The sequence below is a fragment of the Novosphingobium sp. BL-S-24 genome, from assembly GCF_055521575.1.
In genome coordinates, this window is the sequence record NZ_CM145488.1 from 2126172 (window position 1) to 2182991 (window position 56820).

General features: G+C 59.6%; 54 protein-coding genes and 6 pseudogenes (2 of these 60 running past the window's edge). 32 read left to right on the forward strand and 28 right to left on the reverse strand.

Translation table 11 applies throughout. From position 1 onward, the window contains the following. The 5 genes from ACZ1JM_RS15555 to ACZ1JM_RS15575 form a co-directional block, all read right to left on the reverse strand. Positions 1 to 412, reverse strand: the 5' portion of a protein-coding gene (locus ACZ1JM_RS15555) for a hypothetical protein (protein WP_465135134.1). 479 nt of this gene lie to the left of the window's left edge; only the first 412 of its 891 coding nucleotides appear in the window; its start codon is at positions 410 to 412; the stop codon falls past the left edge of the window. A gap of 15 nt (positions 413 to 427) precedes the next feature. Next, entirely contained in the window at positions 428 to 763 is a 336-nt protein-coding gene (locus ACZ1JM_RS15560) for a hypothetical protein (RefSeq protein ID WP_465133272.1), read from the reverse strand. Positions 764 to 938: 175 nt separating this feature from the next. Then, positions 939 to 1469: a hypothetical protein gene (locus tag ACZ1JM_RS15565; protein WP_465133273.1), complete on the reverse strand. Its 531-nt coding sequence runs from the start codon at positions 1467 to 1469 to the stop codon at positions 939 to 941. Between the two features lie 22 nt (positions 1470 to 1491). Continuing rightward, positions 1492 to 1761: a hypothetical protein gene (locus tag ACZ1JM_RS15570; protein WP_465133274.1), complete on the reverse strand. Its 270-nt coding sequence runs from the start codon at positions 1759 to 1761 to the stop codon at positions 1492 to 1494. A 936-nt stretch (positions 1762 to 2697) separates the two neighbouring features. Then, positions 2698 to 3171: a recombinase family protein gene (locus ACZ1JM_RS15575; RefSeq protein ID WP_465135096.1), complete on the reverse strand. Its 474-nt coding sequence runs from the start codon at positions 3169 to 3171 to the stop codon at positions 2698 to 2700. 161 nt (positions 3172 to 3332) lie between these two features. Here ACZ1JM_RS15575 and ACZ1JM_RS15580 point away from each other — a divergent pair, with 161 nt between their 5' ends. Both ACZ1JM_RS15580 and ACZ1JM_RS15585 read left to right on the forward strand, forming a co-directional pair. Continuing rightward, positions 3333 to 3956, forward strand: coding sequence for an isochorismatase family protein (locus tag ACZ1JM_RS15580; RefSeq protein ID WP_465133275.1), 624 nt, complete (start codon positions 3333 to 3335; stop codon positions 3954 to 3956). Positions 3957 to 3973: 17 nt separating this feature from the next. Beyond that, positions 3974 to 4186, forward strand: a complete 213-nt coding sequence (locus ACZ1JM_RS15585) for a hypothetical protein (RefSeq protein WP_465133276.1) — start codon at positions 3974 to 3976, stop codon at positions 4184 to 4186. 374 nt (positions 4187 to 4560) lie between these two features. Here ACZ1JM_RS15585 and ACZ1JM_RS15590 read toward each other — a convergent pair whose 3' ends face one another. From ACZ1JM_RS15590 to ACZ1JM_RS15605, 4 genes are read right to left on the reverse strand one after another with little or no spacing between them, the layout of a single operon-like run. Beyond that, a complete protein-coding gene (locus ACZ1JM_RS15590; RefSeq protein ID WP_465133277.1) occupies positions 4561 to 4773 on the reverse strand; it encodes a nuclear transport factor 2 family protein in 213 nt (70 codons plus the stop codon). Further along, on the reverse strand, positions 4760 to 4990 hold the full coding sequence (locus ACZ1JM_RS15595; RefSeq protein WP_465133278.1) for a hypothetical protein: 231 nt from the start codon (positions 4988 to 4990) through the stop codon (positions 4760 to 4762). Before ACZ1JM_RS15595 ends, ACZ1JM_RS15590 begins: the two co-directional genes overlap by 14 nt. Positions 4991 to 5038: 48 nt before the next feature. Next, positions 5039 to 5416, reverse strand: a complete 378-nt coding sequence (locus tag ACZ1JM_RS15600) for a DoxX family membrane protein (RefSeq protein ID WP_465133279.1) — start codon at positions 5414 to 5416, stop codon at positions 5039 to 5041. Positions 5417 to 5457: 41 nt separating this feature from the next. Further along, positions 5458 to 6117: a pirin family protein gene (locus tag ACZ1JM_RS15605; RefSeq protein WP_465133280.1), complete on the reverse strand. Its 660-nt coding sequence runs from the start codon at positions 6115 to 6117 to the stop codon at positions 5458 to 5460. Positions 6118 to 6315: 198 nt separating this feature from the next. Here ACZ1JM_RS15605 and ACZ1JM_RS15610 point away from each other — a divergent pair, with 198 nt between their 5' ends. Then, on the forward strand, positions 6316 to 7191 hold the full coding sequence (locus tag ACZ1JM_RS15610) for a LysR family transcriptional regulator (RefSeq protein WP_465133281.1): 876 nt from the start codon (positions 6316 to 6318) through the stop codon (positions 7189 to 7191). Positions 7192 to 7211: 20 nt separating this feature from the next. Here ACZ1JM_RS15610 and ACZ1JM_RS15615 read toward each other — a convergent pair whose 3' ends face one another. The 6 genes and pseudogenes from ACZ1JM_RS15615 to ACZ1JM_RS15640 all read right to left on the reverse strand — a co-directional run bounded on the left by ACZ1JM_RS15615 (position 7212) and on the right by ACZ1JM_RS15640 (position 9371). Beyond that, positions 7212 to 7676 (reverse strand): zinc-binding dehydrogenase, encoded by a 465-nt coding sequence (locus tag ACZ1JM_RS15615; protein ID WP_465133282.1) that lies wholly within the window; start codon positions 7674 to 7676, stop codon positions 7212 to 7214. Continuing rightward, positions 7580 to 7951, reverse strand: coding sequence for a hypothetical protein (locus ACZ1JM_RS15620; protein ID WP_465133283.1), 372 nt, complete (start codon positions 7949 to 7951; stop codon positions 7580 to 7582). The genes ACZ1JM_RS15615 and ACZ1JM_RS15620 overlap by 97 nt, the downstream gene beginning before the upstream one ends. Positions 7952 to 8027: 76 nt before the next feature. Next, positions 8028 to 8618, reverse strand: a pseudogene (locus ACZ1JM_RS15625) (LysR substrate-binding domain-containing protein). A gap of 39 nt (positions 8619 to 8657) precedes the next feature. Continuing rightward, complete coding sequence (locus ACZ1JM_RS15630) at positions 8658 to 8822, reverse strand: LysR family transcriptional regulator (RefSeq protein WP_465133284.1); 165 nt, start codon at positions 8820 to 8822, stop codon at positions 8658 to 8660. Continuing rightward, the gene (locus ACZ1JM_RS15635) at positions 8797 to 8901 is read right to left on the reverse strand and encodes a DUF1348 family protein (protein WP_465133285.1); all 105 of its coding nucleotides are present in this window, start codon (positions 8899 to 8901) and stop codon (positions 8797 to 8799) included. The genes ACZ1JM_RS15630 and ACZ1JM_RS15635 overlap by 26 nt, the downstream gene beginning before the upstream one ends. 131 nt (positions 8902 to 9032) lie before the next feature. Continuing rightward, positions 9033 to 9371 carry a carboxymuconolactone decarboxylase family protein gene (locus ACZ1JM_RS15640; RefSeq protein ID WP_465133286.1) on the reverse strand — a complete coding sequence of 113 codons (339 nt, stop codon included), beginning with the start codon at positions 9369 to 9371 and terminating at the stop codon, positions 9033 to 9035. Between ACZ1JM_RS15640 and ACZ1JM_RS15645 the strand changes: the two are divergent. The 3 genes and pseudogenes from ACZ1JM_RS15645 to ACZ1JM_RS15655 all read left to right on the forward strand — a co-directional run. Further along, positions 9361 to 10413, forward strand: a pseudogene (locus ACZ1JM_RS15645) (TonB-dependent receptor plug domain-containing protein); the annotation flags it as partial. The gene ACZ1JM_RS15640 and the pseudogene ACZ1JM_RS15645 sit on opposite strands and share 11 nt — an antisense overlap. Positions 10414 to 10532: 119 nt before the next feature. Further along, positions 10533 to 10607 (forward strand): annotated as a pseudogene (locus tag ACZ1JM_RS15650) (hypothetical protein); the annotation flags it as partial. Between the two features lie 66 nt (positions 10608 to 10673). Next, on the forward strand, positions 10674 to 11621 hold the full coding sequence (locus tag ACZ1JM_RS15655; protein ID WP_465135097.1) for a tyrosine-type recombinase/integrase: 948 nt from the start codon (positions 10674 to 10676) through the stop codon (positions 11619 to 11621). Positions 11622 to 12222: 601 nt separating this feature from the next. Here the strand turns inward: ACZ1JM_RS15655 and ACZ1JM_RS15660 are convergent. Further along, positions 12223 to 12372 (reverse strand): annotated as a pseudogene (locus ACZ1JM_RS15660) (OPT/YSL family transporter); the annotation flags it as partial. A 272-nt stretch (positions 12373 to 12644) separates the two neighbouring features. Here ACZ1JM_RS15660 and ACZ1JM_RS15665 point away from each other — a divergent pair. The 4 genes from ACZ1JM_RS15665 to ACZ1JM_RS15680 all read left to right on the forward strand — a co-directional run bounded on the left by ACZ1JM_RS15665 (position 12645) and on the right by ACZ1JM_RS15680 (position 20545). After that, on the forward strand, positions 12645 to 13892 hold the full coding sequence (locus tag ACZ1JM_RS15665) for an aminotransferase class V-fold PLP-dependent enzyme (protein WP_465133287.1): 1248 nt from the start codon (positions 12645 to 12647) through the stop codon (positions 13890 to 13892). A gap of 336 nt (positions 13893 to 14228) precedes the next feature. Then, a complete protein-coding gene (locus tag ACZ1JM_RS15670; protein WP_465133288.1) occupies positions 14229 to 16475 on the forward strand; it encodes a TonB-dependent receptor in 2247 nt (748 codons plus the stop codon). A 107-nt stretch (positions 16476 to 16582) separates the two neighbouring features. Beyond that, positions 16583 to 18799: a prolyl oligopeptidase family serine peptidase gene (locus tag ACZ1JM_RS15675; protein WP_465133289.1), complete on the forward strand. Its 2217-nt coding sequence runs from the start codon at positions 16583 to 16585 to the stop codon at positions 18797 to 18799. 258 nt (positions 18800 to 19057) lie between these two features. Beyond that, the gene (locus ACZ1JM_RS15680; protein WP_465133290.1) at positions 19058 to 20545 is read left to right on the forward strand and encodes a S10 family serine carboxypeptidase-like protein; all 1488 of its coding nucleotides are present in this window, start codon (positions 19058 to 19060) and stop codon (positions 20543 to 20545) included. Between the two features lie 307 nt (positions 20546 to 20852). Here the strand turns inward: ACZ1JM_RS15680 and mhpT are convergent, their stop codons facing one another. Then, the gene (gene mhpT / locus ACZ1JM_RS15685) at positions 20853 to 22064 is read right to left on the reverse strand and encodes a 3-(3-hydroxy-phenyl)propionate transporter MhpT (RefSeq protein WP_465133291.1); all 1212 of its coding nucleotides are present in this window, start codon (positions 22062 to 22064) and stop codon (positions 20853 to 20855) included. Between the two features lie 411 nt (positions 22065 to 22475). Here mhpT and ACZ1JM_RS15690 point away from each other — a divergent pair, with 411 nt between their 5' ends. Continuing rightward, the gene (locus ACZ1JM_RS15690) at positions 22476 to 23384 is read left to right on the forward strand and encodes an ornithine cyclodeaminase family protein (protein WP_465133292.1); all 909 of its coding nucleotides are present in this window, start codon (positions 22476 to 22478) and stop codon (positions 23382 to 23384) included. 110 nt (positions 23385 to 23494) lie between these two features. Here ACZ1JM_RS15690 and ACZ1JM_RS15695 read toward each other — a convergent pair whose 3' ends face one another. Continuing rightward, positions 23495 to 24190, reverse strand: coding sequence for a helix-turn-helix transcriptional regulator (locus tag ACZ1JM_RS15695; protein ID WP_465133293.1), 696 nt, complete (start codon positions 24188 to 24190; stop codon positions 23495 to 23497). Between the two features lie 359 nt (positions 24191 to 24549). On the opposite strand from ACZ1JM_RS15695, the pseudogene ACZ1JM_RS15700 reads away from it, so the two are divergent. Then, a pseudogene (locus ACZ1JM_RS15700) lies at positions 24550 to 24645 on the forward strand (IS6 family transposase); the annotation flags it as partial. A gap of 228 nt (positions 24646 to 24873) precedes the next feature. On the opposite strand, the gene ACZ1JM_RS15705 reads toward ACZ1JM_RS15700, so the two are convergent. Beyond that, entirely contained in the window at positions 24874 to 25311 is a 438-nt protein-coding gene (locus ACZ1JM_RS15705) for an FAD-dependent oxidoreductase (RefSeq protein WP_465135098.1), read from the reverse strand. Next, positions 25288 to 25654: pseudogene (gene glyA / locus ACZ1JM_RS15710) on the reverse strand (serine hydroxymethyltransferase); the annotation flags it as partial. The gene ACZ1JM_RS15705 and the pseudogene glyA, both read right to left, overlap by 24 nt. Positions 25655 to 26529: 875 nt before the next feature. Here glyA and ACZ1JM_RS15715 point away from each other — a divergent pair. From ACZ1JM_RS15715 to ACZ1JM_RS15785, 15 genes are all read left to right on the forward strand, one after another. Continuing rightward, entirely contained in the window at positions 26530 to 27759 is a 1230-nt protein-coding gene (locus tag ACZ1JM_RS15715) for an acetyl-CoA C-acetyltransferase (protein WP_465133294.1), read from the forward strand. Between the two features lie 41 nt (positions 27760 to 27800). After that, on the forward strand, positions 27801 to 28886 hold the full coding sequence (locus ACZ1JM_RS15720) for a DUF2817 domain-containing protein (RefSeq protein ID WP_465133295.1): 1086 nt from the start codon (positions 27801 to 27803) through the stop codon (positions 28884 to 28886). Between the two features lie 69 nt (positions 28887 to 28955). After that, complete coding sequence (locus tag ACZ1JM_RS15725) at positions 28956 to 30041, forward strand: DUF2817 domain-containing protein (protein WP_465133296.1); 1086 nt, start codon at positions 28956 to 28958, stop codon at positions 30039 to 30041. A 102-nt stretch (positions 30042 to 30143) separates the two neighbouring features. Next, a complete protein-coding gene (locus tag ACZ1JM_RS15730) occupies positions 30144 to 30575 on the forward strand; it encodes a Zn-ribbon domain-containing OB-fold protein (protein ID WP_465133297.1) in 432 nt (143 codons plus the stop codon). After that, on the forward strand, positions 30572 to 31726 hold the full coding sequence (locus tag ACZ1JM_RS15735; protein ID WP_465133298.1) for a thiolase family protein: 1155 nt from the start codon (positions 30572 to 30574) through the stop codon (positions 31724 to 31726). The genes ACZ1JM_RS15730 and ACZ1JM_RS15735 overlap by 4 nt, the downstream gene beginning before the upstream one ends. An 87-nt stretch (positions 31727 to 31813) precedes the next feature. After that, on the forward strand, positions 31814 to 33349 hold the full coding sequence (locus ACZ1JM_RS15740) for an AMP-binding protein (protein ID WP_465133299.1): 1536 nt from the start codon (positions 31814 to 31816) through the stop codon (positions 33347 to 33349). A 21-nt stretch (positions 33350 to 33370) separates the two neighbouring features. Continuing rightward, a complete protein-coding gene (locus ACZ1JM_RS15745; protein ID WP_465133300.1) occupies positions 33371 to 34441 on the forward strand; it encodes a serine hydrolase domain-containing protein in 1071 nt (356 codons plus the stop codon). After that, positions 34438 to 35538 (forward strand): CaiB/BaiF CoA transferase family protein, encoded by a 1101-nt coding sequence (locus tag ACZ1JM_RS15750; protein WP_465133301.1) that lies wholly within the window; start codon positions 34438 to 34440, stop codon positions 35536 to 35538. Before ACZ1JM_RS15745 ends, ACZ1JM_RS15750 begins: the two co-directional genes overlap by 4 nt. Before the next feature lie 96 nt (positions 35539 to 35634). Then, positions 35635 to 36396 (forward strand): SDR family NAD(P)-dependent oxidoreductase, encoded by a 762-nt coding sequence (locus tag ACZ1JM_RS15755; protein ID WP_465133302.1) that lies wholly within the window; start codon positions 35635 to 35637, stop codon positions 36394 to 36396. Positions 36397 to 36708: 312 nt separating this feature from the next. Continuing rightward, complete coding sequence (locus ACZ1JM_RS15760; RefSeq protein WP_465133303.1) at positions 36709 to 38007, forward strand: spinster family MFS transporter; 1299 nt, start codon at positions 36709 to 36711, stop codon at positions 38005 to 38007. An 82-nt stretch (positions 38008 to 38089) separates the two neighbouring features. Continuing rightward, complete coding sequence (locus ACZ1JM_RS15765; protein ID WP_465133304.1) at positions 38090 to 38857, forward strand: carboxymuconolactone decarboxylase family protein; 768 nt, start codon at positions 38090 to 38092, stop codon at positions 38855 to 38857. A gap of 43 nt (positions 38858 to 38900) precedes the next feature. Beyond that, the gene (locus tag ACZ1JM_RS15770) at positions 38901 to 39320 is read left to right on the forward strand and encodes a PaaI family thioesterase (RefSeq protein WP_465133305.1); all 420 of its coding nucleotides are present in this window, start codon (positions 38901 to 38903) and stop codon (positions 39318 to 39320) included. 68 nt (positions 39321 to 39388) lie between these two features. Further along, positions 39389 to 39565, forward strand: a complete 177-nt coding sequence (locus tag ACZ1JM_RS15775) for a hypothetical protein (RefSeq protein WP_465133306.1) — start codon at positions 39389 to 39391, stop codon at positions 39563 to 39565. A 73-nt stretch (positions 39566 to 39638) separates the two neighbouring features. After that, positions 39639 to 39713 (forward strand): hypothetical protein, encoded by a 75-nt coding sequence (locus ACZ1JM_RS15780; RefSeq protein ID WP_465135099.1) that lies wholly within the window; start codon positions 39639 to 39641, stop codon positions 39711 to 39713. Positions 39714 to 39726: 13 nt separating this feature from the next. Further along, positions 39727 to 39855 (forward strand): hypothetical protein, encoded by a 129-nt coding sequence (locus tag ACZ1JM_RS15785; protein WP_465133307.1) that lies wholly within the window; start codon positions 39727 to 39729, stop codon positions 39853 to 39855. A 17-nt stretch (positions 39856 to 39872) separates the two neighbouring features. Here ACZ1JM_RS15785 and ACZ1JM_RS15790 read toward each other — a convergent pair whose 3' ends face one another. Together ACZ1JM_RS15790 and ACZ1JM_RS15795 are read right to left on the reverse strand one after the other, a co-directional pair. Next, positions 39873 to 41210 carry a spinster family MFS transporter gene (locus ACZ1JM_RS15790; RefSeq protein ID WP_465133308.1) on the reverse strand — a complete coding sequence of 446 codons (1338 nt, stop codon included), beginning with the start codon at positions 41208 to 41210 and terminating at the stop codon, positions 39873 to 39875. Positions 41211 to 41310: 100 nt separating this feature from the next. Continuing rightward, positions 41311 to 43533 (reverse strand): TonB-dependent receptor, encoded by a 2223-nt coding sequence (locus ACZ1JM_RS15795; protein ID WP_465133309.1) that lies wholly within the window; start codon positions 43531 to 43533, stop codon positions 41311 to 41313. A gap of 268 nt (positions 43534 to 43801) precedes the next feature. Between ACZ1JM_RS15795 and ACZ1JM_RS15800 the strand changes: the two genes are divergently transcribed. Both ACZ1JM_RS15800 and ACZ1JM_RS15805 read left to right on the forward strand, forming a co-directional pair. Further along, positions 43802 to 44068, forward strand: coding sequence for an SDR family NAD(P)-dependent oxidoreductase (locus ACZ1JM_RS15800; protein ID WP_465133310.1), 267 nt, complete (start codon positions 43802 to 43804; stop codon positions 44066 to 44068). Positions 44069 to 44147: 79 nt separating this feature from the next. After that, positions 44148 to 44273, forward strand: a complete 126-nt coding sequence (locus ACZ1JM_RS15805; RefSeq protein WP_465135100.1) for a hypothetical protein — start codon at positions 44148 to 44150, stop codon at positions 44271 to 44273. A 365-nt stretch (positions 44274 to 44638) separates the two neighbouring features. Here ACZ1JM_RS15805 and ACZ1JM_RS15810 read toward each other — a convergent pair whose 3' ends face one another. Both ACZ1JM_RS15810 and ACZ1JM_RS15815 read right to left on the reverse strand, forming a co-directional pair. Continuing rightward, on the reverse strand, positions 44639 to 45697 hold the full coding sequence (locus tag ACZ1JM_RS15810; protein ID WP_465133311.1) for a TIGR03032 family protein: 1059 nt from the start codon (positions 45695 to 45697) through the stop codon (positions 44639 to 44641). Positions 45698 to 45758: 61 nt separating this feature from the next. Next, on the reverse strand, positions 45759 to 49895 hold the full coding sequence (locus ACZ1JM_RS15815) for an autotransporter outer membrane beta-barrel domain-containing protein (RefSeq protein ID WP_465133312.1): 4137 nt from the start codon (positions 49893 to 49895) through the stop codon (positions 45759 to 45761). A 926-nt stretch (positions 49896 to 50821) separates the two neighbouring features. On the opposite strand from ACZ1JM_RS15815, the gene ACZ1JM_RS15820 reads away from it, so the two are divergent. Then, positions 50822 to 52552, forward strand: a complete 1731-nt coding sequence (locus ACZ1JM_RS15820) for an N-acyl-D-amino-acid deacylase family protein (RefSeq protein ID WP_465133313.1) — start codon at positions 50822 to 50824, stop codon at positions 52550 to 52552. Positions 52553 to 52626: 74 nt separating this feature from the next. Here the strand turns inward: ACZ1JM_RS15820 and ACZ1JM_RS15825 are convergent, their stop codons facing one another. The 4 genes from ACZ1JM_RS15825 to phhA are packed head-to-tail and all read right to left on the reverse strand — an operon-like array spanning position 52627 to position 55936. Beyond that, a complete protein-coding gene (locus ACZ1JM_RS15825) occupies positions 52627 to 52923 on the reverse strand; it encodes a 4a-hydroxytetrahydrobiopterin dehydratase (protein ID WP_465133314.1) in 297 nt (98 codons plus the stop codon). Then, positions 52920 to 53921: a fumarylacetoacetate hydrolase family protein gene (locus ACZ1JM_RS15830; protein ID WP_465133315.1), complete on the reverse strand. Its 1002-nt coding sequence runs from the start codon at positions 53919 to 53921 to the stop codon at positions 52920 to 52922. The genes ACZ1JM_RS15825 and ACZ1JM_RS15830 overlap by 4 nt, the downstream gene beginning before the upstream one ends. After that, positions 53918 to 55018: a 4-hydroxyphenylpyruvate dioxygenase gene (gene hppD, locus ACZ1JM_RS15835; protein WP_465133316.1), complete on the reverse strand. Its 1101-nt coding sequence runs from the start codon at positions 55016 to 55018 to the stop codon at positions 53918 to 53920. The genes ACZ1JM_RS15830 and hppD overlap by 4 nt, the downstream gene beginning before the upstream one ends. A gap of 51 nt (positions 55019 to 55069) precedes the next feature. After that, entirely contained in the window at positions 55070 to 55936 is an 867-nt protein-coding gene (gene phhA / locus ACZ1JM_RS15840) for a phenylalanine 4-monooxygenase (protein WP_465133317.1), read from the reverse strand. A 191-nt stretch (positions 55937 to 56127) separates the two neighbouring features. Here phhA and maiA point away from each other — a divergent pair, with 191 nt between their 5' ends. Beyond that, positions 56128 to 56778, forward strand: a complete 651-nt coding sequence (gene maiA, locus ACZ1JM_RS15845; protein WP_465133318.1) for a maleylacetoacetate isomerase — start codon at positions 56128 to 56130, stop codon at positions 56776 to 56778. After that, positions 56775 to 56820, forward strand: the beginning of a protein-coding gene (locus ACZ1JM_RS15850) for an Lrp/AsnC family transcriptional regulator (protein ID WP_465133319.1). Its footprint extends 425 nt past the window's final position; only the first 46 of its 471 coding nucleotides appear in the window; its start codon is at positions 56775 to 56777; the stop codon falls past the right edge of the window. Before maiA ends, ACZ1JM_RS15850 begins: the two co-directional genes overlap by 4 nt.

Consider the following 56820-nt stretch of genomic DNA (forward strand, 5'->3'; position numbering starts at 1 on the left):
CCGTGCTGCCTAGCGCATCATCGATAGTCCAATTGGCTGCATCAGCCTCGGTCACCTCGCCCTTGCTGATTGCCAGCGCCTTGGCATCTTCAAGGATCATAGGGGCAAGGCCGTCGAGACAACTGTCATCGCCGGTATTATTGTACTCGGTTAGTGCCTTGTCATACAGCGCAACCGTAGCATCATCGCTATGATGGATCAGATCAACGGCAGTATGCAGCGTATTCCCCATAGCAGGGACACGGGCAATGAAGCCATCAATAGCAGTCTTATAGGCAATATTGGCAGGATATCCCTTGGCCAATTCAGCCGTAGCGGCTTGCTGTACAGTGCGGGGATTGTGACCATGTACAGCAATCAGGGATAGTGCCGCCTTGACCTTAATGGCCTGACGGGGAGTTAGTGCGGTCATGTGGTATCCTTAGGATTAGAACGGCGGAACGTCGCCAATGGTTCGCTGCGGAGGGATCGACCCTGAGCGGATGCAGGCGACTAGGAAGCGGAAGGCATCCTTGATCCGGCGAGTATCGAGGTAGGGACGGCCTGCGCCTTCCCAGAGCGCGTAGACCTCAGCAGCCATACGGCGGGCTATGCCCTGGGCATCCTCTGGCAGGTCGTAGAGTGCAGGCGTTACGGCCCGGTCTGATAGCTGCGGCCATCCGGCCTCATGCTCAGCAGCCTTGCTTGTCAGCAGGACGGACAGGCTTGCGGCTTCATCGGGTATCATGGCGGAAGCGAGGGCCGGGTTAGGCCAATCCTTCATCAGCCATATAGCGATAGCGCCCCATTCCACATGAGCCTTAGCGCCATCGGCATAGGGGCCTGCCCACTGCAACAGGTCATCAAAGGTGCGGGGTTCAACGTGCCACTTAGGCCGGGGATCGGCTGGGAATGACCGGGGAGGCTTAGGTGCCTCTCCCGTTCCCCAGTCGTGCGGATCAGGCACTATGCCAATGGCCGCTAACGGGATCAGTGCCGGTAAAGTATCCGCGCTGCTTACCCCGCATGTACGCTTCAAACGCCTCGTAAGGCTTACCCGGTGCCAGTGCCATAATGCAGGCCGGAATTGCCTGAGGCTTCTGTGTTACAAGATAGTCAAAGGCATCGTCATCAAGGGCAGAGAACCCTTCGCACTTATGCTCTTTGGGCAAGCTAGCCTTGGCCTGCATGTCCCATGTATCCCGCATATACTTGATGGTAAATCCTGTAGTATTCAGGTTATCACCGGGCTTCATCTCAACGCGGATATCCGAGAAGCGAGAGAGTCGTAGATTGCGAGCCTCTACCTGTTCGTCAGCGAGGGCAGTAGCGAACCGATCCTTGGCATCAGCGAGAGCCTTACTAAGCTCAGCGGCCTTATCCATGGCAGGCTTGCCAAGGATATCGATGTAGTTGTTGACCTTATGCAGTTCGGCGCTGAGCGTTTCAATCTCAATGGCTACAGCAGCGAGGGTATCTTTTTTGGTCATGGTTATTTCCTGTTCGATTAGATTATGAGCGGGGAGCGAAAGCGCCAATCTTTAGCTTCTCTTGGCGATAGGTGTTCGGATTGCCCGTATCGGCATCCAGAGCAGCCATCATCTTGTTGACCCGATTAGGACGGGGGCCGGGACGGCCACGGCGCAGGAAGTCGGGCAGTTCAAGGCCAAGGGCTTCCAAAGCGAAGCGAACGCCAATGGTCACACGGCGATCAGTGGAAGCAAGATAGACCGCAACACGATCATTATTGATGCGGTTAGTATCAACAGTGGTAATGGTCATATTCGATCCTTTGGTTTGATTGTGTACTGTCCAGACAAAAGACACAGATGCCCCGCTTACGGATAAGCAAGGGCAAACGGATATATTACAGCTATGGGAAGGGTACGCCTGCTAGCTACCAACTAGGGCAATGCTATAGCTAGCAGGCTGGCAATTGCTCAGGGCCGATGGGCAATGGTCAGATGAGCAATGCGTATGTGGAGGATCATTCCTCAGATAGCCTCAGGGACGTACCAGAGATCACAGAACAGGAAATGTAATAACTGACCTGAGGCTATCAGAAGAATGAGCTTGTGCATTGGGAATACGGATGCAGGCCGTAGAGTAGGATATACATATACTAGTATGATCCTAGATTGAGATATATAGAAGCTGTATCCAGCGTCCCCTCTACCCCCCAGAGCTTCAAAGATGGAGCTTACCCGCAATGCAGGTATGAGGATAATTGACTACATAGGTGATGGCCGAATGCCATAGCTACAGTCAGTGGGAAGCAAATAAAGCCGCATGATCCTGAGTTGAGATAATACGTCGCTTGTAGTGCCAGCGTCCGATACCGCATGTCATCCTGTTAAGATGGCACACCCCTTCGCCCTACGGCTAACCCTCGCGGGCTGTGGTATCTACAGTTATCGCACTGTCAGGCGTTCCCCGGCTAAACGGGCGTGGCGGTGATGAATGGTGTCGTGCCTAACGGTACTGAATTGTCCTGTGCCATGGCTCGTTGATCGAAGCTGGCGAACAAGTCTCCGTAGCCATACGGTCCCAAAATCGGTCCCGTCCTATGCCAAACGGTAGTGAAACTCAGCCGCGCCCCTCACGGCCCCGTACAGCATCGCCACGGCATCCCGGATAGGTCGTGCCCTGAGCCTCCCATATCGACTCCTGTGGCCGTCTCTCGGCGAATGCGAGGGCATCCCCGTCGCCTGCCCGATATCAAGCCGGGGAGTGCAACCGCATCACGTCGCTGACGGATTGAGCCGCCCATTTCCCACCCCGTGCTGTGATAATCCCACGGGCATTTAGCTCCCCGGCAATAGCCCTGAGGCTGGTATGTCCATCGGCCTTAATTGCCTCAATGATCGGGGCAACATCGGTAGCGAACGCCAGAGCCTTGGCCTTGATCGCTTCCACCGCTGCCCCATTGCCCTTGTTCTCCCCGAACGCCTTAGCGCCCATCGGATTGCCTAGCTTGGTGCCACGGGCCTTAGCAGCGGCAAGGGCTTCCTTGGTCCGCTTACTGATCGCCTTGCGTTCGGCCTGGGCCATTGCTGCCATGATGTGAATGGTAAGCTCGTTAGCCTCGGGCATATCAGCGGCAATGAACCTAGTTCCGGCATCCTGTAGCTGAGCGAGGAAGGCAAGGTTGCGGCTGAGCCGATCCAGCTCGCAAAGTGCCGTCTGCGCTATGAAGCTAGTACAATAGCTGCATCACACCGAAGTAGTAGAATCGTTCCGCATATAGGAACGGTGAATGCTTATTTGCACGGCTAGTGAATCGTTGAAAGCAACGGCATCTAGTGCCTGTCGATCACGTTGACCGACGCGAACAGAATCGAAAGGTAACGACAATGTCCTACGACCGCATCACCTCCGAGAACGCCGCCGTCCTCTTCGTGGACCACCAGACAGGCTTGGCCAACGGCGTGCAGACGCAGAACCCGGCCGAATTTCTCAACAACGTCAAGGCGCTCGTCGCACTGGCCAACGCTCACGATCTGCCGGCGATCATCACCACCAGCGCCACGGACGGCCCGAACGGCCCGATCATGCCTGCGGTGGCGCAGGGTTTGCCGAACGCCACAATTGTGCACCGGCCTGGCGAGATCAACGCTTTCGACAACGCCGACTTCGCGGCGGCCGTAAAGGCCACCGGGCGCAAGAAACTGCTGATCGCGGGCATCTCGACCGAGGTCTGCCTCGCCTTCGCGGCGCTGTCCGCCAAGGAACTCGGCTATGAGGTCTATGCAGTGCTCGATGCGTCCGGCACCTGGGACAAGCGCGTCGAGGACGCGGCGATCGCTCGCATGGTGCAGGCCGGCATCATCCCGATGACTTGGGTCGGCGTCGGCGCAGAACTGCTCGGCGACTGGCGCTCGGCAAGCAGCCAGGCCCATGCGAAGGTGATGGGCGAGCACCTTCCGTTCTCCGGCAACAACCTGGCGGGATACCTGTCCGCCAAGGGAACCGCCTAATCGTTGCGGGGTGGGCGATGCCGCCCGCCAAGCCGGAGTGGAAGATCGGGGCGCCGACCTCACAAGCGGTCGGTGACCTCTTCTTTGCAACGTATCATCAGGCGCAAGGCGAACCAGCAGGCTGGCACGACGCGACCGCCTGCCACCGCACCGATGTAGGTGGATACGCCTTTCTGTTCGAAACCTTGGCTGTCTTCAGCCGACGGAGTTTGGCTTGCGCGGACGACTGATGACCGAGATCGACAGCGGGGGCGCTCCGCCGACGTCCGCAGGGCGCGTTGGTTATGCCGGGCGCGCGAACGCGAGGGAATGCTACCATAAGGTCGTAGCGATCGCGTTCCGACCTTTGCCGTCTGATCGGCGAGTCGGATTGGCCATGTGTGATCCGATCCAAGCCGCCGTGTCTTCTAGAAGGGGAAGCGCATGGGATTGTCTAGAGCGATTGTCCTGAGGTTGGGGCCGCGGTCTAAGCAGCGCCGATGCTAGCCTTGTTTATCTTGCGGGCGACGTCTTCGCCTACGGTGGTATCCACCTGCCCCCACCCGCCGACGTGGGACGCCAGCTCGCGATGCCGTCCATGTCCGCCGCGATGCTGTTGCGCGCGTCAGCGGTCCGGCACCGGGAAGGCCACGCCGGTGAACCGTTCCTGATCCAGAAAGCGGTAGGAATAGGTTCGGTGCCGAAAGCGCCCGCCCCCTGGCTCGCGCACGAGGGCGTCGTCGTAGACGGGCAGATTGTCATAGAAAGTGTCGGAGCTGCGGCCATGTTCGCGGATGGCGAAACGTGCGGTGGCGCGATCGCCATCAGGGGTGATCACGCCCACATGCGTCATCTGAATGAAGTAATGCTCGATGGTGAAATAGCCCCTTAAGAATGCGAATGATGGCATCGCGATCCGCTGCGCGGGACGGCAGCGGGTCGCCGATGTCCCAGACCGCGTCCTTCTCGGCCCACACGCCGGTAAATGCGGCGAGCTGCTGGATGTCCATCCTGTCATCCAGCCTCTGCGGACGCGCGAGAATCTCGACGGACATGAACCACGCTACCGTTGTTAGCACGCTCGGCCACCAGTGCGACGAGGATCAACCCGCCAACGAGACCGGAATGCTGGAGGAAGGTGGCCAGCGCTTCGAAGCGGGCGTCTCCCTCCAAGGTCCAGAACGGATGCGCGAGCACCGCGCCAAGAGCGGTGAATACGCCGAGCCGGCGCCGAGCCATATCCTGCGATCCGCCAGGATCAGCAGCGATTCGACGATCTCAACGACGACCGCCAGCGCGGCTGACAGCGCCGGCGCCGGCATGCCGTAGCCGACCTGCTCGGCGATCGCCCCTCGAAACCCGGTGACGTGGGCAGTGGCCGACACCACATAAAGGGTAACGATCGCGACACGCACGATCAACCATGTGCCTTTCCATTCAAGCAGCGATCTGATCGAGGGCGGGGTCGCGTGTGCGCCCATCGTTATTTCCCTCTTTTTTTGCGCAATGGAGAGCTTCTCTGTCAGGCTGCCGTGACGTTGCCGCTGAACATTCCACCCGTGAACACAGGCGCTGCGGGGTCGGTCGTGAACAGGACAAGATTCGAGCCCTCCTCGGCCTCGATCTCGCCGCCGGTGTTCCCGAGATAGTAGAACTCGCCGCCGCCGATCATCAGGTCGCCCAGTCGGACTTCGCCTTCGAAGACGAACAGCAGGTTGACGGCGGTGGCAGTGGGCAATGCCGGAATGGTGAGGCTGCGTCCGGCGTCCAGATGCGCGTCGCGAACCCATGCTTCGGAACGAACCTCGAACGTGGCTCCCCTCGGCGCGACCAGCAGGCGCCAAGCGTTGTCGCTGTGTACGGCCCCGATGTCGTGAAACTGGACCATCGGCTCGAGATCGCCCGCGCGAGGCCGAAGGAAGATCTGCAGTGCCTTGGTGGGCTCGTCGCTGATCACTTGCTCCTCATGCTGGAAGGTATGGCCTGCGTTCATCATCATCAGACGATGGGCGTTGACCTCCTCGCGGTTGCCGACCGTGTCGAGATGCAACATCCGGCCGCCGCGTTTGTAGGTGAAGATCTCGTCATCCTTGTGCGGGTGCATGGCGATGACATGGCCCGGCTGGATGAGCGCCCGGTCGATGCGGCCAATGGCGCCGATGCCACTGTCGCCTTGGCTCAATGCGGTTCCTGGATAGAAGATCTCGACGCCGAAGCCACGCTGCCAGTCGCCACGGCTTGACGGATGATTTGATCTTGATCGGTTCCATGAGGGTGCTCCTGCACGGCTCCCTTGTGGAGCCTCGAACACCAAGATAGCGTTGCCATATTGGGGCGAGTAGCTGCAGTCATGGGGAAGCTGCGTTCTTGAAAGGGGAACATGACAGTGGAAGTCGAGGATCTCAGGACCTTCGTTGAGGTGGCCGACGCGGGTGGCGTGTCCCCGGCGGCGCGCCGGCTTGGTCTCGCGAAGTCGATCGTCAGTCGCCGACTGGCCAAGCTCGAGAACGAACTCGGCGTGCAGCTGCTTGCCCGCACAACGCGCAATGCGGCGTTGACCGAGGCGGGCGTTACCTTCCGGGAACATGCAGCGCGGATGTGCACGGAGCTGGAGGCGGCGCGCGAGGAAATTCTGCCGGCAGGTGAGCTTCGGGGCCGGCTGCGGCTGGCGGCGCCCTCTTCATTCGGCCCCGAATATTTCGCGCCGGCGCTGGCGCAGCTGGCGCAGCGTCACCCCCTGCTGCATGTGCAGTCGCTGTTTAGCGACCGCTATGTCGACCTTGTAAGCGAGGGCTTCGACTGCGGCGTGCGGGTGGGCTACCTGCCGGACTCCAACCTGGTGGCGCGGAAGATCGGGTCCTTCTACGTCAGCCTCTTCGCCAGCCCGGACTACATCGCGCTACATGGTGCCCCAGCGGCGCCGGAAGAGGTGGTCTCGCACGGCGCCGTGATGATCGGTTCGGAGAGCTGGAAGTTCGCCAAAGCAGGCAAGACCGTCCAGATCCATCCGCACGGCCGCTTCAAGTCCGACAGCGCCGTCGCGATCGCTGAGGCGACCGCCGCCGGCGTCGGCATTGCCGCGCTCCCGGACGTGATCGCCGAGCGGTATGTGAAACGCGGGCATCTGACGCCCATTATGGAGGATTGGTCGCTGCCCGCGGTCGGCATCTTTGTGGTGCGGCCGCCCGGGCAGCATCTCGCCCGTAAAGTGCGTGTGCTGACCGACGTCCTGCTGGAACGCTTCGGAGAAGGCTAAAGCGCTTTGCCGTCAGGTCGCTACCATTCCACGCCGATCTTGGCGAAATGGCCCGACGACTGCTGGAAGCGGAATGCGTCTGGCAACTCTGCGAGTGGGAACCGCCGGTCGATCACCGGCCGGATGCCGGTTGCTTCGATCGCGCGAACGAACTCCTGCTGCTGGCGTCGCGAGCCGACGATCAACCCTTGCAGCCTCGCCTGCTTGGCCATGAACGCCGCCGTCGGCACGTCGCCCGCGACCCCGGTCACCGTGCCGATCAGCGCGATATCACCGCCGACGCGAACCGCCGCGATCGACTGCGCAAGCGTACCGGCGCCGCCGAGTTCGAGCACATGGTCCACGCCGCGCCCTCCGGTCCGGTCGGCCGCAGCGCGACTCCAGTCCTTTACTTCCCGGTAGTTGACCACGTGGTCCGCTCCAAGCGCGCGTGCCCGCTCCAGCTTCTCACCTGAGGAAGAGGTGATGACAACGGTCGCGCCCATGGCCTTGGCGATCCGCACCCCCAGATAGCGACGCCGCCAGTGCCGAGAAGCAGCACTGCGTCGCCGGCCTCGAACTCGGTGACGCCTTCGCCGACATCCGTTACGTCGAGAGGGACGGTCACGAGGGCGCCGGGGCGGCCTTCGCCGATTCCCTGCAGCGATGCCGGATCTCGCGTGGTCGCGACAAGGTTGTGGCCGGCGTCCAGCACGGTTTCGGCCAGCGCGCGGCCGAAGCCCCGTGAGCTGCCTGTGATGAGCCAGGTGTTCTTACGCATAGACAATCCTAAGGTAGGCGCCGTCCCACGCGGGTCGGACGCTATTGGTTTCGAATGTAGGCGGCGCGGCGCTGCGCTAATTCAGCAGCCGGTTTTCGCGCAGCCGGGAGACAGCCAGATCGACGAACGCGCGAACCTTGGCTGGGGCGTGACGACCTTCCGGGTAGAGGACATGGATGGGGAGCGGAGGCTCCTCAAAGTCCGCCAAAACGATCTGAAGATCGCCAGCGATGAGCGCCGGCCCGATCTGATAATGGACGACCCGGGCCAGGCCCCAGCCTTCCTTCGCGGTGGCAATCGCGGCCTCGTTGGTATTGCATTAAAGGGTGGCATCGATCGTCACGCGTTGGTCGCCTGCAAAGCGCCATTCTGGCGATGCCCAGGCGCTCGTTGAGGCTGCAACCCGGTGACCTTTCAGGTCCGCGGGCGTGGAAGGCACGCCATGTTCTTCGAAATAGGCGGGTGAACCGCAGACCACCCGGCGCACCAAACCGACCTTGATTGCGGTGAAGCCCGAGTCCGGCAGGTGCCCGATGCGAACCGCGACATCGACCCCTTCTTCGACGATGTTGACCGGGCGATCGACGAAAAACGTCCTGCCGCTCATCGTGGGGTAGGTGTCGAGATACTCGTTCATGACCGGAAGCACATACATCTGGCCGAACATCGCTGACGCGGTGACGGCGAGCGTGCCCGCAGGCGTCGCTTAGGACCCTGCGGCCGCAGCCTCGGCCTCGGCGATATCGGCGAGGATGCGCCGGCAGTCGTCGAAGTAGCGGGTGCCGGCCTCGGTCATCTTTACCGACCGGGTGGTGCGGACCAACAGGCGCGCGCCGATCAGATCCTCAAGCGATGCCACGGCGCGGGTCACGGCAGCGCGTATCGACCGTGTAGGCGAGAGCGACTTTCGCCGGATCACGGCTGTTCCAGCCATCCTCCGCCAAGCGCACCTTTTCGATGGCGCTCTCGCGGGTGAACGGGGGGGAGGGGCGGACGGCTCATGCAAATCTCCTGTGGCGTGATGGTGAAGGAAAAGGTGAGCGGGCGGCCAGGGAGGGGCCGTTGGCCACCCGCCGCTACGTCAGGCTGCCAGGGGATCGACGCGGGGGAAGTCGATCTCGGTCCCTAGCGCTTCGTTGACGTAGTTGGTAAAGGTGTTGGGTGCCACGTGCGCGATGATGTCAAGGATTTCGGCATCGCCGTAACCTGCTCCGCGAACCTTCTCGATCTCGACCGGAACGACCGGCCCGCGCGCTGCGGTGAGTACCCGGGCAAACGCGACGGCGGCGGCGGCCTTGGCATCGCTTGACGTGCCGGCTCGCGCGGCGGCGATCTCGGCATCATCAAGCTTGGCGACCGCCAACGAAAATGGGCGCGCGCGCGACTTCTCCGCGACCCTTGATTGGCGCGTGAATGCCAAGTTCGGCTTAACCCCGAATGCTACTGACGAATATTCCCTGAGCTACACTCGGCAGGAGGGCGAAAAGAACGCGCCCCTCCACATCACTGATCCGATCAGCAGCCAGCGCAACTGGAGCTGGCCCTACTGGAACATAGAGAGCATCTATTTCCTCTCCACAACCTCGCTGGGCGACCGCGCAACGCTTCGTGCACGAGTGCATCGCAACACCTTCAACAACCTGCTCAGCGCTTTCGACGATCGGACGCAGACAACGCAGACCCGCCCGCGAGCATTGAACAGCTACTATGAAGATGAATCGTGGGGCGGGTCTGCTGAGTTGGCGCTTCGTCCGACCGACGCGGATCGGTTGTCGCTTGCCTTCCACTACCGCTGCGACCGGCACCAAGAATTTCAACAAAGCTTCCCTACCGGCTTCACCGAACCTCCCCAGCGCAGTGTCGAGGACACCTACAGCATTGCGGGCGAGTATGCTCGTGACCTGACACCCACGGTCGCGCTGACACTAGGCGCGAGCTACGACTGGCGCGACCTGTCGCGTGCGGAGGAATACGGCACGCCGCCCACCGGCGGTGCTGCGCGCGTCTTCAGCTATCCATTACGAAACGCCGATGCCTGGAACGCGCAAGGACGCATCGAGTGGAAGCCGGTGGAGAGCAGCCGGCTTTATGCCAGCATCTCCTCCCGCGCCCGCTTCCCGACGCTGTTCGAGCGTTTCTCGACGCAGTTCGGAACCGCCGCGTCGAACCCTGGCCTTAAGGCCGAGCGCGCGACAAATTACGAGTTAGGTGGAAGTCACGAAATCGGTGCGCTGACCGTTACCGCAGCGCTGTTTTACAGCGACATCAACAATGCGATCGTGGCGGTGCGTCCGGCAGGCTTCCCGGCCAATACGTCCCAGCGCCGCAATCTCGGCTCGGCCGACTATTATGGCGGCGAGATCGGGATAGTCGCGCGGGTCGGACCGACGCTCGACGCGGGTGCGAACTACACGCACATCGAGCGCGACTTCGCGATCAGCCCGCAGACCGGCGTTGTCATCCCCGCGTTCGAGCTAACCGACGTACCGTCCGACAAGGGCTTCGTCTACGCTAGCTGGCGTCCTGTGCCCCGACTGGAGCTGACCCCGAGCGTCGAATTTGCATCCAGGAGGTCCTATCCGTGCTGCGCAAGGTCGAATCGGACGAGCGAGATGAAAGCGCTCGTCGCATGCGCAGCCTGCTCAGTCGCGCATTTCGTTATGGTGTTGCGACCGTGCGCTGTCAGAAGGAGGGCGCTGCCGACCTCAACGGCGCCATCGCCATGACCCGTGTCAATCATCTGGCAGCGATCACCAATGCGATCCAGGTAGGTGCACTCCTGCGGGCGATCGATGGCTACGAACGACAAATGGTGACGCGAATGGCGCTCAGGCTGTCGCCGCATCTTTTCGTCCGCCCCGGCGAACTTAGGCAGGCGCAGTGGAGCGAGTTCGATTGTGACAAGGGCGTCTGGTATCTGTCGGCCGAGCGCATGAGGTTGCGCCGGCCGCACCGCGTGCGGTTGTCGCGCCAAGTGCCGAAACTGATTGAGGAATTGCGGGACCACACTGGCCACCACGACTATCTGTTTCCATGCATGGGCAATCCGAAGCGGCCCATGTCCGAGAACGCCGTCCATCATGCGCCGCGCCAGCTAGGCTACAGCCAACGGGAAATGACTGCGCACGGATTTCGCGCAATGGCGGCAACGCTGCTCGACGAAATGGGCGTCAGGAACCCCGACGCGATCGAGAAGCAGCTCGCCCATCTCGATGTAAGCGCCGTACGACGGCGCTTACAACCGGGGCTGTTCGGTGCCTGCAATGCCGGTCCTGGCCGCTACGCCCAGCACCTTGCCGGTCGTCGTTCGCTCCCCGTCGAGACAGTCGAGTATTTCGCCAAGTCGCACCATCCACGCCCGCGACGGTCGCGATCGCCCGCACCCAGGCGCCCCTGGCCACGCTGTTTTCCCTGCACAACGACGCGCGGCAGACGGATGTCGAGGAGCCGGGTTCTGCGCCTTCGTCGTCGCTGTTTGTCTCACTGTCGCAGGGCAACTAAGGCGATGTTGCGCGTCATCGAGAGGGAAGACGCTCGTCTCGATAGACCCAGCATGACGGGTGGCGGAACGGCTGTCAATGCCCGCGGGTGCCCCCCAATTTTCTTCGAAAATCGGTTCCCCCCACGTCCGCTTTGCGGCGCTGACTGCCGCTCCGCCACCCGTCTCTAGGACGCCGTTCTCGATGATGAGGACACAAACGTTGGAGGTCATCATGAGCATGTATCAGGGCATCGGAACGGCGTCGGATCGCGATCTGCGAGCAGGTAGATGGGAAGTGGTTCTGCGCCGCCTTGCTGATGGATGACGATGCCCAGGCGCACGGGATGATCGGGTGTCGGGAATTTCGGTCGCTGGTCAGGGCGCGGGATGCGATGTTCCATGCGCACTGATCGCAGCGCATTTCACGGGGAGAGGCGGCGTCGGTTCGGAGTCGTCTCTCCCCCATTTTCGTGCCGTGAAGGTGGGGAAAAAAGAAGAGAGAGGAAACAAGACTAAAGCCCTGCCTACAAAGGAGCCTGGGATTGGCGTCTGCACAGGGTTCCTGATGGATGCATGCTGATGACGGTGCCTCCATGGAGGTGGAGCGTGTCACGTTGCTGGCGTCTCCGATGGAGGCCCTTGAAGCCAGGGTTGATGGCTTCCTATCCGCTCTCGCGCTTAGCGGGAAAGGTCGATGACATGGCCGATGGCGACGATTTTGACTTCTGACTCGGACGATGTTGTTCTCGAGAACGCTGGCGTTCGGCAGGTATCGAAGCACAGCCATTTATATCACTGCCGCGGGGATCGAAGTCGCAAAGGTCAGCCCGACCTTGAGCCCAAGGTAGACGTGCGCCGCAGTGAACAGCTGGGTGATGATGCCGCCGAGCATTATACTTCTGACGGTAAGCTCGGCAATTGGTTGGGAAGATTGCGTCATCAATGGCACTCATAGCTAAGAGCAGCGCGCATCTGCCGCGCGCCCTCCACGAGCGCTGGCTTTGTGAATTTGGCGTAGTTTGCTCGAACTTGCCGGTCGCTGACGGTCTGCTCATGCGGTTTGCTCCACGACGTCTAGCTGGTTGGACAAAACGTCCACTTATACGAATTCTTGTAAGGAAGCGATCGTCACGCTAATCAACGCTGCAATTTCGTGCCACTCAGCACAACCATTCGGCGCGAGACGCCCGCCTTGCAAGGAGTTCATCAGTGATGGATCGTCGCCACGCCATCAAGAGCTTCGGAGCGTTGCCTCTGATCGCACCGATCGTTGCCGCAAGCACGTCGGCGGCGGCAAGCGTTGCCGATCGATCCGGCTCCGGCGTGATTACGCTACCCGATCGGGCCAACTTCCCGATCAAGGGCATTTTTCTCGACGCGGCGTATACGCATCCGATGTCGGTCGAAGCCGCGGAGGCAAGCCGCCGCTACAGTGCAAGCCGGCTCTACAACGCCAGACGGCGCTGGCCCCTCGACAATGATCGCGATCAAGCCGTGGCGCTTTATGCGAAGCTCATAAACGCCGACCCCGGCGAGATCGCGATTGTCCCCAGCACGCTGGAAGGGGAAAACCTGATCGGCGCGGCGGTTGGGATCGGTCCGGGAGCGGGCGTGCTGACCGACGTTCTCCATCAGTCCAGCATGCTCGCGCGATATGGAGAGAAGCACAAGAACGGCATGCCGCTTGTCACGCTGCAGCCCAAGGAGTGGAAGATCGATTATGATGAGCTGGACAGGGCACTCACGCCCGACATCAAGCTCATCGCCGTCTCGTGGATATCCAGCTCCACCGGCTACAAACATAACCTGAAGCGCCTATGCGATATCGCGCATCGCAAGGGCGTCCTGGTCTATGCCGACGTCATTCAGGGTGCGGGCGCGGTGCCGCTCGACGTGCGGGACAGCGGCGTCGATTTCTGCTGCGCTGGCATGTACAAATGGCTGATGGGAGATTTCGGAAGCGCCTTCCTCTACGTGCGCGCCGATCGGCTCCCTGCGTTGCGGCGCGTTCAGCTCGGCTGGCGAGGTGTCCAATCCTACAAGCCCTTCACATACCCCTATGATGCCGCGCCCAACCTCAGCGCCTGGAAACTTGGAACCGATACGGCCAGTATGTTCGAAGTCAGCACGCCGAACTGGAACGCGCTGTCAGTCGCTGTTGCTTCCCTTGCATACATCCACAAATTGAGCGTTCCGGCGATAGATCGGCATCGCCGTGCCATGCTGTCGCGCCTCGAAGCGAAAATGCCTTCATTGGGCTTCAAGCTTATTACGCCGAGGGGTTTTCAAGGTCCGTATCTGGTCTTTTCGCAGGAAGGCATTGGAAAGCGTGCGAAGCCCGCACTTTCAGCCGCGAGGATCGAGGTCACATTGTCGGATAACAGCATCCGCGTCTCGCCTTCAGTGCACAACGGCATGAGCGACATCGACGCGCTTATCGATGTGTTGGGCACGGTGTGATGCTTGTAGGGGCGAAGGCGAGTGTGCGTAAGCGGCTCTCCGCAGGCCAATTCGCCTTGTCTCACCCTGACCAGTCGTCACCTAAAGCCAAATTTCCACTACCATGATGCTCCGTTCACCAGGGTCAGGCTAATTAGCTGGAGCGGACCTACCATGCGGCATGAGTAACGCTTTGCTCTCCATTTAGACAAAACAGCTAAATAGACTTGACGTCGAAATAGATTGTCACGAGGATGTGCTCGTGGGACTCGTTTATCGTCGACAGAACGACATGCTGACCCGCCAGGGAAAATTAGGGGAAACCGTATGCTTCGAGCTGCCTTCGGAAGGGCCAAGATGACTTTGTCGTTCGGAGGCGCGCGGGCGAGTAAAGCCCTGTTGCTAGTTACCTCTGCGGCTATCTTCCCGTCTGTGGCGATGGCACAGGTCGCCGCTGACGATACCGCCGTTGTCCCGCCTGCAAATGACACGTCGGCAGAACAATCGAACGCGATCCCCGCCGATATCGTGGTGACCGCTTACAAACGCGAGCAGCGCCTCAGCACCGTTCCGCAAGGCATATCGGTCGTTACGAGCACCCAGCTGGAGCAGCGTGGCGCCAAGAGCCTGGCAGACTTCGTGGCACTGACCCCGGGCATCAGTCTCAAATCTGGTGGAGCGCCGGGCACCGGATCGGTCGCGATCCGCGGTATCCCGCCGCTGCTCGCGGCAGGAACGGTGTCCGTCTATGTCGACGACGTACCGATCAGCGGTTCGGGCAGCGCTTCGCGGAGCGGATTGAACTCTCCGGACCTCGACCCCAACGATATAGAACGAGTAGAGGTGCTAAAGGGGCCGCAGGGGACGCTATATGGCGCGTCATCGCTCGGTGGCGTGATCAAGTACGTCCTTCGCAAGCCCAGCTTGACCAAGTCCGAACTCAACATGTCCGAAGAGGTCAACAAGATTGAGCATGGGCAATTCGGCACGACTTTGCGCGCTTCGGGATCGACGCCGCTAAGCGACACCCTGGCGGTACGCGTCAGCGGGTATTATCGGCGCGATGCCGGCTTCATCGATGATGTCGGTCCTTTTCCAGAAAAGGATGTGAACGGCGGGCATGCCTGGGGTGTTCGCGGCGCACTTTACTGGAAGCCGACCGATACGTTTACGGTCGACCTGACTGCATCGATACAGAAGTCGATCGTTCATGGGTTTACTGCCGAGGATCTGGACTGGCAGACCTCCGAACCGCTATTCGGGAAGTACAAGCAAGCGCGCTTCTCGCCCGAAAGCTTCCGGGTGAACAGCCAAGTGTACTCGGCGACATTCAAGTGGGACACGTCGATCGGAAGCTTCCTGTCATCGAGCGGCTATTCCAATGTCGTGCCACGCGCTCAAAACGACCTGACCTACAATTACGCGGGTACGGGCGGTCCGGTCGACTACGCCACGCCTGGTAATTACGAGAGCGAGCTTGGTCAAAAGCAGTTTTCACAAGAATTTCGCTTCACCTCGAAGCGCATCGGGTCGATCGAATTCCAGGCTGGCGCATTCTACCAGCATGGCAAGGCCAATGTTAACATTGACTACATCCAGTTCACGACCGCTGGCATACGGGACGATACAGCGAGTTCGCTGGGCTTCAACGACTTGCGGTCCACGCTCGATGAGTATGCCGGCTTCGTCAACGCGACCGCGTATCTCTCAAGCACGCTCGATCTAACGGCAGGCTATCGGCACAGTCGCATCGATCAGAAGAGCGTCTTGACGTCTGCGGACCGCCTTTTCGGTGGACCTTTCGTTCCTGAAACGATCAGAACCTCATCGCGCGAAAATTCGGACACGTATCAGTTCGGCGCGCGTTGGCGACCCTCGCAAGAGCTGATGTTCTATCTGCGTGCCGCCAGCGGTTACCGTCCCGGTGGTGCGCGAGGCCTGCCGCCGGGCGCTCCGGCGGACCTGGCACCGACCTTCGTATCCGACAATATCTGGAGCTATGAAGCCGGTGTAAAGACCCAGCTAATGGGCGGGCGCATCGTGGTCGATGCGGATCTCTTCCGCATAGACTGGAGTGATATCCAGACAGTCCTGATTATCGGCCCATTCGGCGTGACGGGTAATGGCGGCACCGCACGTAGCCAAGGTGGCGAAGTGCAGGTGTCGATCGAGCCCATCAAAGGCCTGATCGTGGGCGTAAATGCGGCTTACACCAACTCCAAGTTCACAGAAGATGCACCTGAAGTACGCAGGCTCAAGGGCGAGCGTCTTCCGTATGTACCGAAGTGGACCGCAACTGCCGATGCCAGCTACACTTGGCGCGTGAGTGATAATGCTCGCGCCAACCTTGGTGCAACCTATGCTTACAAGAGTTCGACCTTGGATTCTACTGCCGAACCCTACACGGTACCGGGCTATGCAACGCTTGATTTGCGTGCAGGCATTCAGACGGATCGATATGGGTTAAACTTGTACATCAACAATCTGACTGACAAGCGTGCGATTTCGGCGACGGCGCAGGGCTACTACAGTTTCTTCAATCCGTTCGTGGTCAATGTGATCCAACCACGGACTTACGGTATTCGCTTGTCCCAGAAGTTCTGACCGACACAGCTGGCGCCTCCGATGTGCCAGCTTCCGCGGCTGGAATTGTCAGCAATGACGATTCGGCCGCCGGTTGTTTACTGGGGACGATATTTTCTGGAAGGTTGATGATGGTTCATTCGGCGGATCGCATGTCGGTAAATGCGAATGGAAAATTGCGTATTGCGCTACGGCTTGCGGCCGGAGCGGTATCCGCGAGCGCACTTGCGTTGGTTCCATCGTCCGTTTTGGCGCAGGATGTGACCGCCGCGGCATTGGGCGCGCCCGACCAATTTACTTGGCTGGCCAACGCCAACGACCCCAAAGCCCAGGCATGGGCGGCCGAACAGTCCACCAAGACCATGCGCCGGCTCAGCTCCAGCCCCGAATTCGCCAAGGTCGAGGCCGAAATCCGACAAGCGCGCGCGGCAAGTTCGCCGACACCCAGCTTCACGTTGCTGGGGAACAACATCGTCCGCTTCGTGCGAGATGACGAGTACAAGTCAGGCGCGTTCTTCGTCGCTCCACGCCCTTCGGCTGGTGACAAGCGTCCGATTGCATGGAAGCTCGCGCTGGATGTCGCCGCGATGAACGCGGCTGACAAGACCGCCTATGAAGTGATGTTTCTCAATTTGAACGCGCAATGCCTTCCTTCAAACTTCAACCGCTGCCTGATCCCTTTCTCCAACGGTGGGACGTCGCTCGTCGAATATCGGGAATTTGACTTCTCATCGGGCAAGTTCGTCGAGGGCGGGTTCCACAGTCCGCCGACACGGGGCGATTTTGCGTGGCTTGATTCTGATACCATCGTCATCGGATACATCGGCCAGCCGAGCGATCAGCTGGCGAGCAGTTTCGCGAAGAACGTCATAGCCTGGAAGCGTGGAACACCGATTACTTCGGCGAAACCGGTCTTTTCGGCCAAGCCTTCGGACTCTATGGTGAGCGCCACCACCATCGGCAGTGGAAAGAGCCAGCGGGCTCTTTTGACGCGTGTAATCGACTATTCGAATTTCGAGCTTGATCTGGTGGGCCAGGACAGGTCCATCACTCGTCTCGATCTCCCGACCAAGCTGCAGAACTTTGGCACGGCTTTCGTAACGGGCAATAAGCTCGTCGTCCAACTCGCCGAGGCGGCGGTCGTGGAGGGCGTGAGCTATGCCGCCGACACGCTGATCGCGTATGACCTCGATGCGCCCCAAGGCAAGCGCGTATCCAAGGTATTCGCGCCCGCCGACGGATCCTACGTCAACGATCCTTATTATGGTATCGCTGGTAATGGCGAAGGGATCGCCTTTGTCGAGACGCGCAATCTTCAAAAAACGCTCGTGATGGCACGTCCGACAACGAGCGGCTGGTCGATCACGCGTTCGCTGTCCGCACCGGCGGGGGTGGCGATGACGATACTCAGTCGCGACCCCTTGGGATCAGGCTTGATCGTGGAGCAAACCGGCTTTCTCCAGCCTGCGCAGATAAGCCTTATCATGGCGGGGCGCGCTCCCGTCACCTTATTCAGCGGCAAGGCCATCGTGGATGCCAACAAGTTCGTATCCGAAGTTCGTTCGGCCCGCTCCAAAGACGGAACCATGGTCGATTACTATCTGGTGCGCCCCAGGCAGCCAAGGCCGGGCCCTGTGCCCGTGATCTTAAGCGGCTATGGCGGTTACGGCATAAACGCCGATCCAGGCTATTTTTCACAGGAGCTCGGTCTTGGCCTTGTGCCCTGGCTTCAGCGAGGGGGAGCATTCGCACTTGCCGCCATCCGGGGTGGTGGCGACCGAGGCTCCGCCTGGACGATTTCGGCTAAGGGCATAAATCGGCAACGTACGTTCGACGATTTCGCGGCGGTGGCCAAGGACATGGCCGACTCCGGCTTCAGCGCGCCCGGCAAGATCGGCAGCATTGGGCGCTCATTCGGTGGGTTTCTGTCCGCCAACATGGTGACCCAGCAACCCAATCTGTTTGGAGCGGCCATTGTCGGCGTGCCCTTTACCGATCTTTTTCGCGGCGTGGACGATGGCAGCATCATCGATGCCGGCCAAACCACCGAGACGGGCGATCCCAAGGATCCCAAGCAGGTCCCGATCATGCTGGGATACTCACCGTATCAGAACATCAAGGCCGGAACGAAATATCCCCATGTCTTGACGGTGGTGTCGACGGTGGATGGTCAGGTCGGGCCTGGTTACGGCCGTCGGTTCGCGGCGAAGTTGCAAAGCGTTGGGGCTGACTCACTGCTGCTAGAAGGGCCGACTGGAGGTCACGGCTTCCCCAATCCACTGGCAAATCCAAAGGAATTTGCCGCACAAGTGACGTTCTTCATCGACAGCTTGATGGCAAAATAGGATCGATGAAGATTGACGATCGCCGGATCATAAATCCGTTGGTGTCTGATCTGCAAAGATAGAGCTTGGCTTTGCGGGATGACGATCCGGCCATGCCGATAAGATGCGAGCCAGGAATGTACCATGAAGATGCTTGAACAGCCGCTGCGTCGATCTGGTCTTTGCGCAGATGATGAAAGAGGGCGGTGCGCAGATCGTCTTCAGCGGCTTGGCAGCCTTTGGCTGGGCCGCATAGTTCTGGCGTCGTTCTTGATGGTCATGGCAAGCGGGTCGGCGTCGGCAACCAAAGCGTCCCCCACTCGCGTCATCGGAGATCACCGGATCCTCCCGCCTCTTACCACAGACGACGAAGCCACGGTGGTAAGCGAACACCGGGTCAGGACGAAGACGGGCACGCTCACATACGAGGCAAGAGCGGGGCGCATCCCGATCCGCGATGCCGAGACGGGCGAGCTGCGCGGGCGCATTTTCTTTGTCGCCTATGTCGTCAAAGGATCTCGCACACCGCGTCCGATCACCTTTGCCTGGAACGGCGGGCCGCTGGTCGCGTCCTCGATCTTCAATCTGGACGGGCTGGGTCCACGGCGACGGGTCAAGGCGGAGCTGGTGGACAATCCCGACACTCCGCTTGCCGACACGGACCTCGTTTTCATGGATGCGGTCGAAACCGGCTTCTCGCGCCCCACGAAGCCGGAGTTCGCGAGCGACTTCATGAACATGCAAGGGGACATCCGCGCGACGGTGGAGTTCATCCGCGCTTATCGTCGGCGCTTCGGAGCCAACGATCAACCCCTTTTCCTTGCGGGCGGCAGCTACGGTGCGTTTCGCGTCGCGGCGGTGGCGGACGCGCTGACCGCCACCCATCAAACGGTCGCAGGCGCGATCATGCTGTCGGGCGATATTCCGAATATTCCGCAATCTACGGCATTCTACAACGCGATGCACGTGCCGGCGCGAACGGCCACGGCGTTTCACTATAAGCGGCTCGATGCCGACCTCTTGTTCGATCGCGAGGCGACGATGGCGGCGGCGGTGAAATGGGCTCGGTATGTTTATATGCCGGCTCTCGAGAAAGTCTCGCAGCTGTCAACGGACGAGCGCGAGGTGATCGCCAAGGATCTGGCGCGCTACACCGGGATCAGGCCGGAGCAGATCGATCGCAAGACGCTCGTGGTCTATGTCGGTGAGTATCTCAGCCACTATCTCGATCCCTCAGGTAACAAAGCCATGAGCGAGGAGGATACTCGCGTACAGGTCGCCAACGATGACGGCGATGTCGGCTTGGCCCAAGCTATTGATCACCACATCCGCGGCGAACTTGGCTATGCCACGGATCTCAATTACGCTGGCTTCGAAGACGGCTATGCTCCGTTCGGTGGTCGAAAACCGCTCTCGATCCGTGCCCAGTGGACGTACAATCAGGCGGGAGTAACACCTGACGTCATCGCGGAATTTCAGCGCACGGGCGAGGTGACGCCGATTGCGCAAGCCAATCCGCCCTGGATCGTAAATGCGCTCAAGCAGGATCCCGCCATGCGCGTCTTTGTCGCCACGGCGCGCTATGACCCCCTCAACATGTGCGAAGGCGACGCCATTGCCGCCGCGACCCTTCCAACTGCCTTAGGCTCGCGGATGTCGGTGAAGTGCTACGAAAGTGGCCACATCATCTATCGAGATCCCAAAGCCGGAGGGCTTCTGCTCAACGATATTTCTGCTTTTATCAGGCAAGTGGTTTCGAGGCAGTAAAACACAAGCCCTAAGTGTTTCCGCTATTTAGAACGTGCGTGGGCGTAATAATCCTGGGACAAGCAGTAATCTAGACGAAATGCCACCATTCGCGTTAGCGTACTGGCGTATAAGGGCATGTCATGCGAACTTTGACGAAGCGCGAAGCGAGCAAGCCAGCCCTTGCAGGGCTCGCACAATGAACGTTCGTAGATTTGCGCGAGCCTTGCTGGCTGCGGGTGTGGGTCGCTCCCGCCTATCCGTTCGGGGATCGGTGGCCCTACAATCGACCTCGCACGACGGATCAAACCAACGGGTTTACCCAGTCTCAGCTGACGGACCTGCGTTGTTGATCAGGTAATCGACGGATCACTCCCAAGGCGGCGATAAGCGCCAGGGCCAGCCCCGGGGCGGCTAGCGCAGGCACGAGAGCGGGAGCTACTCCTGCGGTGATGATCAAGCCTGCAAGCAGTGGTCCCGCCACTGAACCCGCTCGTCCAATGGAAACAGCGGCGCCCACTCCGGCGCCGAGTATCTCTGGAGGATAGGTCATGGGGCCAAGGGCATAGAGAACGAGTTGGCCGCCAATCACGAAAAAGCCTGCGGCAAAAACGCCAAGGATCAAGGTGTCGTTCGGCCCAAGAGAAAGAATGAGCAAGGCCGCCACCATGCCTGAATACGCTGAAATCAGTACGATGCGCTGTCGGATGGTGTCGATCAGCCGCCCAAGTACGAGACTTCCCAGCACCGCACCGCCGTTCATGATTAGGGTATATCTGGCTGCCTCGGTGCCAGAAAAGCCTTGCGACACTAGCAATGATGGCAACCAGTTCAACAAGAGATAGACGACTAGAAGCGTAAAGAAATAGGCAAGCCATAGTCGCAACGTGACCGCCGAACGGGACCCCAGCAGCTTTGCGGTGGACCGGGGGCCGGATGGAGGCGCAACATCGGCGCCAACTCGGTTGACCTTCGGCTTGGCCGCTGGCAGCCCGAAGGCGATCGGGAGCAGGAGCAGTAGCGGTCCCACTCCGCCCGCCCAGAACACTGCTCGCCACTCCGCCCCACCCAGAAAACCTAAGAGCGCCCCTGTGGCAGCGCCTCCGATCGGGAGGCCGCAATACATGAAGCTGAGTGCCGTGGCGCGATACCTGGGAGGAGCGGATTCGGAGGTCAGCGCGATCAGGTTGGGGAACGCGCCTCCAAGGCCGAGGCCGGCAAGCATGCGGACCGCGACTAAGAGCGGAAATGCCGATGCCATCGCGGTCGCCAGCGAAAACAGCCCGAGCATGACCATCGACATCAACAGAACGGTGCGGCGGCCATATACGTCTGAGAGCTTCCCACCAGATGCCGCACCGATCATCAGGCCGACGGTACTTGCGCTCATGACGATGCCCATTTCTACCGGCGAGAAACCAAACTCGCGGGAAAGTCCCGGCGCGGCGACACCCATCGACTGGATATCCAGACCCTCGAACACCGCTATGAGAAAGCAGATGAAGACGATCGTTGCCGCACTCGGCTTTTGAAATCTCATACTTTCGCTTTCGGGATGGCCGCGCTTCGGATCATCTAATTCGTTCCACTTTGCTTTGGACGGGTCGAGGGAAGGAGAGCGACCTTGGATTCTTCAAGGATCATCTTCCTTTAACGTTAAGCGGTCGCTTAATCTCGCTTGCTTTTCAGGCAGGCAATTGCAGATGCCCGGCGCCTGCAGGATCCTGCTTGGAAAATGACAAACTGTCTATATACGTTTTATGTATCGACATGGCGCGCCTGGAGCTCATCGTAGCCGGCGTGAAAAGTGCAAGGGGGATAAATGGACGTTCGGGCTGATACTTTCGTGCATGATGGTGAAGTTGGATCGCGCTCCACTCGCTGCACGATCGATGTCATTGGATCGGCCGACCTGACGATGCTTGTATCGATGGATGACGCAATCGAGCTGGTGAAGGCTGCCATGATAAAGGTGTCAGCCGCTCGAAGCTGGGCACCCCATCGTTGGGTAGAAGAACTGGAAAGCGGTGGAGCGATGGCGCTCATGCCAGGGGGACTGTTCTCCGACAATCGGTTCGGTATCAAGGTTTTAAGCCTTTTTGGGCCGGCGGCCCGGGGGCGTCTTTCAGGGCACCAGGGCGCCATGTTGCTTTTCGATAGCGTCGATGGTCGACCTCTTGCGATCGTTGAGGCGAGCGCTCTGACGGCTCTTCGGACCGCTGCGGCCACAGCGGTGGCAACAGATGCCTTGTCTCGTCCGCAATCAAATGTACTCGCCCTGCTGGGAACTGGTGCGCAAGCAAGTCGCCATATCGAGGCGATGGCTGCGGTGCGTCCGTTCAAGGAACTCCGCATCTGGTCCAGAGATCGGAACAAAGCGGAGCACTTCGTGGACAATCATGTGCAAGGCTTCGACAGAGTGACGGTTGTCGACGATCCACAAGCGGCAGTCATTGGCGCCGATGTTGTCTGCACGCTGACGCATTCGGACACGGCCGTCGTGCGCGGCGAATGGCTTGAGCCGGGCCAACACCTAAATTTGATCGGAGCGAGTACAGCTAGGTCTCGCGAGGTTGATGTAGAGGCGGTCAGGCGATCGAGATATATAGTGGACTCGCGCGCAAATGCGCTGTCGCAAGCTGGCGAGCTTCGAGACGCTATCGCCGCCGGAATCGTCGGCGAGGATCACATTACTGGCGAGATCGGCGAAGTTCTGACCAGAGCAGCCACTGGAAGGGATGGGCCGGACCAAATTACCATCTATAAGTCGTTAGGTCATGTTGCGCAGGACATCGCGGTTGCAGGGCATGCCTTTGCGTTGACCTCAGCCATGCGTTGGCACGGGCGCTTGCCGTGGTGAGTGCTGGTTAAACAAGGTGCGGAGGGCGGCTTCGTTGGCGTGGCCATGCTCGATCGCGGCTTGCACTCGTCATCGACACTACCCTTGCCGCGCCTCGATAACCGGACAACCTAGGTCTTTGGGGAGACCATGAGCGGCTCGGCAACTGCGTTGTCACTATCCTTGTTAATCTCTCCGAGGAGGTTGTAGACGCTCGCGCGGCTGATTTTCATGGCATTGGCGACGTGCGTTACCGAGTGGCGTGCTTGGAAAAGACCATCACGATCGACCATTTGCACCAGTTCGGCGCGCTCAGCGCGTGTGAGGTTTTCGATCGGCTTGTTGACGCGTAGCGAATAATCTCGAACCAGATAACTGACATGCTGCTGAAGATCATTGCGGTAAATAGGCTCGGGCCGTTTCAGCTCCGTCGAAGCGAAACTCGCCATCATCGATATCGCGCTGTCAAGAACACTGACGTCGAGATTGACGCATAGAAAGCCGATCAGCTCGTTTTCGGCATTGCGGAGGCCCGCGGTAATAGACTTGGTACGCCCCTGTGATGGCAAGGCTTTCTCATATGGTCCTAGGATAGACTCTTCTTTAGGAAACGCGTCCTTCGCCCCTTTCAAGTTCGATAGATCTCCCGCCTGACGTTGCGTGAAGCTGTTCCAGATCCGCACGATACGGCCGGTCCGCAGATCGTGGAGCACGACTTCGGCAAATGGATGCAGAAGTGTCGCAAATGCCTCGCCCACTGAAAAATAAGCGCTGAATGGATCGAGCGCTTCTGGCGGCGGAACGAGCTTCTTCTTGGTGGTTGCCATCTATTATGCCTCAAGCAGTCGGTCTTGGTGTCGCGCAAGATATGTTTAGGCCCGTAGAGGATACAAAGCACCGGCGCGACAGGCATTTCCTGAAAGATGCCGCTAGGTCGAACCGCAGAGCGGATCATGGTGCTTGTCAGGTACAATCCGGATCCAAGACATTATTCGCTAACGAGACCTGGGGAAGCTACATGTATGCGGTTTCGCACGCGAATGAGGCCTGAGCCAGTGGAACGGATGCTTCGCGCCAGATCCATTGCTCCGCTGGACGCTCTCTTAACTCCTCATTTGCTGCGCTATGCGTTCGTTCATACGGCGCTCCAGCAATTCGAGTGGGCTCTGTCAAACCAAATGCACCAGCTGGTGAGGTCCGGCGCAAGCGGGTGAGCCGCATGCAAGGATTCCGCCACTGGCGATGGCACCTGGACGAAATGTACGTGAAGGTGAATGGCGAAACGGGCTGCGCTCCTACGGCGCCGCCCTGAATGAGCTTGGCAATCGTGAGAAGCAGAAGATGATCGGCGAGCGGTCCGGAGTCACGTCCACGATGCCGCCCCAATTGCGCAGCATCCGCATGTGGCTAAATTGTGGAAACAGCTCGCAGATAGCCTCAAGCGTGTGAGTCGCGATGTGAAGGCCGCCGCGCTGGTTGTAGCTCGTGTAAACGTCGGTGCCTGCTCCGATTAGAGTTCACCCTTTTTGGACCGGCTCATGTAGGCATGGATGGTGTTCGACATCACCACGCACGGGAAGATCGGCTTGACCGGTTTGGATACGAGGGCCTGTAGCGGGTAGCTTTCCAGCGGTAATCGCACACCGGCCATGTCAAGCACGACGGAAGTATGACCGGCGGCAGAGACACCAACCCGCTTCGATCCGGTGAAGCCCCGAGTCGTTTCCACCCCTGTAACCCCTCCGGATGCATCGCGGCGGATACCTGTCACTTCACAGTTGTCGATGATATCCACACCTAGGTCATCGGCTGCGCGCGAGTAGCCCCATGCAACAGCATCATGCTGGGCGGTACTACCACGCCGCTGGCGAGGGTACGCCGAACCACCGGCGATAATCAGCTTGGGATGGTATTCTTGCGCAAGCTCGGCGACCGCGTTGTAATCGATGCGCTGGTCGTCTTCGCGCACGCCGTATTGTACTGGCCGAAGCCACTTGTCCGAGAACGTCGGAGCCGCCGTGGGTGAGGTTGCCGCCGTGTGCCAGGCTCATGCCCATCAGAGTATCGCCAGGCTGCAGCAGCGCAAACGCGACAGCCGTGTTGGCTTGTGCGACCGAGTGCGGCTGAACGTTCGCGAACTGTGCATTGAACAGTTGGCAAGACCGATCGATCGCGTTCTGCTCGGTCACGTCTACGTGTTCGCAACGACCATAGTAGCGCTTGCCGCGATATCCCTCCGCGTATTCATTGGTGAGGACAGACCCCTGCGCCTGGAGCTCCGCTGTCGACATGATGTTTTCGGAAGCGATAAGCTCCAACTAGTTGCGCTAGCGATGTAGTTCTGACCGGATGGCGGCATGCACGATGGCATCGGTTTCCGAAAGCTGGCCACCGAAGAACGTTGCTGCTGAAAGATTTGCGATCAAAGAATTTGTTGAGATCGCATCCCACGCCGACTTTTCTGCCGTCCGGTGCCCCATACAAGGCGCGGCCTGAAAAGGTTTATCGCCTCAAAGCCCGATAGCGGTACTTGTGCGCCTGCCGCCGTCTTGAGGAAGATGTTCATGTCCGAGGACGCGCGATTTCGTTTGTTGTAGAGCAGTCCTGCGACCACGACGATATGATCGTATCTGCTTGGGCTTTCCATGCGATCCCAAGACTGCACGCGAACGCCGCAACTCGACTCGATCTGTTCCGCGCGTATCGGCAGCCAGCCGGATAGCGTCTATGAAATTCGCGAAGGCGGCCGAGGTAAAACGTGGCGCGAGGACGAATCCGATTTTCAGCCTTGAACCGCCGGCTGGCGCATCAGAGAGTGAGAGCATGCAACTCTCCCACGTAAGACTGCTGAATGTTGCGACATCATGACGAATGTCGCAATTATTCAATTCGCCGTATCGCTTGATACCGCCTGATGCGCGCGTCCGGCCCCTTCAAAATCGTTGCTATTGCCGCCAGTCCAGAATCGCCGTCGAGAGCCTGTGAAGGCCGAGTGAGACAACTCGATACCACGCCGTATTGACAGCAACATGCAATTGAATGTCGCATTAATTCTATCGGCAAGCAGGCGACTGAAACAGATTGGTTACGACAGACATCTTGGTCGCCAAGTGACGCGCCAACGGATGCACGTGACGGCACGCTGAAAAATTTTTGGGAGAGCATCATGCGTGAAGCATGGATTATCGATACCGCCCGCACGCCGCGGGGCATCGGCCGAGCGGGTAAGGGCGCACTTGCGGACGTTCATCCCCAGCGCATCCTGTCCACGGTGCTCAAGGCCCTCGCTGAGCGCAACGGTTTGACCACCGATGACATCGATGACGTGATCGTGGGGTGCTTCTCTCAGACCGATCGCCAGGGCGGCTGTATCGCGCGCCAGGCAGTGCTCGACGCCGGTTGGGGAATGGCGGTTCCAGGCTTCACGGTGAACCGGTATTGCGGATCAGGTCTGACCGCCGTCAACCAAGCCACCATGGGCATCTGGTCCGGCGCTCAAGAGCTTGTCGTGGCGGGCGGCGTGGAGCAGATGTCCAGCGTGCCTTCGGTATCCGACCCGACATTGTTCGACTGCGGGAATGAGCATCTGCGTTCCATCCACGCGCAGACCCATCAAGGGATCAGCGCGGACCTTCTCGCTGCCCTCGAAGGCGTATCGCGTGAGGAATTGGACGCATTTGCTCTCCAGAGCCAACAGAAAGCTGCCCGCGCAATAGCCGAAGGTGCTTTTAGTCGGAGCCTTGTTTCCGTCTACCACGATGACGGAACTCTCGCGTTGGATGTCGAGCAGTACCCTCGTCCCTCGACAACGATCGATCGCCTTTCCGAATTGAAGCCGGCATTCGAAGGAATGATGGACTATCAATGGAATGCAGAGGGGCTGACGTACCGGCAACTTGTCGAGCGGGACTATCGCGATATCGATATCGTGCATGTGCATCACGGCGGGAACTCGTCGGGTATCGTCGATGGCGCCGGCGCTATCGTACTGGCCTCGCCCGAGTACGCCAAGGCTCATGGGCTCAAGCCACGGGCGCGTATCAAGGCGATCGCGACGGCGGGTGCATCGCCCGAATTGATGCTCACGGCGCCGGCACCCGCAGCCCGCAAGGCGTTGGCGATAGCTGGCATGACCGCCGGTGACATCGACTTGTTCGAGATCAACGAGGCTTTTGCGATCGTCCCGATTACCTTCATGCGTGAGATGGACGTCGATCCCGCCAAGGTGAACGTGAACGGCGGTTCCATCGCGCTCGGTCATCCGATCGGCGCCACCGGCGCGATGTTGGTGGGGACTGTCCTCGATGAGCTTGAACGGCGCGATCAGGCAACAGGGCTTGTCACCTTGTGTACTGGCGGTGGCATGGCTCCCGCTGCCATCATCGAGAGAATGTAAGTCGTAATCTACGCAATACGCAGTCAAGTGGAGACGTCGCGATGACAGAGTCGATCAGTGGCACGTATGCCGAAGCCCGCGAAAAATTCCTGGCGCTCGCCGCTGAGCGTAGCGCCTCGGTGATATCGGTGGTGCATCCAAGCGCGGTGGGCGCGCAGGGTGAGGAACTTGCCATAGACTTCGCCACGTTCGGGTCGCCGGATGCGGAAAAGACGCTCTTCCTCGTCTCGGGCACCCACGGCCAGGAAGGTTTCTATGGTTCCGCCCTGCAGATCGAGTTCCTGCGCGACCTCGAAATCCCCGAGGGGGTGAACGTCGTCGCCCTGCATGGCCTGAACCCCTGGGGCTTCTCGCATCTGTCGCGGACGGACGACCAGAACATCGACGTCAATCGCAACTTCACCGATTACGGCGTCCCCTCGTCGCAGGACGAGGTCTATCCCATCTTGTTCCGTGCTCTTTGCCCCGACGATTGGACCCAAGAAACTATCGACTGGAGTGAGGCGCGCGACAAGGTCACCCGCAAGTACGGCATGAAGCGCATGGTGACGGCCGCGGGCGGCGGGCAGATCGTCGAGCCGACCGGGATGAACTACGTCGGCAGCGGTCCATCCTGGTCGCGCACGGTCGTGGAAGACGTCCTGCCGCGCATCTTCGCCCGCTCTCGCAAGATCGCCTTCATCGAATGGCATACCGGCCTTGGCGGTTATGGTGAACTCAGCCACATCCCCATGATGGAGCCTGGTTCGGACGGCTACGAGCGGATGTTCAACTGGTTGGGCGATGAGGCGCGTGAGACGTGGTCCAAAGGCATGGACTTCACCGATGGGGTGACACCCGATTACCGCGGCTGGTTCTCAGCCTGGCTGCCAAGCACCGCTCCACACGCCGAGTGGACGGGGATGGTCATCGAGGCGGGAACGTACGGTGTAATCGAAGTGATGGACGGCATCCGCATGGATCGTTGGATGAAGTTTGGCAAAGGTCGCAGCTATATGTCGCGGGAGGACATGCGACGTTCGATGATGGACAAGCTGTTCCCGGAAGCGCCAGATTGGCGTGCGGCAGCCATGAAGAATGGCCTCGATGCACAGCACCGAATGCTGGAAGGCCTGAAGCAATGGTGAGGGCAAGAATACGTCGGGCCGTCCGCCCTTAACCCCCAGGGCGCGACTACAGGATCGAAAGACAACCGAATGATGACACCATTCAGCGAAACATATCAGCAGGCGCGCCAGACGTTCCTTGCCTTGGCATCTGACCGCAATGCACGAGTTGTGTCAGCCATACATCCCACTGAGCGCGGCGCAGAGGGTGAGGAACTGGCGATGGACATCGCGATCTTCGGCGATCCCGATGCCGAAAAAACGCTGTTCCTCGTTTCCGGCACGCATGGGCAAGAGGCATTTCTGGGTTCAGCGCTGCAGATCGCGTTCCTTCGCGATTTGGTCATCCCGGAAGGGCTGAACGTCGTGGCGTTGCATGCGCTCAATCCCTGGGGCTTCTCTCACCTGTCACGCACCGATGAAGCGAACATCGACCTCAACCGCAATTTTGCCGATTTCAACCCACCTGCTCCTCCCAAGGAACTCTACAAAAGCCTGTTTGACGCGCTGTGCCCCGACGACTGGAACGAACAGACTATCGACTGGACCGATGTTCGAGACGAAGTAGTCCGTGTTCATGGCATGAAGCAGATGATCACGGTGCTTGCCGGCGGCCAGACAGTCGAGCCTACCGGGCTTAATTATGTCGGAACGGGACCTTCCTGGACGCGCAGAACGGTGTCGGAGCTTTTGCCACCGATCTTCGCCAAAGCGCGAAAGATCGCCTTTATCGAGTGGCATACAGGCCTTGGCGGCTTCGGAGACCTGAGCCATCTTTGTTCCGATCTTCCAGGCTCACCTGCCTACGAGCGCGTGTTCGATTGGATGGGGGAGGAAGCCAAGGCATCCTTTGCGGCCAGCTTCGAGATTACAAACGGTGAAGTCCCCTCCTATCAGGGATTGTTCTCGACTTGGTTGCCGACGACGGCACCCCAAGCCGAATGGGCCGGCGTGCTCATCGAGGTCGGCACCTATGACAACATGGCCGTTGGTGAGGCGGTGCGCATCGATCGATGGCTACGGTTCGGGCGAGGCCGATCATCCACACCCCGCGAAGAAATGCGCCGCACCATGATGGAAAGGTTGAACCCTGCCAGCAGCGAATGGCAGGGCAAGGCTCTTGCCAATGGTCTCGACGCGCAAATGCGCGCGCTGCGCGGACTGCAAGCCTGGTAGATCAAAGTCGGACGAAAGATCGAACCTGCACGGCACAACAGGATGGCTCGGCCATCTCAGTGACACCTTGCGGAATTGCATTTTAGATTAGCGGAGAGAAAAATGAGCGACGTGCTCGAAGATTTTGTTGCCGCCGTGCCCTACGTGGTCCTCGGTCCAGACGGCGACCACCACCTTTCGGGAAGCCGGTGCGGACACTGCGGAACCACGCTGCTCGGTGAGCGTATCGGGTGTGCCAAGTGTGGTGCCAGCGATAGTATCACGCGGGTTCGACTGGCCGATACTGGTCGCGTGCGTACCTGCACCGTAATCACCCGCAGCTATCCGGGAGTACCCGTTCCGTTCATCGCCGCCGTGATCGACATCGACGGTGGTGGCGTGGTGCGTGGTACGTTGCAGGGGCCAATTCCAGCCGATCCGGTCGAGTTGGTTGGCCAGCCTGTGCACATCCGCATCGAGGACACTGGCCAGCGTGACGTGTCCGGCCGCGCGTTCTTTTCCCATAACTTTCATCCGGCGGAGATTTCTGCATGAGCAAGGCTGTTATCGCCGGAATCGATATGATCCGGTTTGGTCGTTACCCCGATCGCACGTTGGAGCAGCTGGGCGGAGAGGCCGCGATGCTGGCTCTCGCCGACGCCGGCGTGACGATCAAGGATGTGCAGGCTCTTTATTGCGGCAGCGCGCTGCAGGCAACGGCGGTTCCGGGTCAGCGCATCCTCCGCCAGATCGGTGAGGTCGCGATTCCCGTCCTCAATGTCGCAAATGGATGTGCAACCGGAGCTTCGGCCTTTCGCGAAGCCGTCTTGGCCGTCGAGAGCGGCCGCCACGACATCGCGCTCGCCGTCGGTGTTGAGAAGATGGAGCGTGGGTTGATCCCGATGCCCGGCCGTCCTGCTGATTTTCGCGAGGAAGGAGCCATCGGTACGATCACCACGCCGTCAATGTTCTCGCAAGCCGGTGTGGTTCACACGGCGAATTATGGAACGACATTCGAACAGTATGCCAAGGTGTCCGTGAAGAACCACCATCATGCGACGATGAACGAGAAGGCCTACGTCCGCCGCGAAACGCCCATCGAGGAGGTGATGGCGTCGGAGATGATCGCATATCCTAACACCAAGCTGATGTGCTCTATCAACATCGACGGTGCGGCGGCGGCGGTGGTAACGAGCGAGGCCTATGCGCGCAAGCATGGCCTGATGGGCCGGGCTGTCCGGGTTCGCACCGCGCAGTCACTCAGCAGCGTCTATACGGACATGGAAGACGGCTTGACCGACTTCAGCGAAGTCACACGTGCTACCGCGCAGCTTGCCTACGAGCAGTCTGGCGTCGATATCGCCGATCTCGACCTGGTGGAACTGCACGACTGCTTCGCTACCGCCGAGATCCTGCACTACGAGAACCTGGGACTTTGCGGCCGGGGTGAGGGCGGCGCGCTGATAGACAGCGGCGAGACCGCGCTGGGTGGCAGGATACCTGTCAACGTGTCGGGCGGGCTTTTGTCCAAGGGCCATCCCCTTGGCGCGACCGGTATCGCCAACCTCTACGAGATCTGCCTGCATTTGCGTGGCGAAGCCGGTGTCCGGCAAGTGGAAGGTGCGCGCCTCGGTCTGGCGCATATCGTTGGTGGCATCATCGACTTCGGCTCGGCCTGCGCGGTGCACATCCTGGAGCGTCCTTGAGCTATGTCCGCTCTCGCTCTGGAAGTCGCACAGGCCCATTCGTCTGGAAGGTCTTTTCCTCATTTGAATGAGGTGCTGGTCTCATCCTTGCGTGCGCACAAAGACAAGATCCTCCTGCACACCTGGGACGATCGGCATTTTACAGGCGAGCAGATCGAAGCCGAGATCGCGCGCTACGTCGCTGCCTTGGAGCGGCAGGGGGTAAAGCTCGGAATGAAGGTCGGGCTGCTGTCCGGCAACAGCGTCGAGGTATTATTCGCGCAACAGGCGATCGGTCTGGTTGGCGGCGTCTTCACACCGTTCCATCCGATGGGTGGCCCGGCCGACTTCGCCTATATGCTTAACGACGCGGACATCGAGATCGTCATCGTCGCGGAAGCGCGGCTTGAAGACATGCGCGCGGCGATGCAGCTCGCAGACTGCAACTCGAAGCTGTTGACGCTTAGCGGTGGGGGTGGCGGTGACCACGACCTGGTTTCTCTTGCCGCTCAGGAGGATGCAACGCGGATAGATCTGCGTCCGATCGATCCCGAGGCGATCTGCCGGATCATTTACACCGGCGGCACGACCGGCGTTCCCAAGGCGACGCAGGCGAGTTATCGCGCGATGTCGACAATGTGCGGGATCCAGATCGAGGACTGGCAATGGCCGGCTGAGATCCGCCACCTGCTGGTTGCGCCTCTCAGCCACGTCGGCGCGACGTGCTTCACGCCTACGATCGCGCAGGGCGGTGCGCTCTATATCGAAAAGGGCTTCGAGCCGGCGTCGGTTCTCGCGGCAATTGAGCGGCATGCCATCACCTGTATCTTGATGGTGCCGACAATGATCAACGCCGTACTCGATCATCCCGATCTTTCGCGTACCGACGTGTCGAGCCTGGAGACGATCTTCTACGGCGCCTCGCCGATCACGCCATCGCGACTGCGGGCGGCGATCGCGCATTTTGGGCCAATCCTGTTCCAGTTCTACGGACAGGCCGAGGCGATCACGACGGTGACCGTGATGCGCCGCGAGGAGCACGACGTCTCTTCCGACGAAAGGCTCGCCTCCTGCGGCCGCCCCGTGGTTGACGCCGAAGTCCGCTTGTTGGACTCCGAAGGCGTCGAGGTTCCCGATGGCGAACCCGGCGAACTGTGTGTGCGCGGGCCACTGCTGATGAGCGGCTATTTCAATAAGCCCGACGAGACCGCCGAGGCGCTGCGGGGTGGCTGGCTACATACCGGCGATGTCGCTGTACGAGGCCCGGATGGCTTCCTCCGCCTCGTCGATCGAGCCAAGGACATGGTAATAACCGGGGGCTTCAACGTCTATCCGCGAGCGGTCGAAGATGTACTCGAAGCGTATCCAGGCGTCGCCAGCGCTTGCGTCTTCGGACTTCCCGATGACCATTGGGGAGAGATCGTGGTGGCCGTCGTGGTACTGCGCGATCCGGACGTGAGTGCTGCTGATATCTCGGCTTTCGTCAAAGCGCGCAAGGGCTCGGTTCAGACGCCCAAGAGAATCGAGGTCGTGCAAAACATTCCCCTGACCGCCGTCGGTAAGCCCGACAAGAAAGCGCTACGGAAGATGTATTCTGCCATTCTCTCCGATGAGCAGGCAGCCAAGTCCGCGAATTGTAATTGATCGGTTGCGAGGACACGTATCATGAACGCCACGACGGATTACGATAGGGCTTCGCCTGAACTGCGTCATCATCTGCACCAGCTGATGAATGATCGCGGTGCGCCCGGACTGCAATTGGCTGTGGTTCGCGATGGACGTATCGAAGCTCTGGATGCCCTTGGACTGGCCAACGTCGAGCATCAGGTACCTGTCACCGACGCGTCAGTGTTCTCGATCAATTCAATGGCGAAAGCCTTTACCGGCGTTGCGGTCATGCAACTCGTAGAGGCGGGAAAGCTCGACTTGGCGGCTCCCATCTCGACCTACCTCGAAGATATCCCGGATGCGTGGAACCCCATTACTGTCCGCCAGCTTGCGACGCTCGTGTCTGGCGTACCGGAAATGATGCACTACACGCCGGATTTCAACGTCACGCTTAATGGCGATGGCTCCGATGAAGCGGCCTGGGCTGAGGCGTATGCTGCGCCGATGGAATATCCTACAGGTCAGGGTTATCGCTACACTCAGACCAATTACGCACTGCTCGGCAAAATCATCGAACGAGCCAGCGGACAGCATTTCACGTCCTTCATCGCCGAACAGCAATTCGCTCCTGCCGGTATGATGCACACGCATCACGGCACCGACCAGGACATAGTTGCAAACCGTGCTAACAGCTACATGAACATAAACGCCGACGGCGAGCCGGTCGGAAAGATCTTCAACAGCACGCTGAATTGGCCACTCGTGTTGCAAACGGCCGCAGGAATGCACAGCACCGCGCAAGACCTTGCAAAGTGGGCGATCGCTCTGGAGCAAGGTGTTCTGCTGAAAGATCCTGCCAACGTCGAGACAATGCGGACAGCTTGCCCGATGCATGACGGCAAGCCCGGCATCTGGGGGATTGGCTGGCTCGTCGGTCGCAGCAAGGTTGGCCGCATTTCGGCGCCTGCCGGCGGTGCCAAGGCGCAAGTCGTTTTCTACCCCAATGGCTTGACCATCGTCCTGCTGACCAATCTGCTGGGAGCATTTCCAGAGCATCTCGCTCCGGTCACGGCCGACGAGATCGACCTTGCGTTTGTCGACGATATCGCCGGGTACTTCGGCTTGTGACGCGTCAGCATGGTAGTGGGCCGCTGGCAGGCCTGCGTGTCGTCGAGTTCGCCAGCATCGGTCCTGGCCCGCATTGCGCGATGTTGCTCAGCGATCTGGGCGCCGAGGTCTTGCGGATCGAGAAAGGGGGCGGAAACGGCTGGCCGAATCCCATCGCCGATCGTGGGCGATCGACCGCTACGATCGACATTCGCACCGAGGCCGGCAAGGCGTTCTGTCTCGATGTATGTGAACGCGCCGACATTGTCATCGAAGGCTTCCGCCCCGGCGTGATGGAGCGGTTGGGACTGGGGCCCGAGACCATGCTCGCGCGGAACGGGCGGCTTGTCTACGGTCGCATGACGGGCTGGGGGCAGGACGGGCCGCTGGCCACGACGGCCGGGCACGACATCAATTTCATAGCCTTGACCGGCGCACTCGACGCAATCGGCCTGCCCGGCGGCAGGGCAATCCCGCCCCTCAACCTGGTGGGTGACTTTGGCGGCGGTTCGATGCTGCTCGCTTTCGGCATCCTCGCTGCTCTGGTGGAGCGTGAACGCTCCGGCGCAGGGCAGGTCGTGGATGCTGCTATCGTCGACGGGGTCACCTCCATGATGTCGTTCTTCGACGGACTGCAGCAGTCGGGGCAAATCTCCCTGGATCGACATGAAAATGTCTTGGGGGGATCGGCCCCGTTCTATCGCACGTACCTTTGCAAGGACGGCCGGGAGGTGGCTGTAGGGCCACTGGAGCCAAGGTTCTATCAGATGCTGCTAGAGGCGATCGGGGCGCCAGACGATCTGCTGGTGGCGCAGCACGATCAAGCAGCCTGGCCGCAGCAGGCGAAGTGCCTGGAGGCGATTTTCCTTCAGCGGGATTTGTCTCACTGGGCGGGCCTGTTCGAAGGCAGCGACGCTTGCTTTTCGCCCGTCTTGAGGTTGAGCGAAGTGCCCGAGCATCCGCACATGAAGGCGCGTTCGGCGTATGTGACCAAGGATGGCCATACGCAGTGCGCCCCCGTGCCACGGTTTTCCCGCACTCCCGGTGCGATCCAGGACGGCCGGACCGCCGAAGAGTTGCTCGAGAACTGGCGGCTGGATGCCGCGGCGGCGCGATGACGATAGCCTCATCACTACGAGCGTCGGTATCTCCGATCAGCCTGGCCTGGTTTGCCTGTGGGCATATAGCATAACCTTATTCGATGGAGACGTTGCATGAACATTGATGGCTTGCCTGCCATAGTAACCGGCGGGGCCTCTGGTCTCGGCTTCGCAACTGCCAAGCTGCTGTCTGAACAGGGCGCCAAGGTTACCATTTTCGACCTCGACGAGAACGCCGGGGCCGCGATCGCCAAAACGATCGGCGGCCATTTCCTTCGTGTGAACGTGGCCGACGAGGCCAGCGTGAGCGACGCGTTCGAGAAAGCGCACGGCATACACGGCCCTGCGCGCATCCTGGTCAACTGCGCGGGGATCGCGCCTCCGGGAAAGACAGTCGGCAGAGACAACGTGCCTTTGTCGCTGGAGGCCTTTCGCAAGGTCATCGATGTCAACTTGTGCGGCACCTTCAATACCATCGCCAAATTCGCTGCTCGAGCCGCAGTTCTGGATGAGATCGACGGAGAGCGCGCCATCATGATCAATACTGCATCGGTCGCGGCTTTCGATGGCCAGATGGGGCAAGTGGCGTATTCCGCATCGAAGGCCGCTATAGCTGGCATGACGCTGCCGATTGCGCGTGACCTGGCGGCGCTCAAGATCCGGGTGATGACGATTGCTCCGGGGATCTTTCTGACCCCCATGATGGAAGGCCTTCCGCAGAACGTGCAGGATTCGCTTGGCTCTCAGGTACCGCATCCTTCTCGTCTGGGGCGTCCTGTTGAATATGCCATGCTGGTTGAGAGCATCGTACGCAATCCGATGTTGAACGGCGAAGTCATACGCCTTGACGGCGCCATTCGAATGGCACCGCGCTGAGGGGCATTATGCTCTCACGGTGCGTACGCCCATCGGCTCACGGGCGTGGTATCGAATGCGCGACGAGGCGTTGAACAAAGCCTAAAGGCTGGCCCTAACCTGGCAGTAAGACCTTCGCCAGATGTCCTACGTCATAGGTAGGCGCCAGCTTGATGAAGCGATCAAAGTAAGCGCGTCGCGGAGAAATGTTCTGGTCTCTGGATTTCCCATTAAGCACCGACGCATCCTTTCGGGCTTAGCAAATGAAAAGAGCGAGCGCTCATGGTCTCAATTGGAAGCGTGCAGATATCTGAGGTCAGGCCGCCCGTCCCCATGCCTGCAATCACAACAGATGGTGTGACGGTGTCTCCATCGCCTTGGCTACAATACTCCAATAAGCAGCGTATCGTGTTTCTTGGTACGTTGCTGTTGGTCGGCGCATCCAACAACATGGACCGCAATATCCTCGGTGTGCTGCTACCGCAGATAAAGCTCGAGTTTGATTTAAGCGACACGCAGTTGGGGCTGCTCAGCGGGATAGTGTTCGCGCTTTTCTATGCTACCCTAGGACTGCCACTGGCTAGATGGGCAGATCGCGGGCACCGGCCTCGCATTTTGGCGCTCTCCTTGACGGTCTGGAGCGGCATGACGATCCTGTGCGGGTTCGCGACGTCGTTCTGGCAACTTGTCCTGGCGAGGATCGGTGTTGGCGTGGGCGAAGCCGGTGCCTTACCCACGGCGCAGAGCCTGATCGCGGACTATTTCCCGCCTGAAAAGCGGTCAGGGGCCATGAGCGTGTTCGTCATGTCCGCGGCCTTTGGGTTTGCCGGCGGCCTCATTCTGGGAGGCTATATCGCCCAGCACTACGGATGGCGCAGCGCGTTCATCTGTGTCGGCGTATTCAGCATCCTGATCGGGCCGGTATGTCTGCTGACGCTGAAGGAGCCCCGCAGCATGCGCTCGCAACCAGTCGTTCAGGAGCCATTCTTCGAAGCGGCTAAGGCCCTTTTCGCGTCGGCGGCGTATCGCAACATCTTGTATTCGATCGTCATTCACTTTTTCATGGGATATGGCGCACTCGTCTTCATCGTCTCGCTTTTCACACGTCTTTATGGCCTCGACGTGCAAAGTGCCGGAGCAACCTTCGGCATCATCTCTGTCATCGGCACGATCATCGGCAACTTGCTGGGCGGCTTCATGGCCAACCGCCTCGCCCGAAAGAGCCTTACGAACGTTCCCAAAATGGCTGGCTGGGCGATGATCGCGTGTGTCCCTGTCTTCGAATTCGCGCTGTCCCGATCCACAATGCAGGACATGTATGTCCCCCTTGTGCTGGGTATCACGCTACAGAACGTGATGTCCGCGCCGATGTTTTCCTCGCTGTATCTCGTCTGTGAGCGCGAACGGAGCGCTACGGCCTTGGCCATAGCGCTGCTCTTTGCCAACTTAATCGGCCTGGGGCTTGGGCCGTTTCTCGCAGGTTTGATCAGTGACACCCTGACACCGTCGTATGGGCCAGCCGAAGCGCTACGCTCGTCCATCATGATCCTGTTCGTGGTGATGATCCTCGGTGGCATCTGCATGCTTCGTGCATCTCGTTATATCCAACGGGCACAGAACGGCGGCGTCTGACCATCGCGCGCCGCGGGAAGCGGTGTGGCAAGATAACGTTGTCGGGCATGGCTACCGCCCAACGGCATGCAGGAGACCTCAGATGCCCAACGAGCTTTCGAGAGAGCAGCAGGAGTTCAAGAAAGCCTACATTCGCTCGCGGGGATATTGGGCGGACTTCAACGATGGCCTCCTGCGCCACAATCCGCGCTGGCTGGCGGGCCACCTTGCCTATGCGGACGCGGTGCAGAGCGAGGGGCCGCTGGATGAGAGAACACGCGAGCTGATCTACATCGCCGTGGATGCCTCGACGACGCATCTGTATCAACAGGGACTGGAAATCCACTTCCGCAAAGCCTTCTCTGCCGGATGCTCCTGCGCCGATATCGTCGAGGTGCTGCTTATCGCAGCTCTCCAGGGACTGGACAGCGTGACTGCAGGCGTGGCTATACTGATTGAAGAGGCCAGCTCACTCGTCGCGGTGGATCAGGGGAGAGCGGACCCGCTCCTCGATCGATTTGCGGCTATCTTCGATGAACGTCCGGATTGGCTCGCCGTGGTTGCCTCCATGGCGCCTCGTTATGCTCAGGCGCTTGTCGAGCTGATGGAGCTGGCTGAGGGCGAAGCACGGCTCTCGTCGAAGGAACGAGCGCTCGTTCGTCTGGCGCTCGCTTCCTCCCCAACCCATTTGAATCGCGATGCGATGCGGGCTGAAATGCGCGCCGCATTGAAGCTCGGCGTCACTCCGACGGAAATCCTGGAGGTGTTCCAGCTTGTCGGGTTGCTGGGTCTTCACGCGTGCGTCGATAGCATACCGGCCGTGATCTCCGCCGCCACATCTGAGCAGGCAGGCGACGGTCGAGCGGAATGATCGAGCCAGAAATCCTTCGGTGTCGCGAAACCTTGGGAACAGCATGACAGAGAACACAAAAGTCCCTCACGGATATGAAGAGATCGGCAAATTCGCCAATTCTGGTTTCAGCCAGAAGATTGCGCCGATCTTCGTGAACCGTGCCGAAAGGCGCCTAGCCTTCGAAGTGAAAGAAGATCACTTGAACGCTCTTGGCGCCTGTCACGGTGGGGTCATGTCATTGTTCGCCGATCACCAACTGTGCACGATCGTCAGCTACGACGATCTTGGCAATCATGCCCCTACTATCAACCTCAGCGTCGACTATCTCGCGGCAGTACCCCTTGGTTCGTTTGTCGAGATGCAGGTGGCGTTGGAAAAGCGAACGAAAACGATGTATTTCACGCGGGCGCTGATGTCCGTCGCGGGGGAGCCGGTTGCGCGGTCTACAGCCATTTACAGGCATTACGAAGCGCGGCGCTAAACAGGAAACTGCATTGGCACTCGTCGCAAGGGGGCCGACCGCAGCTTGCATGATCAATGGATACACGGATGACAGAAGAAGATCTCTATCCCGACTTTGCCGCACTGGGTGTGCCTGCCACGCTGCATGAGCTTCACGGTGGAGGCGAGCTCGGCTTTCCATCAGGCACTACTGGCAGCACATACGAAAAACCTGTTCCTGCAAGACAAGAAGGCGCATTTCTGGCCCATTACGTTGCCGCATGACGTCGCGCGGACTTGAACAAAAATCGCCGACCTGCTCGATAGCGGCAAATTCTCGTTCGCGAAGTCAGACGACATGGAACGGCTTTTGCAGGTGCAGCCCGGCTCTGTCACGCCGCTGGCAACGCATCGCCGGATGACCTTACGATAGTGTTGCGCAGCAGATGCACGGCGCGCAGCAGATCGCCGTGCATCTGCTGCGCAACACTGCCACGATGGCCTTGCCCTTCGCTGCGCTGATCAAATGGCTCGCCGGCAAGGGCCATACTGCTCAGATCGTTGGCCTTCCTTGATTGCGTCCTTGAAATGGTCAGGTTTGAACGCCGCCACGAAGCTCCGTCTCCAGTGATCGCGCTGCACGGAACATGCAGAAACCGCCGACCAGCATCAGGCTGAATAGCAATAGGAGAGACATGCGCAGCCCCTCTCCGGTGCCATATTCCGGTGACAGCCGGTCGCTTATGTAGCCCGTGAATAGCGGCCCCAGTCCCAAGCCTATCAAATTTCCGAAGAACAGGACGATCGCCACCGCCGTCGCGCGCCTGTTGCTGCCGCACACCAAGAATAACGATGAGAACATCGGCGCGGACATGATGCTGAGCGCGATCATCGCGAAGAACAGCGGAACCCTCATGTCCCCAAGCGTCGACCTAGACAACGCGAACAGGAATAGCGGCACGGTAGCGATCATCGCCCAGGCTGCCGTGCGAGGCAGATTGGAGAGCCGCTTTCGGGCCAGGCGGTTCGCCAATTGCCCGCCGATCAGGTTTCCGATGATGGTCGATGCCATCGATATCGTTCCGAAGGTCGCGCCAGCCGTCTGTACGCTCACACCAAACAAGCGGGTCATGACCGATACGATGAACACCAAGGCGCCATAGGCCATGAAGAAATAGACGCAGATCGCGTAGAGGATGTTACGGTACGCTTTGGACCTGAACAACGCGGCAGCAGCGATCAGGAACGGCTCCGTGTCTACCGTGGTGACACGTCCCTTACGGGGCTCGGCCAGCAATGTCATGCATGCCGGACCCAGTAGCAGGCCGATCGCCCCGACAACCAGGAACGCGGTTCGCCAACCATAAGCGTCGGCGATGTAGCCTCCCAATATTAGGCCGCCCGCGTAACCCATCGTCGATGACATCATGAAGATCGCCATCGCTCCCGCGCGTTTGTCGGGCCTAAAATAGTCAGCGATAAGGCTCTGCGCCGCCGGAAAGGCGCCTGCTTCGCCGGCTCCCACGCCGATCCGGGCGATCACAAGTTGCCAGAAGGATTGGGCGAGGCCGCAGGCCACCGTCATCAAGCTCCACGCCATCAGCGAGAACGAGACAATGCGAACACGATTTCCGCGATCGGCCAAGCGAGCCAGCGGTAAACCAAGCGTCGCATAGAAAAAGGCAAACACGACACCGCTCAGGAAACCGAGCTTGGTATCGCTCAGACTGAACTCGGCCTTTATTTGCGGCAGCAGCACTCCCAGGATGTTGCGATCGATGTTGTTCGATGCGCCGACCAGGAAGAGGATCAACAGGAATATGACCCGCTGCCTTGCGCTATACAGCAGCCAGGGTTCGTGCAGCATGTCCTTGGAGGCAACCTGCGAGGGGTCGACCTGGGACTGGCCCGGCAAGCCGGCCTCAGTCATGGTTCGTGAACCGAAGCATCGATGATCCTCGATAATGTGCTGCTAAACGCCCGATCATGGGGCAGGGGCCACCACACCTTGGTTGCGGTGGCCCCTATTGTCAGAACGTCCTTGAGACAGCAGCGCCGAACGTGCGCGGCTGGATGAACGAGTAGGCGTTAGGCGGGAAGCTTCCCGGACCACCGCCGAGGCGGCCGTGCACATCCCCGACGTTACGCACGAACACGCTCAGCGCCCATGATTCTCCGGTAAGTCCCGCACGCAGGTCGACTTTGTCGAACCCGGGATAGAACGCGCGGGCCGCTGAGCCGATGAAGGTGCCCTGGCGATCGTCAGTGCGGCCGTAGGTTACGCCAATATTGGCATTCAGCGTATCCGAAAGAGTAAAGCTCTTGTCGGCAGAGAAATTGGCGGTCAACCGCGCATTGAAGGGCAGGTTGGCGCCCGCCGGGGCAAACGTCGCCGCGTTCACCACGCCTTCGGTCACCACTGCCTTGTTGTAATTGAGCCAACCGCTGAAAGTGAAGCCGCTGCCTGGATGAAGTGCTGCGGAAAACTCGATTCCCTTGCTCGTCGCGCGTCCGGCGTTGGCTGTGTAGGCTAGTCCGTTGCTCGGCGTGACAAGTGTGATCTGGATATCCTTCCAGTCGATGTAATATGCCGACAAATCATAGGACAGCATGCCAGACAGGATGCTGCCTTTGGCGCCAATCTCGTAGTTGGTCGTCCGGTCGGCGTTGGCAGCGCCCGGTGCGGCGGAGTTGAAAGAGTTCGAGCGCCCTGGGCGATATCCGGTCGCCAGTCGGCCATACACCATGAGATCACGGTTCACCTTGAATTGTGGCGTTACAAGGTACGTGAAGACGTTCGCTTTCTGGACGATCTCCGGCAGAACCAGCCCATTCGGAAGAAGCGCGCCTCCCTCCGTCACGGATTCGAAGTTCGACTTGATCCAGCTATAACGCCCGCCGAACTGGATGCTCACCCGATCGGAGAGGTGCAGGGTTGGATCGACGAATAAGGCGAACTCGCGGTTCTTGTAGGGAATATCGAAGGTGATGATATCTCCGACGATGGCACCTGTCGTCGTATCTTGGGCCGATATCTTCTGAAAGATCGGCGTGTTCTCGCGTGAGTAGAACGCTCCCACCAGCCAGTCGACCATCTCACCCGTCTTGAACGACGCACGCACTTCCTGGGTGAACCGCTTTACGCTCGCGTTGAAACTGGACGCTGACCCATTAACGCCAAACAGCGCGCTCGCTCGCGCACCCCATGGTGGGTTTTGTGAGTAATCCTGAACGTTGAAGACATTGTAGTCGGCGTATCCTGTGACCGACGTAATATCGACGCCACCAAGATCAACATTGATGGTCGCGCTTATGGCCTTGACGGTCTTGCCCGACTGGCCGGTATTCAAGATATAATTCTGTTCATAGTCGGATAAGCCGGTTCCGATCACCTCTTCGGCCGATCCCTTGGCGCGGGTCCGCTGGTAAAGCCCCGCCAGTTTGATCGAGAGATTATCGAGCGGGCGCCACAAGGCGGAAAGGCGTGCGCCGGTGACCCGGTTGACGTTGACGTCCTCCTCGCCCGTCACCGGATTGTCGACATAGCCGGGATCTTCGCGGTTGAAGGCGCTCACTCGCACCGCGAGCGTATCAGACAGAGGCAGGTTCACGACGCCCCTGAGCGCGTAACCCGGATTACTGCCGTGGCTTACACCATTGATACCCGCTTCTACCCGGCCGCTTAGTTCCTTTGTCGACGGATCCACCGTCACATATTTGATGAGGCCGCCCATGCTGCTTGCACCGTAGAGTGTGCCCTGTGGGCCACGTAGGACCTCGATCCGCGACAAGTCCGAGGGATCCACTTCAGGTGAGAAGTCGTATGTCACCGCGCCGAATGGAACCTCGTCGATCATGATCCCGACAGTGGGGTTCGCGTAGGCACCGGACGAGACGCCACGAATTGTCAGGGACTGCTGGTTGCCGCCGCCCGGTGATGGCGACACCTGGAATCCTGGTACCGTATCAAAATAGTCGCGGAGGCGGGTTTGGCCGGATGTGGCGAGCGCAGTTGTGTTCAGGACGGAAACCGCAGCCGGCACATCCTGCAGGCGCTCTTCGCGTTTTTGCGCAGTTACGATGATCTCGCCCTGTGTATCGGCGCTACTATTTGCGTTGGCTGACACCGAATCAGGAGCAGAGCTATCGACTGACTGTGCGTGAGCGAGCGAAGTCCAACATAGCGAAAGTAAGCATGTCGATAGAAGAAATGCGCTACGGGCATTCTTCGACAAAGCAGGAAGTTTCTGCATGATGATCCCCTCTCTGATATTCTAAATTGGAAGCAGGTATTTTCCTGCCTTCCCCACAAGCGGAATTATGCAGCGGAGTTTATATCACGATTGAATGTAAACGACATTGTTTTGCAGAAAAATGCCCACGCGGTGGCGATGTATTCAAGATCGGGACTTATTAATTGGCCGGGTGGATTGCCCCTGCGGCCGAACAGCGAAAGAATGGCCGCATGATCCGCCCCCAATCCCGCTATATCGGCACATCGCTTGAAACAGGAACCCTGACATGACGCGATCCCCCGTGCATGAGGCCCTCGTTCCGGGCAATGTCGCCGTCATTACCGGCGGAGCGAGCGACATCGGCCTTGCCGCGGCCGCGCGATTCAAAGGCTATGGTATGCGGGTCTGCATCGCAGACCGGGCAGGACTGGACGAGGCCGCGGAAGCGCTCGGCGGCGATTTCCTCGCAGTGGAGACTGACGTGTCCGACCGCGCTTCGGTGGAGGCGCTCGACGCGCGCGTCGAGGCGGACTCGGTCCTGTCGCGATGCTGATGAACATGCGGGCAGGGGTGGGGGCGGCGTTGCGCTCTCCAATCCCCGCAGGTGGGACAGCGTGCTTAGTGTCAATCTGATGGGGCCGATCCATGGAGTGCAGGCGTTCGTCCCCGCCATGGTGGCGGCCGGCGGTCCCGGTCTGGTCATCAACACAGGGTCAAAACAGAGCATTACCCAGCCGCCCGGCGATAACCGCCTATAATGTCAGCAAGGACAGCACGTGCGACCTGGTGGCGCGAGCCGATGTCGGTGTTAGTGTTGGTGTTGGCGAACGGAGCGTTGACGTTTGCTGTTTCATTCTAAGTGCTTGGATCGAACCCATCGGTTCTGTTCTGGCGCCACTCACCTTTTCACAGGTGACTGAAAGTCGAAAACAGTCTGGAGAAATCGAGGCTTTTTCCTTTTCTGCCATTTTTAAAATGTCATCCGTATGGCCCAGTCCGGAAATCTTGAGTGTTTCCCGGTGTTCTCAAAAGGCGTTCGACTGTAGTGTTAGAGAACCCTATGAATAGTCAGCTCATACATGCGCCTGTCAGCGCAATCGTATGGCAAGGTAGTATGATGCGTTCAACTGGTAAAGCTGACCGTATCGATCAATTCTTGCGATGTTGTCCCTAATGACATCGGACTTTTGATCGTGGGTAGGGCTGCGACATCGAACAGTTCGATGATGTCACCCTCAAGCCTGAACGATTCTACCACTTGCCCAGTCGAAAGATCGACGATGACGACACCGCACCACGCGTCCAATCCTCGTGCTTGAAGCTCATTTTCCAAGGCGAGACCGGTGAACGTTCCGTATCGCGGCTTGGACAGGGTTACCAACGCGAAGCCATCTTGGATTTCCAGCCCACGCATGAAGCCGGGCACGAACGCCAGATTCTTGCGAGACCCATCGGTGGGATCGACTTCGACGATGTAGCCCCGGCCAGAGTCCAGCAGAACTACCTTGTCTCCCATAACTCTGGGGGAGTGCGGCATCGAGAAACCTTCGGCAACGATGCTTCCGGTTTTTACATCTATAAGCAGTCCGCCGTCCGCGCGATGCTCGCGCCATTTGCCCGGTTCGTCCGTCCGCGCGATGCTTGTCACATAAGCGGGCTCTCCGTCGTGCATCGCCAATCCATTCAGATGGCATCGGTCACCCTGAGCAAGCTCGGATATGAAAGAGGGTTTCCATAAAGCACGGAAGCTATGGACGGGATCGAGAGTGGCCAAGCACGAAAAACTTGTGTTGGCGAAGATCACCTGCCCCTGGGCATCGATCGCGATTTCATGAACATCCAGATCACCAGTGGTGTGCGCATTGCGCGGGACGAACACGGCATCGAACCTGTCATTGCCCACTTGCCCGGGCAAAAGTATGTTCTCCAACCGCCAAATCTGGAATTTGCTTGCCAGGTAGAGGCGGCCGTCATGCCAGCAGAGGCCCATCGCCTGAGAGTAGTTTTGCTGGTTCAGGGATATGCCGCCATCCGGCATCAACCCAACCAGAAACAGTTGGCCGGTCTGGTATGATGTAAAGCCGAATGAAACGCGGTGTTGCATCAGCCAGTTGGGAAGCCCCGGCGATACGATGAACTCGAGGGTCGGGGGCGTGGCCCGGGCATCTTCAGCAGGGGCCACGCAGGTATTCCTTGAGAGCTATGGATGGGATTGCGCAAGCTATGCGCAATCCCGGTATTTATCAAAAGCGAACGCGCAGACCGGCGCGGCCGCCAGCGCCTTCGATGTCGGAACGGTTCGCGCTGTTATCGCTGAAGGACTTGATATAGGTCCCTTCGATAAAGCCGCTCACCCCACCGACCTGGGCGATTTCAACACCCAGCTTCGCTTCGCCGTAATCTCCCACGCGGTTGTTGACATACGTGAGAGCCTGCCCGCCACTCAAGAACGTGACGCTGTCACGTCCCTTGAATTCGTGGACGTAGTTGCCACCGGCGTAGATCGACGCTTTGGCGCCGAACAGGTCGATCTGCGTTCCAAGACGAGCGCCTGCACGGCCGCGAAGGCCATCGGCATCGTTGAAATCGACCGCGACACCCTGCGATGCAAAGCTGTCAAAGTCCGATTTCACATAGGAAATGCTGACTGCAGGTTCGACGAAGAAGGCGTCGTTGCCAAACCGCAGCCCGGCCTCGACCCGACCGCCGTACGCATCACCCTTCGACTTGTCACGGAAGCCGGCTGCGCCGCCGCCACGCGCATCTGCCCAGTAGTAATCATACTTGCCCAAGGCGTTGATGAAAACATTGCCGGTGGTGAAGCTGCCGTAGACGCCAGCGTTCACGACATCGAAGTTGACCCGATCGGCTGAACCGTCGAATTGCATCGAAGACGAGATGTAGCCGCCTGTCACACCGAAGGCGAAGCCACCGCGCTCACCGCTGCCGCCGCCGATATCAAGGCCAATCTGGCCGCCGAAGTAGTCCTGCCGATAGCCGGTGTTGACCGCGCGGGTCACACCGAACGCGGTGTAATTGCCGCCATTGCCCCGATCTTCGTAGGAGCCATGCATCTGGACCCAAATCTTGCCGGAGGTTTCGCCTTCGCCCTGTGCCCACAGCTGATCGCGCCGTGCCTGCAATTGCGAGGTGACGACGTCAGCCGATTTGAGCCAGAGGCTGCGGATACCCTCGACATAATTGAGAGTACGATAAGCCGTATCGCTAGGGCCGCCGACAAGACCAAAGGAGGCGGTAGCCGGATTGTAGACGATGTCGTAACGGACGAGGCCCGCGTCCAGCCCGCCACCGGCGCCACCAAGATTGAAGGCGGTTGCCGATGATCCGGCCCCCGTCTGAACCAGGACAGTTCCAGGGTTAAACGCGGTTTCCGTTCCGGTCTGGCGTAGCACGATGGTGGTGCTACCCGTTGCGGCCCCGCCAACGATTAGCCGGTCCGAAGCACCCGTACCTAGATTGGCGTCCAAACCAAGCTGGGATGCTCCCGATCCGGTGAACGCCCCTGGGACGGTCAGCGTATCGCCGGTGATCCCGTTGCGTAGATCGACAAGGCCGGAGTTATTGAACTGCTCAAGCCCGGTCATCGTTACGGCACCGGCGGTCGTCAGTCCGCTGGCCAGCGCGACAGTACCGGTGTTGTTGAAGACGTCAGCACCAGCACCAAAATCGGGGTTGGTGGAGACGACGAAGCGACCGCTGTTGTTCACCGTGTCATTACCGCCAGTAAGCAGAATATCGCTGCTCAAGGTGCCGCTGTTGTTGATAGTCGCCGGGCCGCCCGTCACGACGACGGTATAGCCGTTCGCCGCCGATCCCAGCACGCCCGCGTTATTGATCGTGGTGCCGTTCAGGGAATCGACATTGATCAGGCTTCCATTGGCCGACGTGATCGTGCCGGTGGAGGCGACGTTGACGGTCGCGTTGTCGCCTGCCGTGATAAATACGGCATCAGCGCCGGTTCCGGTGGTTGAAACTGCCCCGCGAATGGTGGCTGAAGCGTCACCGGTCGCGGTCACGTTGACGGCCTGCGAAGTTGCTCCCGTCGAGGTGACGTTGTTGACGTCCGCGCTGGCGTTGCCATCGGTGGCGATGACCTGAACGGCATTGGCAGGGCCGCCGTACAGAGCCTGCCCGGCCATGGCAGCCGTACCGGTCACGACGACACGGGCGTTGGCGCCTTCTGCATAGATCGCGCTGCGGCTAGTTGCGGTGTCGGCCGCATCAGCTGCAACGGTCGATACGTTGTTGGCCGAAACAGCTACGTCGCCGGTTGACGACGCGGCGTAGATGCCGAACCCGCCGCGACCGGTCGAGGCCACATTGCCGGTGGTGGTAACGTTCACCGCACCGGTGTCGGAATAACCGTAGATGGCGGAAGACGAGGTGCCGGTCGCCGTGACGCCACCACCGGAGATGTTGACGTCGCCGCCAGTTGATCCTGCGATCACGCCAGTGGAAAACAGGTTTGAGGTCGAAACCTGGCTGAAGCCCACCGTGCTGCCGCCCTCGCCCGAAATCGCCTGGATTCCGGTGGCGTTGAAGCCGGTGGTGGCTACATTGGTGGCCGTCACTGCAGCAGCGCCGTTACGGGCGGTAGCATAGATGCCCTGCGCGCCATCTCCGCTGGTGTTGACGGCGCCGGTCGTCGTGACCGCCACATTGCCGGTATCGCTGTTCGCCGCAACGCCGATCGCATTGCTGCCGGTGGTGGTTACGGCCCCGGTAGACACAACCACGTCGCCTGCGGATGCGCTGGCGTTGACGCCGCGGGCGCCAAGTCCGGCAGTGCTGATAGCGCCGGACGTTACTGAGACGTCGCCGGTGCCTGCTGCAGTAGCGGTGATGCCGGTCGAATTGGGGAGGAAGAAGAAGCTGCTGCCGTCCACACCGGTGGTGGTGACGTTGCCTGTTGCAACTGTGACGTCGCCATCGACGCCTCCTATTGCGCGAACCCCGCCCGCCAGCGAACCGGAGGTGGAAACATTGCCGATCGTCACCGACACCGGTCCGCTCGCGCTAAACGCATCTACTGCGTTAGCATTCGCACCGCTCGTCGTTACGTTGCCAGCACCGGTAATCGTGACGCCTTCATCGCCTTGAGCATAGAGCCCGAAGCTGTCATCACCCGTGGTGGAAACCGCACCATTTACATTGACCATGGCCATGCCACCGGTCGCAGAGACGTTGACGGCGTCGCTGCCTGCTCCGGTTGACGTCACATTGTTGACGTTTGCGCTGGCATTGCCGTTCGTGGCGATCACCTGCACGGCATTTGCAGGGCCGCCGTAGAGTGCCTGACCAGCCATGGCAGCCGTGCCGGTCACGACCACGCTGGCGTTTGCGCCCTCGGCATAGATCGCGCTGCGGCTGGTGGCCGTGTCAGCAGCGTCGGCTGAAACGGTCGATACGTTGTTCGCCGAAACCGCTACGTCACCGGTTGACGACGCGGCGTAGATGCCAAAGCCGCCTCGGCCTGTGGAAGCCACATTGCCTGTAGTGGTTACGTTAACCGCACCCGTATCCGAATACCCGTAGATGGCCGAAGAAGAGGTGCCGGCCGCCGTCACGTCACCACCAGTGATCGTGACATTACCGCCGGTCGATCCAGCGATAACACCGCTCGCGAACGTGCCAGAAGTGGATACTTGATCGAAGTCCACATTGCTTCCGCCGGCACCCGAGATTGCCTGGATGCCGGTAGCGTTGAAGCCTGATGTGGCTACGGTAGTGGCATTCACCGTAGCGCTGCCATTGCGTGCAGTCGCATAGATGCCCTGTGCACCATCGCCTGCAGTGTTGACTGCGCCAGTGGTCGTGACCGTGACGTTGCCGGTATCGCTGTTGGCGGCCAACGCAATGGCATTGCTGCCAGTGGTGGTCACCGGACCGGAAGCGACGACGACGTCACCGGCCGACGCAGAGGCATTAATCCCGCGAGCGCCCAGACCAGTGGTATTGATTGCGCCGGATGTTACCGAGACATCGCCCATGCCAGCCGCCGTGGCGGTAATCCCGGTCGAATTGGGAAGGAAGAAGAAGCTGCTGCCGTCTACACCAGTGGTAGTGACGTTGCCGGTCACTACCGTGACATTGCCGTCAACGCCGCCGATTGCGCGGACGCCGCCGGACAGCGATCCGGACGTGGAAACGTTGCCGATCGTCGCCGAAACCGGACCCCCGAGGCTGGTCAATTCGACTGCGTTCGCATTTGCACCCGAAGTCGTCACCGTAGCAGTGCCGCCATTAAGAGCGATGGCATTGGCGCCCGATGCGCTGATGAAGACGCCGCGAACACCGTCGCCAGTCGTGGCGATCGAAACGTCGTTTTCCAGCCCTACGGTAACCGCATCAGCTTGCAACGGATAAGAAATGCCTGAAGTGTATGTACCTGCCGAAGTACAGAGAACAGTACTACCGCCGGCGGTAGGAACTCCACACTCGTTATCCGCAAATGCTGGGGTTGAAATCCCCACCAGCCCCATCGCTATGGGCGCAAGTGCCGTGCCTAACTTTAGACGAGCACCAACTGACGCAAAAGCGCCACTTCGCGAAGCAGATAATTTCATGCAGGATCCCCTGAGCGAAACCATGATGTCCCAATTAAGGTTCTGTTGCGCGGTTCCGCCGACGCTCAGCACCACTCGCCCGATTCTTTCGGAGTAGCGATAGCTATACAACTGAGACGCATTTTTGATCCCAAGGTGTCAAAAAAAATGAATTATTTGTCGCAATATTATAGCGCGTTACATAACGCCTCAGCTAATACCGGTTTATAAAGACCCCGCTGAAGCGAGTTGGCTGCCGTTTATATCCACGTTAGAGCCGGATGGCTTTGAAAGGTCTGTGCGGCCTTAGATGGTAAACTATTTGAATCGCAGTCATGGCGTGGTGTCAAATAACGCGACATTCTGCGCTTCTGTCGAATTGCAGTCTACCACTGCGCGGCAAATGGCTTGCGATCGCAAGCGACCCGAGGAGGCATGGGGTTACTAATTGCGGGACGTAGCGACGGCTCAACGGCTTCCCTCCTCCTATCAGCTCCAACTGGGAAAAATCGATCGAACTCGCCATGGAGGTTGGCCAAGTCATGACCGTAGACTCGTCCGGCGAGGACTTGATGTCATGCCTATATCTGGTCCGTGATACGATGCGGGGCTGAATTCGACTGAAGGCGGTGCGCAGTCATTTTCCTGTCGCCGACATCTGTCAGTAGTAGCCCCGGCCTTTGTGATAGGCGCAACCTCTCTCTCCAGCACGTAGCATGATCAAAAATAAGGAGAAGAGGATGCTTGATCTGCTTATCAAGGGCGGCCAAGTCGCCGATGGGACCGGTCGCCCGGTGTTTCGGGGCGACATTGGGGTGTCCGGCGGAAAGATTGTCGAGATCGGTGCCGTTTCTACCCCCGCGCGTCGCACCATCGACGCCGAAGGACTGCTGGTCACGCCAGGCTGGGTCGATATCCATACGCATTACGACGGGCAGGCGACCTGGGATCCGTTGCTGGACCCGTCGTTCAGCTCCGGCGTGACCACGGCGCTGCTTGGCAACTGCGGGGTCGGTTTCGCTCCCGTGGCGCGCGGCGATGAAGGCAAACTCATCGACCTGATGGACGGGGTTGAAGAAATCCCCGGTGGCGCACTTCACGCAGGGTTGGAGTGGAACTGGTCGAGCTTTCCCGAATATCTCGACGTTCTGGATTCGCGCCCTCGCAGCTTTGATCTAGGCGCATATTTGCCGCACGGTCCGCTGCGACTGTTCGTGCTGGGAGACAAAGTCGGCACCGAGCAAGCGGCTAATCCAAAGGAGATCGCAACGATGGCCCGGCTGGTTGAGGAAGCCATGGCAGCAGGCGCCTTCGGGGTGTCGAGCTCACGCACGGCAGTTCATCGTACCGTCCACGGAGACATGACTCCCGATTTTGGCGCGGATCGGAGCGAGCTGCTGGCATTGGCAGAACCGGTCGCCAGACACGGCGGGGTCATGGAGTTTGCGCCAGCCGGAGTCGTCGGTGAAGATCCGTCCGCTATTCGCCAGGAGATGGCGATGTTTGATGAGATCGTCCGCGAGACTGGCGTCGATGTGCACATGCTGCTGTTACAGCCCAATCTTGATCCGGATTATTGGTCCCAACAACTGGAATGGGCCGCCCGCATCAATGCAGACGGGCGTTCGTGCGCGTTCGGGCAGGTGAGCGGCCGAAGCATTGGCGCCTTGCTCAGCTTTTATGGCACCCACCCTTTCATGGAACGGGCCAGCTTCCTCGCGATCAAGAAGGGCCTGCCGCGTGACCAGTGGCTGAATGCGTTGGCCGATCCTGCCGTGAAGGCGCGCATTCTGGCGGAGACCGATCCCGAAGGCAGCTTTGGCTCCTTCCTCAATCAGCATTGGGGGCGCTGTTACGATCTGGGCGATGAAGCGAACTACGAGCCTGACGAGAGCGTCAACGTCCTGCGTCTTGCCGAGGAAAAGGGGCAGACGCCGCAGTCCTACACGTACGACATGATGCTCAAGACCAGCCGCCACCCTCGCCTGTTGCTGGCCATCAACAACTACGTCGATGGAGGACTCGAGCGGATCCGACCGATGCTGGAGCACTCCGCTGCAGTCCTGGGTGCTTCGGATGCGGGCGCCCATGTGATGACCATCTGTGATGGGTCGATGAACAGCTTCATGCTCACGCATTGGGCGCGGGATCGCACGCGTGGGCCAACACTGCCGGTGGAGCAAGTTGTAAAGATGATGTCGCACGACACGGCTCGGGCCGTGGGTATTACCGATCGCGGCACCTTGGAAAAAGGGATGCGGGCCGACATCAACATCATTGATTTCGATAATCTCAGGCTCGGCAAGCCCACGATCGTCGATGATCTGCCGGAAGGTGCGAGCAGACTCCTGCAGGATGTGAGCGGATACCGGCTGACCATGGTCAATGGGGTCATCACGCGCGAGCATGATGAGGCGACGGGGCTGATGCCCGGCAGGCTTTTGCGCCACGAAGCCAAAAGGGCGGCGTAGCCAACCTAACGGGCGAATATCGGAAGCGGGGTCCAGCCAGCCAATGACGTCTGGATCATCCGCTTCTGGTTCCGTCATCCAAATTGTTGAGCGAGTTCGGATATCTTCTTCGCGAGGCGCACATCACGCTCCGACAAACCGTCTGCGTCGTGGGTCGTCAGCAGAATGGAGACGCTGCCATAAACATTTGACCATTCGGGGTGATGATCGGCCTTCTCCGCTTCCAGTGCCACGGCGGTCATGAACGCAAAGGCGGTCACGAAGTCGCGGAATTTGAAACTGCGGATCAGAGCATCGCGTGTCGGCTCGTGGCTCCATTCGGGCAAGTCGGCAATTGACGCGGATCGCTCAGCCTCGGTCAGTCGCTTCATCGCGTGGCCTCCACAACTTGATCAATTGCGCCGAATAACAGATGACCCGCATCGCCTTCCATCCAGATCCGGACTTTGTCTCCAGCGCGGAGGAAGGGCGTCTTAGGCGCACCGCTCTGGATCGTTTCGACCATCCGCACTTCCGCGATGCAGCTATAGCCCATGCCGCCATCGGCGACCGGGCGCCCCGGACCACCGCTTTCATCGCGATTGGAGACCGTGCCTGATCCGATGATCGTGCCCGCCCCCAACGAACGGGTCTTCGCGAGATGGGCGATGAGCGTTCCAAAGTCGAACGTCATATCCGTGGCAGCGTCGGCCCTGCCGAAAGGGCCGTTGTTCAGATCGACATGGAGGGTTCCGGACAGCTTGCCGTCCTTCCACCGATCGCCAAGCGCATCTGGCGTGACGAAAACCGGCGACAAGGCACTGGCAGGCTTGGACTGATAAAAGCCGAAGCCCTTGGCCAGTTCACCGGGAATGAGATTTCGCAGCGAGACATCGTTCACCAGCCCTACCAGTCGGATCAGGTCACGGGCCGCTTCGGGGGTTACGCCTTGGGGCACGTCGTCGGTGACCACGACTACTTCTGCCTCCATGTCGCATCCCCAGGCTTCATCCGCGAGAGGGATCGCATCGTTGGGGCCAAGGAACTTGTCGGATCCACCCTGATAGACCAGCGGGTCGTGCCAGAAGCTTTCCGGCAGCTCGGCTCCGCGCGCGCGCCGGACGAGTTCCACGTGGTTTACGTAAGCAGACCCGTCGGCCCACTGATAAGCGCGGGGCAACGGTGCGGAGAGCGAGCGAACGTCCAACCGTTCGGCACCGTCGCCAATGCTTTTGCCTAATGCGCGGAGTTTCGGTTCCGCCGCCGACCAGTCGTCCAGCGCGGCCTGCAGGGTGGGGGCGATGTGGCTGGCATCGACGTACGAACCAAGATCGTCAGACACCACGATCAGGCGACCATCACGGCCATGCTTCAGGCTTGCGAGCTTCATGCGGCGGAATCCTCAGACGCGGCGTTCAGCGCACCACGACGCAACTGGTCGCGTTCTATGCTTTGGAAAAGGGCGGTGAAATTGCCTTCGCCAAAGCCTTCATCTTTCTTGCGCTGGATGAACTCGAAGAAGACCGGGCCAATCGCGGTCTGGCCGAAAATCTGGAGCAGCAGGCGAGGATCCCCATCTTCAGTGGATCCATCGAGCAGAATGCCACGCCCCTGCAACTCGGCAACCGGCTCGCCATGACCGGGAAGCCGCTCGTCCAGCATCTCGTAATATGTGGGAGGTGGTGGTGCCATGAGCGGCGTTCCGAGTGCCTTTAATTTGTCCCATGCCGCGATCAGATCATCACAAAGCAAGGCAATATGCTGGATGCCCTCACCGTTGTAAGCACGCAGAAACTCCTCGATCTGGCCGCCCCCCGCTTTCCCTTCTTCATTCAATGGAATGCGGATCTTGCCGTCGGGGGCAGTCATCGCCTTGCTGGTGAGGCCGGTATACTCGCCCTTGATGTCGAAATACCGGATCTCACGAAAGCCGAATACGCGCTCATAGAAGCTGGCCCAGTGCGCCATGCGACCGCCATAGACGTTGTGCGTGAGGTGATCGATGATCTTGAAGCCGGCCCCCTCGGGATGCCGGTCGACACCCGGTTCATATATGAAATCGATGTCGTAGATCGAGAGGCCGCCGTCTTCATCCTCGTATCGATCGATAAGATAGATGATTGAGCCGCCAATGCCTCGCACAGCAGGAAGCCGCAGTTCCATGGGACCCGTCGTCACCTCGACCGGTTCCGCCCCACGTTCGATGGCAAGGGCATAGGCTTTTGCGGCATCCTTGACGCGCCAGCCCATGCCGCACGCTGAGGCGCCATGTTCGGCCGCGAAATAAGCGGCAGGGCTGCGCTGCTCGTAATTCGCAATGAGGTTGATGCCGCCCTGACGCCAAAGCTGAACGTCTTTCGAGCGGTGACGAGCGATCATGGTGAAGCCCATCGCGGTGAATACCGGTTCCAAAAGGCCCTTTTCCGGCGCGCTGAATTCCACAAATTCAAAGCCGTCAAGGCCGATGGGGTTTTCGAAAACGCTCATGTCCATTCCTTATTTATGTTCGGCGGCAGGCCACGGCATCCGCGACAGGCATCAGGTTCCTGCGGACTTCACGCGATTGGAGTAGATCTGAGTACCGGCGTGATAAACGTGATCGGTCGGGATCAGCATACCCACGTCGATCGGCTCTTCATCACGAAGATTCTCGTAGATGGGCGTAAGATCAGCGTCTCGCGTTTGCCGAAGAAGATCGTCAAAGCTGTCGATCACGAAGTAGTCTTGTTGATAATCGTCGATCCGATATTGGGTGCGCATTACCCGTTCGATGTCGAAACCGATCCGGTTGGGGGAGGGGTCATCGATGGCGAATACGCTCTCACCATAAGACGAGACGATTCCGGCGCCGTAAAGCTTGAGATCGCCCCCTTGATTGATGAGACCGAACTCGACTGTATACCAGTACAGGCGCGCCAGCGCTTCGATCATGCCTATCTTCGCGGCCCTCAGGCCACCTTCGCCATAGGCCTGCATATAGTCCGCGAATATCGGGTTCGCGAGCAGCGGCACATGACCGAAAACGTCGTGAAAGATGTCGGGCTCCTGCAGATAGTCGAGCTGCTCGGGCGTACGAATAAATCGACCCGCCACGAAGCGTCGATTGGCAAGATGATCGAAGAACACTTCATCGGGAACCAGTCCGGGCACCGCGACGACCTGCCAGCCGGTGGCGCGCGACAAACGTTCATTGAGTTCGTTAAAGTCCGGTATGCCCGGTTTCGACATGCGAAGGACATCGAGCCCGTCCATGAAAGCGGGAACGACCCGGTCCGGTAACATGTCGGACTGCCGGGCAAAAAGCCGGTCCCACACAGCGTGTTCTTCAGCCGTATAAGACCACCATTCCTGGGGAATGGTCCAGTCGGCGGCCGCTCCGGGCGGTAACTGGTTGGTATTGGCCATGAGGCTATTGTAACGCCGGCTTGTGGGATATCGTTTCAATAACGACCGACGGTTCAGCGATGTTGATGAGATCACATTAATATGCGAGATTTCGTGATGAGATCATTTCATGAAAGGATGCCGATGTCTCGTAGGACCTGTCTTGATGGATCGACCCCACCAGCGACTCAGGGCGACGCGCTGGGCTTGTCATGAGATTGACCCTGCATGGATATTGGCGTTCGTCAGCATCATATCGCACTCGCATCGCGTTGAATCTTAAGGGGGTTGAGCACGCGCAGGTATCGCACGATCTGCGTAAGGGTGAGCAGGCTAGCAGTGTTTTCCGGGAATTCGCTCCCTTGGGATTGGTACCGGCGCTAGTGATCGATGGGCAGCCGCTCACTCAAAGTCTGGCGATCTTAGAATGGCTGGACGAGCGGCTTCCATCACCGGCCCTGTTGCCTGGCAACACGATGCACCGCGCCATCGTTCGTTCGATGTGTTCGATCATCGCATGTGACGTTCATCCGCTCAATAACCTGAGGGTCCTCAAGGCTCTGCGAGAGGATTTCAACGCGTCAGAAGAAATGGTGCAGTCGTGGATGTCAGGCTGGATTCGTGATGGTTTCGCTGCGCTGGAAGCAATGATCAGCCAGCATGGGAGCGGTTATTGTTTTGGCAACTCGCCGACGATTGCGGACTGCTGCCTCGTCCCGCAGGTCTACAACGCTCGCCGATTTGATGTGGACCTTTCGGATTTCCCGGAAATCGCTGCGGTTGACGCACGATGCGCGAAGAACGAGGCCTTTGCGCGGGCAGCGCCCGAAAACCAGCCTGACGCAGATGGACCATCGGCATGACCGCTATCCGATCATTGGACGCAATTGACCGAAAGCTGCTCC

Bases quoted from the DNA above. Each gene is read 5' to 3' on its own strand.
- ACZ1JM_RS15560 (WP_465133272.1), bottom strand. From the start codon at position 763: ATGAAGGATTGGCCTAACCCGGCCCTCGCTTCCGCCATGATACCCGAT.
- ACZ1JM_RS15565 (WP_465133273.1), bottom strand. From the start codon at position 1,469: ATGACCAAAAAAGATACCCTCGCTGCTGTAGCCATTGAGATTGAAACG.
- ACZ1JM_RS15570 (WP_465133274.1), bottom strand. From the start codon at position 1,761: ATGACCATTACCACTGTTGATACTAACCGCATCAATAATGATCGTGTT.
- ACZ1JM_RS15580 (WP_465133275.1), top strand. From the start codon at position 3,333: ATGTCCTACGACCGCATCACCTCCGAGAACGCCGCCGTCCTCTTCGTG.
- ACZ1JM_RS15585 (WP_465133276.1), top strand. From the start codon at position 3,974: ATGCCGCCCGCCAAGCCGGAGTGGAAGATCGGGGCGCCGACCTCACAA.
- ACZ1JM_RS15595 (WP_465133278.1), bottom strand. From the start codon at position 4,990: ATGTCCGTCGAGATTCTCGCGCGTCCGCAGAGGCTGGATGACAGGATG.
- ACZ1JM_RS15600 (WP_465133279.1), bottom strand. From the start codon at position 5,416: ATGGGCGCACACGCGACCCCGCCCTCGATCAGATCGCTGCTTGAATGG.
- ACZ1JM_RS15610 (WP_465133281.1), top strand. From the start codon at position 6,316: ATGACAGTGGAAGTCGAGGATCTCAGGACCTTCGTTGAGGTGGCCGAC.
- ACZ1JM_RS15615 (WP_465133282.1), bottom strand. From the start codon at position 7,676: ATGGGCGCGACCGTTGTCATCACCTCTTCCTCAGGTGAGAAGCTGGAG.
- ACZ1JM_RS15620 (WP_465133283.1), bottom strand. From the start codon at position 7,951: ATGCGTAAGAACACCTGGCTCATCACAGGCAGCTCACGGGGCTTCGGC.
- ACZ1JM_RS15655 (WP_465135097.1), top strand. From the start codon at position 10,674: ATGACCCGTGTCAATCATCTGGCAGCGATCACCAATGCGATCCAGGTA.
- ACZ1JM_RS15665 (WP_465133287.1), top strand. From the start codon at position 12,645: ATGGATCGTCGCCACGCCATCAAGAGCTTCGGAGCGTTGCCTCTGATC.
- ACZ1JM_RS15670 (WP_465133288.1), top strand. From the start codon at position 14,229: ATGACTTTGTCGTTCGGAGGCGCGCGGGCGAGTAAAGCCCTGTTGCTA.
- ACZ1JM_RS15675 (WP_465133289.1), top strand. From the start codon at position 16,583: ATGATGGTTCATTCGGCGGATCGCATGTCGGTAAATGCGAATGGAAAA.
- ACZ1JM_RS15680 (WP_465133290.1), top strand. From the start codon at position 19,058: ATGGCAAGCGGGTCGGCGTCGGCAACCAAAGCGTCCCCCACTCGCGTC.
- mhpT (WP_465133291.1), bottom strand. From the start codon at position 22,064: ATGAGATTTCAAAAGCCGAGTGCGGCAACGATCGTCTTCATCTGCTTT.
- ACZ1JM_RS15695 (WP_465133293.1), bottom strand. From the start codon at position 24,190: ATGGCAACCACCAAGAAGAAGCTCGTTCCGCCGCCAGAAGCGCTCGAT.
- ACZ1JM_RS15715 (WP_465133294.1), top strand. From the start codon at position 26,530: ATGCGTGAAGCATGGATTATCGATACCGCCCGCACGCCGCGGGGCATC.
- ACZ1JM_RS15720 (WP_465133295.1), top strand. From the start codon at position 27,801: ATGACAGAGTCGATCAGTGGCACGTATGCCGAAGCCCGCGAAAAATTC.
- ACZ1JM_RS15725 (WP_465133296.1), top strand. From the start codon at position 28,956: ATGATGACACCATTCAGCGAAACATATCAGCAGGCGCGCCAGACGTTC.
- ACZ1JM_RS15730 (WP_465133297.1), top strand. From the start codon at position 30,144: ATGAGCGACGTGCTCGAAGATTTTGTTGCCGCCGTGCCCTACGTGGTC.
- ACZ1JM_RS15735 (WP_465133298.1), top strand. From the start codon at position 30,572: ATGAGCAAGGCTGTTATCGCCGGAATCGATATGATCCGGTTTGGTCGT.
- ACZ1JM_RS15745 (WP_465133300.1), top strand. From the start codon at position 33,371: ATGAACGCCACGACGGATTACGATAGGGCTTCGCCTGAACTGCGTCAT.
- ACZ1JM_RS15755 (WP_465133302.1), top strand. From the start codon at position 35,635: ATGAACATTGATGGCTTGCCTGCCATAGTAACCGGCGGGGCCTCTGGT.
- ACZ1JM_RS15760 (WP_465133303.1), top strand. From the start codon at position 36,709: ATGCCTGCAATCACAACAGATGGTGTGACGGTGTCTCCATCGCCTTGG.
- ACZ1JM_RS15765 (WP_465133304.1), top strand. From the start codon at position 38,090: ATGCCCAACGAGCTTTCGAGAGAGCAGCAGGAGTTCAAGAAAGCCTAC.
- ACZ1JM_RS15770 (WP_465133305.1), top strand. From the start codon at position 38,901: ATGACAGAGAACACAAAAGTCCCTCACGGATATGAAGAGATCGGCAAA.
- ACZ1JM_RS15775 (WP_465133306.1), top strand. From the start codon at position 39,389: ATGACAGAAGAAGATCTCTATCCCGACTTTGCCGCACTGGGTGTGCCT.
- ACZ1JM_RS15785 (WP_465133307.1), top strand. From the start codon at position 39,727: ATGCACGGCGCGCAGCAGATCGCCGTGCATCTGCTGCGCAACACTGCC.
- ACZ1JM_RS15790 (WP_465133308.1), bottom strand. From the start codon at position 41,210: ATGACTGAGGCCGGCTTGCCGGGCCAGTCCCAGGTCGACCCCTCGCAG.
- ACZ1JM_RS15795 (WP_465133309.1), bottom strand. From the start codon at position 43,533: ATGCAGAAACTTCCTGCTTTGTCGAAGAATGCCCGTAGCGCATTTCTT.
- ACZ1JM_RS15800 (WP_465133310.1), top strand. From the start codon at position 43,802: ATGACGCGATCCCCCGTGCATGAGGCCCTCGTTCCGGGCAATGTCGCC.
- ACZ1JM_RS15805 (WP_465135100.1), top strand. From the start codon at position 44,148: ATGGGGCCGATCCATGGAGTGCAGGCGTTCGTCCCCGCCATGGTGGCG.
- ACZ1JM_RS15820 (WP_465133313.1), top strand. From the start codon at position 50,822: ATGCTTGATCTGCTTATCAAGGGCGGCCAAGTCGCCGATGGGACCGGT.
- ACZ1JM_RS15825 (WP_465133314.1), bottom strand. From the start codon at position 52,923: ATGAAGCGACTGACCGAGGCTGAGCGATCCGCGTCAATTGCCGACTTG.
- ACZ1JM_RS15830 (WP_465133315.1), bottom strand. From the start codon at position 53,921: ATGAAGCTCGCAAGCCTGAAGCATGGCCGTGATGGTCGCCTGATCGTG.
- hppD (WP_465133316.1), bottom strand. From the start codon at position 55,018: ATGAGCGTTTTCGAAAACCCCATCGGCCTTGACGGCTTTGAATTTGTG.
- phhA (WP_465133317.1), bottom strand. From the start codon at position 55,936: ATGGCCAATACCAACCAGTTACCGCCCGGAGCGGCCGCCGACTGGACC.
- maiA (WP_465133318.1), top strand. From the start codon at position 56,128: ATGAGATTGACCCTGCATGGATATTGGCGTTCGTCAGCATCATATCGC.